The sequence below is a fragment of the Actinacidiphila polyblastidii genome, assembly GCF_036353415.1.
GTDB lineage: Bacteria > Actinomycetota > Actinomycetes > Streptomycetales > Streptomycetaceae > Actinacidiphila > Actinacidiphila polyblastidii.
In genome coordinates, this window is sequence record NZ_JAZEWV010000004.1 from 1 (window position 1) to 55972 (window position 55972).

Here is a 55972-nt window from a genome sequence, read left to right on the forward strand (position 1 = left end):
AGCGGGAGGACGTGAATGCCGCAAAGTCGAGGAGTCGGCCCCGGACTGCCCCCGACCCACCGACCGGAGGCCGGGAAAACGCCAGAGCGTCACACCGACACCGGCAGGCGGCCGGGAAAACGCCCGGACGTCACGCCGCCACCGACCGGACCCAGCAGACCGCCGGGAATCAGACGGCCAGCAGAACCGCCAGGACGATCGCTCCGGCGGCGGCGGGGGCGATGACCTCGTAGCACCAGCGAACCACGGGCTCAGGGCGCGAAGCGCCCTCCGGCAGGGGGTGGTTGTCGGCGAGCTCGCGGAGTTCGGCGAGCGCCTGGTCGGACCAGGAGCGGATCGGGTCGTCGGGGTTGGCCTGGGAGCGCTGGCCGGGCCGGAGGCCGGGGCGGAGGCGGGCGGCGGCGGAGCCGAACGGGTCGGAGCTTCCGGACGCCTGGGCCCGTGCGGTCTGGCGGGCCGCGCGCTTGCGGGCGCGGAGGGAGACGGGGATCGCCCAGAGCTGGAACTTGCGCTCGCCGGCGAACAGCTCCGTGGAGAAGGAGGCGCGCAGCCGGTCGACGCCGGCCCACGGCAGGGTGACCGTGCGGAAGGGGTTGCGGACCCTGATCCGCTCCGCCCCGGCGAAGACCGCCGGGCGGATGGTGAACGCGACGAGCAGCGGCACCGCGGTGAGCATCGCGGCGAGCGCGAGCCACGGGGTGCGCCCGTCGCCGCGGGCGACCGCGTCGCCGCCGAGCCAGCCGGCGAGCACGAGCAGGAGCACGCCGCCGGCGACTCCGGCCGTGGAGCGGTAGACGCGGTCGGCGTACTGCGGCGGCCGCCCGTCGCCGGCGGTGGCCGGGCCGTTCGGGCGGTGCTGGTGGGAGCTCGTCATAACCCCCGATTCTGCCCGACGCCCGCCGCGCACCCGGCCACGGCCGCGTTGCATTCCGATTGCGGTGGCGGAGGCCCCGCTTTTCACCCGGTCGCCGCCTGCCGGGCCCGGCGGCCTACGCTGGAGCGCAGACGCGCGGCCCCCGGCCGCATCCGCGCTGGACGGATCGCTACGCGCGTAGATAAGGTGATGTGGTGACTGTGTCCTCCGTTGTTCCCGCATACGCCCCCGACGCCGCGGGCCGGCTGTCCTCGCTGGCGGACGTGACCGCGAGCGGCAGCGCGCTGCGGCGCTTCCTGCACGGGCTGCCCGGCGTCGACGCCGTCGGTCTCGAGGCGCGGGCCGCCACCCTCGGCACCCGCTCGATCAAGACGACCGCCAAGGCGTACGCCATCGATCTCGCGATCTCGATGATCGACCTGACCACCCTCGAAGGCGCCGACACGCCCGGCAAGGTGCGCGCGCTGTGCGCCAAGGGCGTACGGCCCGATCCGACCGACCGGAGCACGCCGCAGGTCGCGGCGATCTGCGTGTACCCGGACATGGTGGCGGTGGCCAAGGACGCGCTGGGCGCGTCGGGCGTGCACGTCGCGTCGGTCGCCACCGCGTTCCCCGCGGGACGCGCCTCGCTCGCGGTGAAGCTCGCGGACACCGCGGACGCGGTCGCGGCGGGGGCCGACGAGATCGACATGGTCATCGACCGCGGCGCGTTCCTCGCCGGCCGGTACATGGACGTGTTCGAGGAGATCCGCGCGGTGAAGGCCGCGTGCGCCCGGCCGGGGGACGGCGGCGCCGCCCACCTGAAGGTGATCTTCGAGAACGGCGAGCTGTCGACGTACGACAACATCCGCCGCTGCTCGTGGCTGGCCATGCTGGCGGGCGCGGACTTCATCAAGACCTCGACCGGCAAGGTCGCGGTCAACGCCACTCCGGCGAACACGCTGCTGATGCTGGAGGCGGTCCGCGACTTCCGGGACGCGGTGGGCGTGCAGGTCGGGGTGAAGCCGGCCGGCGGCATCAGGACGTCGAAGGACGCCGTCAAGTACCTGGTGATGGTGAACGAGACGCTGGGCGACGACTGGCTGTCGCCCGACTGGTTCAGGTTCGGCGCGTCCAGCCTGCTCAACGACCTGCTGATGCAGCGTCAGAAGCTCAGCACCGGCCGGTACTCCGGTCCCGACTACGTGACGGTGGACTGATCGCCATGCCTCACCAGAAGTTCGAGTACGCCCCCGCGCCGGAATCCCGCGCGATCGTCGATCTGGCGCCCTCGTACGGGCTGTTCATCGACGGCGAGTTCACCGAGGCGGCCGACGGCACGGTGTTCAAGACCGTCTCGCCGTCCAGCGAGGAGGTCCTCGCGGAGGTCGCGCGCGCCGGCGAGGCGGACGTGGACCGGGCGGTGAAGGCGGCCCGCAGGGCGTTCACGTCGTGGTCGGCGCTGCCGGGCGCCGAGCGCGGCAAGTACCTGTTCCGGATCGCCCGCATCCTGCAGGAGCGGGCGCGCGAGTTCGCGGTGCTGGAGTCGCTGGACAACGGCAAGCCGATCCGCGAGACCCGGGACGTCGACCTGCCGCTGGTCGCCGCGCACTTCTTCTACTACGCCGGCTGGGCGGACAAGCTCGCGTACGCCGGGTTCGGGTCGGACCCGAAGCCGCTGGGCGTGGCCGGCCAGATCATCCCGTGGAACTTCCCGCTGCTGATGCTCGCCTGGAAGATCGCGCCGGCGCTGGCCGCGGGCAACACGGTGGTGCTCAAGCCCGCCGAGACGACCCCGCTGAGCGCGCTGTTCTTCGCCGACGTGTGCCGCCAGGCCGGGCTGCCCCGGGGTGTGGTCAACATCCTCACCGGGTACGGCGACGCGGGCGCGGCGCTGGTCGCGCACGAGGACGTGAACAAGGTGGCGTTCACCGGCAGCACCGAGGTGGGCAAGGCCATCGCCCGCACGGTGGCCGGCACGTCCAAGAGGGTCACCCTGGAACTGGGCGGCAAGGCGGCGAACATCGTCTTCGACGACGCGCCGATCGACCAGGCCGTCGAGGGGATCGTCGACGGGATCTTCTTCAACCAGGGCCATGTGTGCTGCGCGGGCTCGCGGTTGCTGGTCCAGGAGTCGGTGCAGGAGGAGGTGCTGGACGCGCTGAAGCGGCGGATGGGCACCCTGCGGGTCGGCGACCCGCTGGACAAAAACACCGACATCGGCGCGATCAACTCCGCCGAGCAGCTGGCCAGGATCACCTCGCTGGCCGAGGCGGGCGAGGCGGAGGGCGCCGAGCGCTGGGCGCCGGCCTGTGAACTGCCCGACGCCGGCTACTGGTTCGCGCCGACGCTGTTCACCGGCGTGACGCAGGCGCACCGCATCGCGCGCGAGGAGATCTTCGGCCCGGTGCTGTCGGTGCTGACCTTCCGCACCCCCGCGGAGGCGGTGGAGAAGGCCAACAACACGCCGTACGGGCTGTCCGCGGGCGTGTGGACGGAGAAGGGCTCGCGCATCCTGTCGATCGCGAGCAAGCTGCGGGCCGGCGTGGTGTGGGCCAACACCTTCAACAAGTTCGACCCGACCTCGCCGTTCGGCGGCTACAAGGAGTCCGGCCACGGCCGGGAAGGCGGCCGGCACGGCCTGGAGGCGTACCTCGCCGGAGCGGCTGAGACGTCGAACGAGCGAAGCGAGCGAGAGGGCGAGCGCGACCATGAAGGTGTCTGATGACGCGCGTGACGCTCGGCTGAGCGTCCTGAAGACCTACAAGCTGTACGTCGGGGGGAAGTTCCCCCGCTCCGAGAGCGGCCGGGTGTACGAGGTGACCGACTCCAGGGACAGGTGGCTGGCGAACGCGCCGCTCGCCTCGCGCAAGGACGCCCGTGACGCGGTGGTCGCCGCCCGCAAGGCGGTGGCCGGCTGGTCGGGCGCGACCGCGTACAACCGCGGGCAGGTGCTGTACCGGGTGGCGGAGATGCTGGAGGGGCGGCGCGAGCAGTTCGCCCGCGAGGTCGCGGAGGCGGAGGGCCTGTCGAAGGCGAAGGCGGCCGCCGCGGTGGCCGCGGCGGTCGACCGCTGGGTCTGGTACGCGGGCTGGACCGACAAGATCGCCCAGGTGGTCGGCGGCGCGAACCCGGTGGCCGGGCCGTACTTCAACCTGTCGACGCCGGAGCCGACCGGTGTGGTCGCGGTGCTCGCCCCGCAGCGGTCGTCGTTCCTCGGGCTGGTCTCGGTGCTGGCCCCGGTGATCGCCACCGGCAACACCGCGGTGCTGGTGGCCTCGCAGGAGGCGCCGCTGCCCGCGCTGTCGCTGGGCGAGGTGCTGGCCACCTCCGACCTGCCCGGCGGCGTGGTCAACGTGCTGTCCGGCAGGACCGCGGAGATCGCCGCGCCGCTCGCCGCGCACCAGGACGTCAACGGCATCGACCTGACCGGCGCGGACGCCGCGCTGGCGGCCGAGCTGGAGACGGCCGCCGCGGACAACCTCAAGCGGGTGCGCCGCCCGGCGCTGTCCGAGGACTGGTCTGCGGACCCGGGCACCGGCCGGCTCACCGAGTGGCTGGAGACCAAGACGGTCTGGCACCCGATCGGCGTCTGACCGCTCCCGCGAAGGGCCCCGCGCCGTACCGCGCGGGGCCTTCCTGCGCTCGGCCGTCCGGTCAGCCGGGGAGCAGGCCCGCCGCGGCTCCGACGACCGGCAGCGTGGACAGCGATCCGCCGCTGGTGACGGGGTCGGTGGCGATGGCGGTGGAGACCGGCTTGAAGTCGGCGATCTGGCCGCCCACGGCGTTGTCCAGCGGGTCCACGCCGGTGTTGGACAGCGGGTCGAGGGTGAGGTGCTTGACCGGGCCGATGCCGCTGCCAAGCGCGTCGGTGACCGACTGCGTGGGCAGCGCGTCGTCCAGCGCGGAGGTGGGCACCGCGTCGGTGGGCAGCAGGTCGCCCACTCCCGCGGTGGGCAGCGCGCCCACGGTCCCCGACCCGTCGGCGGCGTGCGCGGCGGCCGCCGGCAGCAGCGCCGCCGCGGCGGCGGAGAACGTCAGGACGAGGGCGGTACGGATGCGGTCGCGCATGGACGCGGTCCCTTCTTCGTGGCCGGGCCGGCGCGCGGCCTGACGGTGCCGGAACGTGCCGGCCTGTGCGTCGCCGGCATCCGGTCAACGGCCCGCTGGCCCCTGAGGTCACGCCCGCGCACGTCAGACGGGTGTGCCTGGCCGTGCCGGCGTGGGAGAATGGCTGCCCGTGAGTGCTTCCCCTGCCCGCGTGATCCTCCTGGCCGGCCCTTCGGGCTCAGGAAAATCCTCCCTCGCCACCCGTACCGGGCTGCCGGTGCTGGCGCTCGACGACTTCTACAAGGACGCCGGCGACCCGACGCTCCCGTCGCTGCCCGGGGGTACCGCGACCGACTGGGACGCCCCGGCCTCGTGGAACGCGGACGCGGCGGTCGCCGCGATCACCGCGCTGTGCGCGGAGGGCGCCGCCCGCACCCCCGTGTACGACATCGCGGCCAGCGCGGCGACGGGCAGCGCGGTGCTGGACCTGCGGGCCGCTCCGGTGTTCGTCGCGGAGGGGATCTTCGCCGCGGAGATCGCGGTCCGCTGCCGGGAGCTGGGGCTGCTCGCCGACGCGCTGTGCCTGCGCGGGCGGCCGGCGACGACGGCGCGCCGCAGGTTCGTCCGGGATCTGCGCGAGGGCCGCAAGTCCCTGCCGTTCCTGGTCCGTCGCGGCTGGCACCTGATGCGGGCCGAGCGCGGCATCGTCGCGCGGCACGTGGCGCTGGGCTGCCATCCGTGCGGCCACACCGAGGCCGCGGGCCGGATCGCCGCCGCGGTCGCCGCCGCCGGCGTTCCGGTACGGGTCCCGGCGCCGCGCCCGGCCGCCGCGCAGTCCGTACAGGCGTGAGGCCCGTGCAGGCGTGAGGCCGGAACGGGTGTGAGGCCCGGCGCTCCCCCCAGAGCCCCGGACCTCACCCCCGCGGACCCCGAAGGGTCCTCCCCCTGACAGTGGCCTGGTCAGGCGACCAGCTCGCCGAACGCGTCCTCCTCGTCACGGCCGAAGCTGAGCGCCTCGTCCTCGCGCATCCGGCGCAGCGAGCGCCAGATGCTGCTCTTCACGGTGCCGACGCTGATGTTCAGGATGTCGGCGATCTCCGGGTCGGTGCGGCCCTCGTAGTAGCGCAGCACGAGCATGGTGCGCTGCTGCTCGGGCAGCCGGGCGAGCGCCTGCCACAGCACGGCGCGCAGCTCGGTGCCGCCCATCTCGTCGGTGTCGCCGACCGTCTCGGGCAGCTCCTCGGTCGGGTACTCGTTGAGCTTGCGCCGCCGCCAGGCGCTGATGTGCAGGTTGGTCATGGTGCGGCGCAGGTAGCCGCCGACCGCCGCCTTGTCGCTGATCCGGTCCCACGCGCGGTAGGTGGAGAACAGCGCGCTCTGCAGCAGGTCCTCCGCGGCGAACCGGTCACCGGTCAGGTGGTAGGCGGTCGCGTAGAGGGAGGCGCGGCGCTCCTGCACGTAGGCGGTGAAGGCCGCCTCGGCCTCGGCGCGCTGCTCCGCGGTGCGCTCGGCCTCGGGAGAGCCGGCCTGGGCCGGCACCCGCTCGCGCCCTGCGCCCTCGACCGGCGTGATGTACGCGGGGCGCTGGCGCGGGACCACGGCCTGGTGGCCGGAAGTGCGTCCGGTGCCGCGAGCGTACCCCCGTGCGCTCGCGGCACCGGACATCTCGGTGGTCCTGGTCATCGAGTGGTCGTGCGCGGACCGGACTGCGGCGGTGGTGGTGCTGTGCAGTGCGTTCATGTCGCGCCCCCGTCGATGGAACCGTCAGCGTGGTCTTCGGCGTCGCAGCCGTTGCGGCGTGCGGTGATCCGATGGCCATAAGACTGCCGGGCCAGTTTCATGGCGCTGTCCGGCGAGTGTCACAGGCCCGTCACAGAGGAAGGAGCCCCCTGTGCGAGCGCTGTGCGTTTCCCGCGCCCGCCGGGCGGATGCGGCGGCGTCGCGGCGTCGCGCACGGTGTTCTCCCCGTGCTTCAACCGGCGACCTGGCGTAGGCAACAATGTGCGGCGTGCCTTTCCTGTTGCTTATCGAGGATGACGACGCCATCCGTACGGGTCTCGAACTCGGCCTGTCCCGCCAGGGTCACCGCGTGGTGGCCGCGGCGACGGGCGAGGACGGGCTGCGGCTGCTCAAGGAGCAGCGCCCCGACCTGATCGTGCTGGACGTGATGCTGCCCGGGATCGACGGTTTCGAGGTGTGCCGGCGGATCCGGCGCACCGACCAGCTGCCGATCATCCTGCTGACCGCGCGCAGCGACGACATCGACGTCGTGGTGGGGCTGGAGTCCGGGGCGGACGACTACGTGATCAAGCCGGTGCAGCCGCGGGTGCTGGACGCCCGCATCCGGGCGGTGTTGCGCCGCGGCGAGCGGGACAGCACCGACTCGGCGGCGTTCGGCCCGATCGTCATCGACCGCAACGCCATGACGGTCACCAAGGACGGGCAGGACCTCCAGCTCACGCCGACCGAGCTGCGGCTGCTGCTGGAGCTGAGCCGGCGGCCCGGGCAGGCGCTGTCCCGGCAGCAGTTGCTGCGCCTGGTGTGGGAGCACGACTACCTCGGCGACTCCCGGCTGGTCGACGCGTGTGTGCAGCGGCTGCGCGCGAAGATCGAGGACGTGCCGTCCTCGCCGACGCTGATCCGTACCGTCCGCGGTGTCGGCTACCGCCTGGACACGCCTCAGTGAGCCTTCGTCCCGGTGCCGGCCGGGCCGGCCGGGCGTCCGGCGGGCTGCGCTGGACGAGTCTGCGGCTGCGGCTGGTCGCGGTGTTCGCGCTGGTCGCCCTGACCGCGGCGGTGTCGGTGTCGGGGATCGCGTACTGGCTCAACCGCGACGCGGTGCTGACCCGGGCGCAGAACAGCGCGCTCAACGACTTCCGCGACTCGTTGCAGCGCAACGCGGCCTCGCTGCCGGTTGCACCGACCTGCGAGTCGCTGGAGAAGGCGGCGGACCAGATAGGCGGGCCCGACACGTACCAGGTGGTGCTGATCGACACCGCCCCGGACGGCTCGCCGTGCGCGGCGCCCTCGGACCGCGACGTGTTCACGCTGGACGACGTGCCGGCGTCGCTGCAACGCGCGGTGAACACCCCGCACAAGAACGACGACAACCGCTACCACCTGCACTGGGAGCGGATCTCGCTGCAGGGCCACCCGTATCTGGTGGCGGGCGCGCGGATCAACCGGGACGGCCCGACCGGCTACATGCTCAAGTCGCTGGACGCGGAGCGCAAGGACCTCAACTCGCTGGCCTGGTCGCTGGGGATCGCCACGCTGCTGGCGCTGATCGGCGCGGCGCTGCTGGCGCAGGCGGCCGGCTCGGCGGTGCTGCGTCCGGTACGGCGGCTCGGCGAGGCGGCGCAGCGGCTCGGCGAGGGGCATCTGGACACCCGGCTGAAGGTCACCGGCACCGACGAACTCGCCGAGATGTCACGGACGTTCAACAGCGCCGCGGAGGCGCTGGAGACGCGGGTCGAGGAGCTGAGCGCCCGCGAGGCGGCGAGCCGGCGGTTCGTCGCCGACATGTCGCACGAGCTGCGCACGCCGCTGACCGCGATCACCGCGGTGACGGACGTGCTGGAGGACGAGGCGGAGGCGCTGGACCCGATGATCGCCCCCGCGGTACGCCTGGTGGTCAGCGAGACGCGGCGGCTGAACGAACTGGTGGAGACGCTGATGGAGGTCACCCGCTTCGACGCCGGGACCGCGAAGCTGCGCGTCGACGAGGTCGACGTGGCGGACATGATCATGGCCTGCATGGACGCCAGGGCCTGGCTGGACTCGGTGGAGCTGGACGCGCCCCGCGGGCTGCTGGCCACCCTCGACCCGCGCCGGCTCGACGTGATCATGGCCAATCTGATCGGGAACGCGCTGAAGCACGGCGGCTCGCCGGTACGGGTGACGCTGCGGCGCGAGGGCGAGCAGATCGTGGTGGCGGTCTCCGATCACGGCCCCGGCATCCCGGAGGGAGTGCTGCCGCACGTCTTCGACCGGTTCTACAAGGCGGACGCCTCCCGGGCGCGGTCGGAGGGCAGCGGTCTGGGCCTGTCCATCGCGAGGGAGAACGCGCACATCCACGGCGGCGACATCACCGCCGCCAACTCCCCTTCCGGCGGCGCGGTGTTCACGCTGCGCCTGCCGGTGCGTCCGGCGGAGGACGACCCGGACGACCCGGACGGTCCTGACCGCCCGCACGGCGGCGCGGGGAGTCCGGCATGAGCGCGATGCACGGGACCGGCGCGGCGTGCAGGACGGGCGCGGCGTCCCGCATGGCCGTCGCGCGCAGGGGGTGGGCGGTGGGCGTGCTGGGGCTGGCGCTGGCGCCGCTGCTCGCCGGGTGCGGCATCCGCACCACGTCGGTGCCGGTGGACGCGGGTCCCGCGCCGTCGCGGGTGTCGTGCGCGCAGCCGGCGGCGCCGGCGACGCCGCTGCCCGACGCGGTGACGCGCAAGGTGTACCTGGTGTGCAGCGGTCAGATCGCGCCGGTGCGGCGCCCGGTGCGGGTGGCGGACGTGGGGGGCGGACGCGGCGGGCGGGAGCGGCTCGCCCGGCAGCTGATCGCCCTGCTCCAGGCCAGCCCGCGGGCGGCGGAGTCCACCGCCGGGTTCTACACGGCCGTGCCGGTGACGCTGGAGGTGCTCGCGCCGCTGCCGGGCGATCCCGCGGACGCGCTGCGGCTGAGCGAGGCGGCGGAGGACCTGCCGTCGTTCGTGCTCGGCCAGGTCGTCTGCACGCTGGCCGCGGACTCCGCGCTGGCGCCCGGCGGCTCCGTGGTGCTCGGCGGCCCGGACGCCGGCGACGAGCTGCGCCGCTACAGCTGCACGCCGGAGCTGCGGACGAGCGCGGACGCGGCGGTCAGCGCCGGCGAGCCGGTCCCGTGAGAACGCCCGTTCGCACCGGGAACCGCGGCGCGCCGGGGCGCGTCCTGGACAGCGTGCGGCACGATGGCTCCATGATCAGGGTGCGCGCGGCCGGGCTGCTGCTCACCGCGGCGTATCTGTCCTTCGTCGCCTGGATGCTGCTGCGGCCGCACTACGTGGCCTGGGTGCCCGCGCCGAACCTGCGGCCGCTGGCCACCATCCACGAGGACCTGCGGATGGGTCCGCTGCAGGCGGCCCGCAGGCTCGGCGCGGGCCTGGGGCTGCTGGCCCCGCTCGGCGTGCTGCTGCCGCTGGCCGGCGGCCGGGTCGACACCTCGGGGTTCGCGTCGTTCGCCAGGACGGCGTTCGCCGGGCTGATGGTGTCGCTGTCGCTGGAGTTCACCCAGACGCTGGTGCCGGGGCAGCTCTTCGACGTGGACGCGCTGCTGCTCAACACGCTGGGCGTGGCACTGGCGCATCTGCTGGTCGTGCCGGCCGTCCGGCACCGGCTGCGCGGGCGTGCGGCGCAGGCCACCGGCGCGCGGCCGCAGCCGGCCCTGGTCCCGTAGGGCCTGCCGGAGACACCGGACACGCCGCGACACGCCCGACACGCGGGCGCCGGCGCCGGCGCCGGGAGGAACGCAACCCGCGGGGCGCGCCCTCCGTGCGAAGAGGGGCGCGGCCCGCGGGCCGTCGCGGGGTGCGGGCTCAGCCGCCGAGGACGCCGGCGCCGGCCGGGAGGCCGCCGAGCAGGCCGCTGACCGGGGCGACCTGGTTGCCCGACAGGTGGTTGCCGGAGGGCAGCAGCCCGTTGGTGGGCAGCCCGGAGGTGCCGTTGGCCAGCGCGGTGTGCGCGCCGGAGGCGGTGTCGGTGGCGCCCGGCAGCAGGCCGGTGGCCTGGCCGACCGGCAGCGAGCCGAGGCTGGCGCCGGTCAGGTCGGCGGCGGAGGCGGAGCCGGCCGCGGCGGCGACAGCCGCGAGCCCGAGGGCGGTGGTCGCGAGGGTCTTCTTGGTTCGGGTTTGCATGACTCCGGAACGTAGTCACGCACTCACCACCGGTGCAACCGGCGTGGCGCGCCCGTGACCTCCCCGCACGCGCCGCGGCGCGCCGCGGGACTCAGCCGGCGTCCGCGGCGGAACCGCTGGCCACGGGGGGTACGGCCGTGCCCGGCGCGAACAGCCACTCGGCCTTCAGCTCGGCGTAGCCCGGCTTGATCACCTCGTTGATCATGGCGAGACGTTCGTCAAAAGGAATGAACGCCGATTTCATGGCATTGACGGTGAACCACTGGAGGTCGTCGAGCGTGTAACCGAACGCGTCGACCAGGTGCTCGAACTCGCGGCTCATGCTGGTGCCGCTCATCAGCCGGTTGTCGGTGTTCACGGTGACCCGGAAGTGCAGCCGGCGCAGCAGCCCGATGGGGTGCTCCTCGTACGAGGAGGCGGCGCCGGTCTGGAGGTTGGACGTCGGGCACATCTCCAGCGGGACGCGCTTGTCGCGCACGTAGGACGCGAGGCGGCCGAGGGAGACCTCGCCGTCCTTCTGCTCGATGTCGTCGATGATCCGCACGCCGTGGCCGAGCCGGTCGGCGCCGCACCACTGGAGCGCCTGCCAGATCGACGGCAGGCCGAACGCCTCGCCGGCGTGGATGGTGAAGTGGTTGTTCTCCCGCTTGAGGTACTCGAAGGCGTCCAGGTGCCGGGTGGGCGGGTAGCCGGCCTCCGCGCCCGCGATGTCGAAGCCGACGACGCCCGAGTCGCGGTAGCGGTTGGCGAGTTCGGCGATCTCCTGGGAGCGCGCGGCGTGCCGCATCGCGGTGAGCAGGGCGCCGACCCTGATCCGGTTGCCGGCCTCGCGGGCCCGCCGCTCGCCCAGCCGGAAGCCCTCGGTGACCGCCTCGACGACCTCTTCGAGGGTCAGTCCTGCCTCCAGGTGCTGCTCCGGCGCGTACCGCACCTCGGCGTAGACGACGCCGTCGGCGGCCAGGTCCTCGGCGCACTCGGCGGCGACCCTGACCAGCGCGTCGCGGGTCTGCATCACCGCGCAGGTGTGGGCGAAGGTCTCCAGGTAGCGCTCCAGCGAGCCGGAGTCCGCCGCGGCGCGGAACCACGCGCCGAGCTTGTCAGGTTCGGTCTCGGGCAGCGCGGTGTAGCCGGTGGCGTGCGCGAGGTCGACGATCGTGCCGGGGCGCAGCCCGCCGTCGAGGTGGTCGTGGAGCAGGGCCTTGGGGGCGCGGCGGATCTGCTCCCGGGTCGGATGGCTCGGCATGGCGTTCTGCATGACGGAACAATAGCTCCTACGCGCGTAGATATCCTGCTTGGGCCAACAATTTTCCGCACGGCCATACAGCGCACCCCCTGTCGTCTGCCAAGGTTGCGGCATGGCTTCGCAAGCATTACCGGCGCGTGGCGCACGGCTGGGCCGCCAGGTGGCGCCCGGCCTCGTGCCGGGGCCCCGGCAGCGCGACCCGCACACCGGCGCGACGGTCCGCGCGGTGGTGCTCGCCCTGCCGGGCGGCGACGCGCTGAGCACCCGGCGCCGCTCCCCCGTGGCCGCGGCCGTGATGTGGCCGCTGGCCCGGCACCTGGTGCGCGAGGGCCTCGCGGACGGGCTCGCCGCCCATGTGGTGCACTACCGCTTCCGCGGCTGGAACGGCGGGCACGCGCACCCCGCGGAGGACGCGGAGTGGGCGGTCGGCGAGGCGGTGCGGCGCTACGGCGACGTGCCGGTGTGCCTGGTCGGCATGGACATGGGGGCGCGGGCGGCGCTGCACGCCGCCGGGCATCCGGCGGTCACGTCGGTGGTCGCGCTGGCGCCGTGGCTGCCGGACGGGCCGGAGCCCGAGCCGGTCAAGCAGCTGATCGGGCGGCGCGTGCTCATCGCCCACGGCACGGACGACGACGCGACGGCGCCCGAGCTGTCGTACCGGCTCGCGGAGCGGGTCAAGAAGGTCAACCGGCAGGTGTGCCGGTTCGAGGTGCACTCGGACGGGCACGCGCTGCACCAGCACCGCGCGGAGGTGTTCGCGCTGACCGCGGACTTCGTCCTCGGCTGCCTGCTGGACCGGCCGTTCGCCCGGCCGGTCGCCGACGCGCTGGCGGCGCCGCCGCCGCTGGGGCTCCGCATGCCGCTGGCCGCGGGCTTCGGCCGCTCCCTCCACTCCTGACGCCCGCGCCCGCGCCGCGCGCGGCGTTCACCAGCTGATGCCGGCCGCCACCGGCAGGTGGTCGCTGCCGGTCGCCGGCAGCACCCAGGAGCTCACCGGCCGCACGCCGCGGACCAGGATCTGGTCGATCCGCGCCACCGGGAACGCCGCCGGCCAGGTGAAGCCGAAGCCGGCCCCCGCCTCGCGCTGGGCCGAGTGCAGCCGCGAGGTCAGGTCGCGCAGCGCGCGGTCGTCGGTGGTGCCGTTGAGGTCGCCGAGCAGCACCACCCGCGGGTTCCGCTCGGCGGCGACGGCCGCCCCGAGCACCTGCTCGCCCCTGTCCCGCGAGGCCGTCCAGAAGCCCGCCCGGGGGGTGACCCGCGCGGAGCCCAGGTGGGCCACGTACACCGCCAGCGGCCCGTGGGCGGTGGCCACCGTGGTGCGCAGCGCCCGGTTCGACGCCGTCCGCGCGCCGGCCGGCAGGGTCCGGGCCAACGGCCCGGCGTCCACGACGTCGACCGGCCGGGTGCCGGACAGCGGCAGCCTGCTCCACAGGCCGACCGTGCCCAGCACCGTGTGGTACGGGTACGCCGTCGCGAGCGCCTTCTCGTACCCGCCCGCGGCCTGCGGGGTCAGCTCCACCAGGGCCAGCAGGTCCGCGCCCGCGGCGGTCAGGTCGCGGGCGGTGCCGGGCGGGTCGGGGTTGCCCGCGCCGACGTTGTGCTCGGCCACGGTCAGGTCGCCGCCGCCGCGGTGGGACCGGTCGCCGACGAGCCCGCCGAAGAGGTTCAGCCACACGACGGCCGGCAGCAGCAGCGCGACCACCGCGGCGGCGGAGCGCCGCCAGAGCGCCCCGGCCAGCAGGACGGGGACGAACACCCCGAACCACGGCAGGAAGGTCTCCACCAGGCTGCCGAGGTGGCCGACCCGGTTGGGGACGCTCGCGTGCAGCAGCATCAGCAGGCCGAGCAGCAGCGCCAGCGCCGCGAGCACCGGGCCGCGCTTCCAGGGGCCGGGCCGGGAGGCGGCGCGGATCGCCCGGCGGGTCCGCGCGCGCCACCTCCCGGGCCCGGATGCGGGCCGGCCGGCGCCGCCCGGCCCGCTCCGCGCCGTGTCCACCGCTGCTGCTTCGGGTCGCTGCATGCCGCCAGTCAAGGCGGCGCGGTGTTGCCGCCCTGTATGCGTTTTCCCATACGGGGACGATATGCGCCGACTTGTAGCATCGCCCGCATGCGCGTGCTGATCGTCGAGGACGAGCCCTTCATGGCGGAGGCGATCCGCGACGGGCTGCGGCTGGCCGCGATCGCGGCCGACATCGCGGGTGACGGCGGCGCCGCACTGGAGATGCTGGGCGTCAACGCCTACGACATCGCCGTCCTCGACCGCGACATCCCCGGGCCCTCCGGTGACGAGGTCGCCGCGCACATCGTCGCCTCGGGGAGCGGCATGCCGATCATCATGCTGACGGCGGCCGACCGCCTCGACGACAAGGCGTCCGGGTTCGGGCTCGGCGCCGACGACTATCTCACCAAGCCGTTCGAACTCGGGGAGCTGGTGCTGCGGCTCAGGGCGCTCGACCGCAGGCGCGCCCACAGCAGGCCGCCGGTGCGGGAGATCGCGGGGCTGCGGGTGGACCCGTTCCGCCGCGAGGTCCACCGAGACGGCCGTTACACCGCGCTGACCAGGAAGCAGTTCGCGGTGCTCGAAGTCCTCGTGGCCGCCGAGGGAGGCGTCGTCACCGCCGAGGCGCTCCTGGAGCGCGCGTGGGACGAGAACGCCGACCCGTTCACCAACGCGGTGCGCATCACCGTCTCGGCTCTGCGCAAGCGCCTCGGCGAACCGTGGATCATCGCCACCGTGCCGGGCGCGGGCTACCGCATCGACGTGCCGCCGGCGGCCGCGAATGCGGATGGGGATGCGGCCCCGGGTGCGGATGAGGATGGGGCCCCGGGTGAGGATGGGGAGCGGGAGCGTGGCTAGGGCGCCGGGGCCGAGCGTGCGCCTGCGGCTCACCCTCAGCTACGCCGGGTTCCTGATGGTCGCCGGGGCGCTGCTGCTCGCGACGGTCTGGGTGTTCCTGCTGCGGTACGTCCCCGATCGGGCGCTGCTCGTCCCCAGCGGCACCCACCTGAACGGCGGCGTCTTCCCGGTGCGCTCCGCCCTGCTGCGGGTCTTCGCCCCGAGGGCCGCCGCGGCGCTGGGCTTCCTGCTGGTGTTCGGTCTCGTCGGCGGCTGGGTCCTCGCCGGGCGCATGCTCGCCCCGCTGACCCGGATCACCCACGCCACCAGGACCGCGGCGAGCGGATCGCTCTCCCACCGGATCCGGCTGCCGGGCCGCGAGGACGAGTTCCGCGAACTCGCCGACGCCTTCGACACGATGCTCGCCCGGCTAGAGGCGCACGTCGCCGAGCAGCGCAGGTTCGCGGCCGACGCCTCCCACGAGCTGCGCACCCCGCTGGCGATCTCGAAGGCGCTCCTCGACGTGGCCCACGCCGATCCCGGCCACGACTCCGAGGCGCTCGTCGACCGCCTGCGCGCCGTCAACACCCGGGCGATCGACCTGACGGAGGCGCTGCTGGTGCTCAGCCGCGCCGACCGGCGGTCCTTCGCCAGGGAGCCCGTCGACCTGTCGCTGCTGGCCGAGGAGGCCGCCGAGACGCTGGTGCCGCTCGCCGAGCGGCACGGCGTCACCCTCGACACGGCCGGCGAGGTCGCCCCCGCGAGCGGGTCCCCGGCGCTCCTGCTGCAGCTGACCACGAACCTCGTGCACAACGCGATCGTCCACAATCTGCCCGCAGGGGGCGGCGTGTGGGTCCGCACCGGGGTGCGTCCCGCCGGGGCGGTGCTGACCGTCGAGAACAGCGGCGAGCCGCTCTCCCCGCTCCTGGTGTCGACGCTGACCCTGCCGTTCCGGCGCGGCAGCGAACGCGTCCGCACCGACCACGCCGGCGTCGGTCTCGGCCTGGCCATCGTCAAGACCATCACCGACGCGCACGGGGGGACGCTCACGCTCACCCCGCGCCGCGCGGGCGGCATGCGCGTCACCGTGGAGCTGCCCCAGCCGGGCCCGCGCGCCGGCGGCTGAGTCAGCCGGGCCGGTGCCACGACGTCGTGTCGAGCCGGCCGGTGTTCCCGACGTCGACGGTCTCCTGGACGACCTGCGGGCCGAAGCCGCCGGGCGGGGTGACCGCGAAGGCGGCGCCCGTGGTGGCGGTGACGGTCGCGTCGGTGACGGTGTTGCGCCAGGCGAGGATCGCGACCGCCCGGTCGCCGTGGCGCAGGGTGAGCGTGGCCGGCGGCGGGTCGGTCAGGCCGGTGGTGACGGTGATCCCGTGGTGGACGGTGACGCGCAGCGCGTCGCCGGCCGCGTCCAGCACCCGCAGGTCGGGGTAGCCGCGCACGGTCAGCGGGGAGGTGCCGCAGTTGGTCAGCGTGACGGTGAGGGCGCGCAGCCCCATGGCGGCGTCCACGTCACTCGCGGTGATCAGCGGTCCGGGCGCGGTGCAGGCGGCCGCGCGCGCTCCGGGCGCGGGTGTCGCGCCGGCCCCGGCGCGGGGGGTGGGGGTGGTCAGCCGGTCGGCGTGCACGCGGACGTCGATGCCGCCGCCGGGCCCGGTGGGCGCTGCGGCGCTCGCGCTCGGGGCCGCGCCCCCGCCGCCGGCGCTCGCTCCGCAGGCGGTCAGCGCCAACACCCCTGCCCCTGCGGTGAGTACGGCCGTCGCCTTGCGCGTGATCGCCATCGGCCGATGATCACACACCGCCGCGCACCGCATCTCACTGACGGTCAACTCAAATTCTTGCAGGAGTAAGTCAATTATCAACGAAAATGGATCGCAATATTGCTGCCACGTGTCGTAGAGGCTACGGTCCCCCTGCACCGACCCCCACCGGCACCGGTCTCGCCGGGCTCATCCCACCCACCTCCCTACCTCCCACACGTGCTTCTCCCCCCTCCTTAGGAGCAACAGGTGTTCAAACCCCCCAGAAGTCTCGCCGGCCTCAGACGGCTCGTCGCCGTCGGCGGCGGCGCCGCGCTGGTGGCCGCCGGCGTCGTCGCCGTGGCGGCGCAGCCCGCCCTGGCAGCCGCGACCGGCGGAAACGGTGCGAGCCTTCCGTACGTCGAGGTGCAGGCGGAGAACGCCGCCACCAACGGCTCGGCGATCGGCCCGAGTTTCCTCGCCGGCCAGCTCGCCGACGAGGCCTCGTACCGCAAGGCGGTGACGCTGTCGGGCAGCGGGAAGTTCGTCACCTTCACCACACCGGTGGCGACCAACTCGATCGACTTCCGCTACAGCATCCCCGACGGCTCCGGCGGCTCGGTGTACACCGCCCCGCTGTCCTTCGCCATCAACGGCGCGGCGCAGCCCGACTTCACCCTGACCGACGCGTACAGCTGGTACTACGGCAGCTACCCGTTCACCAACACCCCGGGCAGCAACCCGCACCACTTCTACGACGAGGTCCACCGGCTGCTGCCGCAGACGTATCCGGCCGGCACCACCTTCACGCTGCAGACCAGCGGCAGCAGCGCCGTCACCACCATCGACTTCGCGGACTTCGAGCAGGTCGGCCCGGCGCTGACGCAGCCGTCCGGTTCGGTCTCGGTGACCAGCCAGGGCGCCGACGCGACCGGCGCGGCCGACTCCACCGCCGCGTTCAACTCCGCTATCGCCGCGGCCGGCGCGGGCGGCACGGTGTGGATACCGCCGGGCACGTACAAGATCCCCCGGCACATCACGGTCAACAACGTGACCGTCACCGGCGCCGGCATGTGGTACTCGACGGTGACCGGTGCGGCGCCGGGCTTCTACGGCCTCGGTGAGCCCGACAGCTGCGGCGTCGGCGGCAACCGCGGCGTCAGCAGCAACGTCCACCTGGCGAACTTCGCGATCTTCGGCCAGGTCGGCGAGCGCAACGACTGCGACCAGGTGAACGGCATCGGCGGCGCGCTGAGCAACTCCTCGGTGTCCAGCCTGTGGATCGACCACATGAAGGTCGGCGCCTGGATGGACGGGCCGATGGACAAGCTGACCCTCAGCGGCCTGCGCATCCGCGACACCACCGCCGACGGCGTCAACTTCCACGGCGGCGTGACCAATTCGACGGTCACCAACAGCGACCTGCGCAACACCGGTGACGACGGCATCGCGACCTGGGCGGACTCCGCGCTGGGCGCCGACGCCAACGACACCATCTCCAACAACACCGTGCAGGACCAGATCCTCGCCAACGGCATCGCGATCTACGGCGGTCACGACAACACCGTCAGCGGCAACCTGGTCAAGGACACCGGCCTCGCGCAGGGCGGCGGCATCCACGTCGGCCAGCGCTTCACCTCCACGCCGGTCGGCACCACCACCATCTCCAACAACACGATCGTGCGGGCCGGCGCCCTCGACCCGAACTGGCAGTTCGGCGTCGGCGCGCTGTGGTTCGACGGCAGTCAGGGCGCGATCACCGGCCCGATCAACGTGTCCAACGCCCTGATCCAGCAGAGCCCGTACGAGGCCGTGCAGTGGGTCGAGGGCACGGTCAGCGGCGTCAGCCTGAACAACGTGACGATCGCCGGCGCGGGCACCTTCGCGCTGCAGGAGCAGACCGGCGGCGCCGCGAAGTTCACGAACGTCACCGCGACCGGCATCGGCGCGTCCTCCCCGCTGTACAGCTGCGAGGGCGGCCAGTTCGTCGTCACCGACGGCGGCGGCAACTCCGGCATCACCGGCACCCCGTTCTGCGGCAACTTCCCCGCGCCCGTCTTCCCGCCGTACCCGTCGGAGGGCGTCACCGCCAGCCCGGGTGCGCTGAGCTTCGGCTCGGTGGCGACCGGCTCGACGTCCGCCGCGCAGACCGTGACGGTGACCAACCCGACCGGTGCGGCCGCTTCGGTCTCCTCCATCGCGGCGACCGGTGACTTCGCGCAGACCAACACCTGCGGCACGTCGATCCCGTCGAACGGCTCGTGCACGGTCAGCGTCACCTTCAAGCCGACCGCGAGCGGCGCCCGCACCGGCACCCTGACGGTCAACGCCGGCGGCACCACCAGCACGGTCAACCTGTCCGGCACCGGCACCGCGCCCGGCCCGGTGCTCAACGCCACCCCGGCGGCGCTGTCCTTCGCCGGCACCGTGGTCGGCGCCACCACCGCCGCGCAGGCGGTGACGGTGACCAACTCCGGCACCACCGCGGCGACCGTGTCCGGCACCACCGTGACCGGCGACTACAGCCAGACCAACAACTGCGGCACCCTGGCGGTCGGCGCGTCCTGCACCGTCAACGTCACCTTCAAGCCGACGGCGGGCGGCGCCCGCAGCGGCACCCTCACCGTCGCCAGCAACGCCAACAACAGCCCGACGGCGGTGTCGTTGAGCGGTACCGGCATCGACGGCTCCACCAACATCGCGGCCGGCAAGACCGCGACGGCCAGCTCCAGCAACGGCACGTACACGCCGGCGAACCTCACCGACACCGACGCGTCGACGTACTGGGAGAGCAACGGCTCCTTCCCGCAGTGGGCTCAGGTCGACCTCGGCCAGAACTACAGCGTCGGCAAGGTGGTGCTGAAGCTGCCGCCGGCCGCCGCGTGGGCGACCCGTCAGGAGACCCTGTCGCTGCAGGGCTCGACCGACGGCAGCAGCTTCTCCACGCTGACCGGGTCCGCGGCCTACACCTTCGACCCGAGCGCCAACAACAACACGGTGACCATCACCTTCAACGCCGCCTCCGCGCGGTACGTGCGGGTCAACGTCACCGGCAACACCGGCTGGACCGCGGCCCAGCTGTCGGACCTGGAGGTCTTCCCGAGCGCCGGGGGCGGCGGCACCACGCCGGCCGCGACGCTCACCACCAACCCGGCGTCCGTCACCTTCGCCACCCAGCCGCTGAACACGCCCACCAGCGCGCAGACCGTCACCGTGACCAACACCGGCAACGCGGCCGCGGCCGTCTCCGGCATCACCGTCAGCGGCGACTACAGCCAGACCAACACCTGCGGCAGCTCCATCGCGGTGGGCGCGTCCTGCGCGGTCAACGTCACCTTCAAGCCGACCGCGTCCGGCGCCCGCAACGGCACCCTCACCATCGCCAGCAACGCGTCGAACAGCCCGGCCACGGTCGCGCTGTCCGGCACCGGCGCCGGCACGGTGAGCACCAACCTGGCCGCGGGCAAGCCCACGTCGGAGTCCAGCCACACCGACGTCTACCCGTCGTCGAACGTCACCGACGGCAACCAGGGCAGCTACTGGGAGAGCGCCAACAACGCCTTCCCGCAGTGGGTGCAGGTCGACCTCGGCTCGGCGCAGAGCGCGAGCCGCGTGGTGCTGCAACTGCCCGCGGGGTGGGGCCAGCGCAACGAGACGGTCGCGGTGTCGGGCAGTTCGGACGGCTCGTCCTTCAGCACCCTGAAGGACGCGGCTTCCTACTCCTTCGACCCGAACAGCGGCAACAACACGGTGACGATCACCTTCGCCGCGCACACCCAGCGGTACGTGCGGGTCACCGTCACGGCCAACTCGGGCTGGCCGGCCGGCCAGCTCTCCGAACTGCAGGTCTGGAACACCTGACCTTCCGCTGACCTGCGGGCGGCCCGCTGCGGCGGGTCGCGGTCCCCCATGGTGATGCCGCCGGGCGCCCCGAGCGCCCGGCGGCATCGCCGTGTCCGCGGGCCGGCCCGGCCCGCGGGGTCAGGAGATCCGGTCCAGCACGATCGGACGCGGCGTGAAGCCGGTGCCCGCGGGCGAGACGGTGAAGCCGCCCTCCAGCGCCTCCAGCGCGTAGTCGAACCGCTCCGGGGTGTCGGTGTGCAGGGTCAGCAGCGGCTGCCCGGCGGTGACCGGGTCACCGGGCCTGGCGTGCAGCTCGACGCCCGCGCCGGCCTGCACCGCGTCCTCCTTGCGGGCCCGTCCCGCGCCGAGCCGCCAGGCCGCGACGCCCACCGCGTAGGCGTCGAGCCCGGTCAGCACGCCGGAGGCGGGCGCGGTCACCACGTGGGTGTCGCGGGCCACCGGCAGCGCCGCGTCGGGGTCGCCGCCCTGCGCGCGGATCATCCGCCGCCAGGCGTCCATCGCCGAGCCGTCGGCCAGCGCCCTGGCCGGGTCGGCGTCCTTCAGCCCGGCCGCGTCGAGCATCTCCCGGGCCAGCGCCAGGGTCAGCTCGACGACGTCGGCGGGGCCGCCGCCGGCGAGCACCTCGACGGACTCGCGGACCTCGAGCGCGTTGCCGGCGGTCAGCCCGAGCGGCACCGACATGTCGGTGAGCAGCGCGACGGTGCGCACCCCGTGGTCGGTGCCCAGGCCCACCATGGTCGCGGCCAGTTCGCGGGCGTCCTCCAGCGACTTCATGAAGGCGCCGCTGCCGACCTTCACGTCGAGCACCAGCGAGCCGGTGCCCTCGGCGATCTTCTTGGACATGATCGAGGACGCGATCAGCGGGATCGCCTCGACGGTGCCGGTCACGTCCCGCAGCGCGTACAGCTTCTTGTCGGCGGGGGCGAGGCCGTCGCCGGCCGCGCAGACCACCGCGCCGACGCCGTCGAGGACGGCGAGCATCTCCTCGGTGCTGAGCGAGGCGCGCCAGCCGGGGATGGACTCCAGCTTGTCGAGGGTGCCGCCGGTGTGGCCGAGGCCGCGCCCTGACAGCTGCGGGACGGCCGCGCCGCACGCGGCGACCAGCGGCGCGAGCGGCAGCGTGATCTTGTCGCCGACGCCGCCGGTGGAGTGCTTGTCCGCGGTGGGCCTGGCCAGCGAGGAGAAGTCCATCCGCTCGCCGGAGGCGATCATCGCCGCGGTCCAGCGGGCGATCTCGGCCCGGTCCATGCCGTTGAGCAGCACCGCCATGGCGAGCGCCGACATCTGCTCGTCGGCGACCGCGCCCCGGGTGTAGGCGTCGATGACCCAGTCGATCTGCTCGTCGCTCAGCCGGCCGCGGTCCCGCTTGGTACGGATGACGGAAATGACGTCCACGTGCACAACTTCCTGTTCTCGCCTGCTCGTCGTACGGCGGCGGCTATCGGTCGAGGTCCTCGGGGCCGAACGCGTCGGGCAGCACCTCGCTCATCGGGCGGACGCCGCGCACGGTCTCCACCAGCAGGCCGGGCCCGCCGTGTTCGAAGAGCAGCTGGCGGCAGCGCCCGCACGGCATCAGCACGTTGCCGTGCAGGTCCACGCAGGTGAACGCGGTCAGCCGGCCGCCGCCCGAGGCGTGCAGCGCCGAGACCAGGCCGCACTCGGCGCACAGGCCGATGCCGTAGGAGGCGTTCTCGACGTTGCAGCCGACGACCGTGCGGCCGTCGTCGGTGAGGGCGGCCGCGCCGACCGGGAAGCGGGAGTAGGGCACGTAGGCCCGCTCCATGACCTCCCGGGCGGCGCGGCGCAGTGCCTCCCAGTCCACCGCGCCGGCGGCCGGCGCCTGCGCGGGCGTCACCCGCCCTGCCCCTTCCGGTACGGGACGCCGTCGGCCTTCGGCATCCGCAGCCGCTGCGCCGACAGGCCCATGACGAGCAGCGTGACGACGTACGGGGTGCCCTGCACGACCTCGTCGGGCACGGTGTCGGTGAGCATGTACCAGACGGTCAGCAGCACCGCGAAGGCCAGCGCGATGGCCCCGGAGACGTACACCTTGCGGTAGATCTTCCAGCCGCCCATGACCAGCAGCAGCAGCGCGATGAGCAGCAGCAGCGCGTGCACCGAGTCGCCGCCGTTGCGCAGCTGGAGGCTGTCGGCGTAGCCGAACAGGCCGGCGCCGACGGCCAGTCCGCCCGGCCGCCAGTTGCCGAAGATCATCGCGGCGAGGCCGATGTAGCCGCGGCCGCCGGTCTGGCCCTCCAGGTAGAAGTGCGTCTGGATGGCCAGGAAGACACCGCCGAGCCCGGCCAGCGCACCGGAGATGACCACCGCCACGTACTTGTACGTGTAGACGTTGACGCCGAGCGACTCCGCCGCGGTGGGGTTCTCGCCGCAGGACCGCAGCCGCAGGCCGAACGAGGTGCGCCACAGCACGAAGAAGGTCAGCACGAACAGCACCGCGGCCAGCAGCGTCAGCGACGAGATGTTGGTGACCAGGCCGCCGATGATGCCGGCGAGGTCGGAGATCAGGAACCAGTGGTGCGCCTGCAGCTCCGACAGCCAGTGCGAGAGCCCCGGCACGGTGAAGTGCTTGATCTCGGCCATCGGCGGCGACTGCTTGGGGGTGCCGCCCTTCTGCACCGCGTCACCGGAGGTGAACAGCTTCTTGGCGAGGTAGGTGGTGACGCCGGTGGCGAGGATGTTGACCGCCACACCGGCGATGATGTGGTCGACGCCGAAGGTCACGGTGACGACCGCGTGCACCAGTCCGCCCGCCGCGCCGCCGAGCACCCCGGCCAGCACGCCCAGCCAGGGGTTGGTCTGATAGCCGGCCCACGCGCCGAAGAACGTGCCGAGGATCATCATGCCCTCAAGGCCGATGTTGACCACGCCGGCCCGTTCCGCCCACAGGCCGGCGAGGCCGGCCAGGCCGATCGGCACCGCGCCGGACAGCGCGCCGGCGACCTGTCCCGCCGAGGTGATGTCCTCGGCGCCGGTGACCGCGCGGACCGCGGAGACCACGATGAGCGCGCCCGCGACGATCAGCAGGACGATCGCCGGGCTGAGCCGGATGCGGCCGTTCTTGGGCTTGCCGACCCGCGGCGCGGCCGGCGGCGGCGTCTGGGTAGCGGTGGCGCTCACTGGTTCTCCCCGTTCGCTTCTCCACCCGCTCGGCGAAGCCGCGGGCTGTGTGTTGTCTGCGGGACGGCTGCCTCGCGTGCGTCGCTCACGCCGTGACCTCCTTCTTGTCGTCGGAGCCGGCGGCCGCGAGTTCCGCGCCGACCTGGCGTTGCTGCCGGGTGAGTCCGTACCTGCGGACCAGTTCGTACGCGATGACCACGGCCAGCACGATGACGCCCTGGATGACGCCGACGATCTCCTTGTCGTAGCCCTCGAACTCCAGACCGTTGGAGGCGCGCTCCAGGAAGGCCCAGAGCAGGGCGCCGACCGCGACGCCGATCGGGTTGTTGCGGCCGAGCAGGGCCACCGCGATGCCGGTGAAGCCGATGCCGACCGGGAAGTCGGTGCCGTAGTCGTAGGACTGGTTGAGCAGCGTCGGCATGCCGACCAGGCCGGCCATCGCGCCGGAGATCAGCATGCTGGTGACGACCATCCGCTTGACGCTGACGCCGGACGCCTCGGCGGCGGACTGGGAGCGGCCCACCGCGCGCAGGTCGAAGCCGAAGCGGGTGCGGGACAGGCCGAACCAGTAGACGACGCCGGCCAGCGCGGCGATCACGATGAAGCCGACCACGGGATCGGTGGAGGTCTGGAAGTTGAACAGGTGGCTGGAGGACGGCAGCGGCTTGGTCGAGACCATGTTGGCGTTCTTGTCGAGCACGCCGAGCCGGCCGTCCTGCAGGAAGTAGCCGATCACGATGCCCGCGATCGAGTTCAGCATGATCGTGGAGATGACCTCGCTGACGCCGCGGGTCACCTTCAGCACGCCGGCGATCGCCGCCCACACCGCGCCGACCACCATCGCGGTCAGGATGATGACCGGGATCTCGATGACGCCCGGGATGGACAGCGCGCCGCCGACCGCTGCGGCGAAGAACGCCGCGAGCCGGTACTGCCCGTCCACGCCGATGTTGAACAGGTTCATCCGGAAGCCGACGGCCACCGCGAGTCCCGCGAGGTAGTACGTGGTCGCCTTGTTGAGGATGTACACCTGGCTGTCGGACTTGGTGCCGTAGGTGATCATCACGTGGAAGGCGTCGAACGGCTGCTTGCCCGTCGCGACCAGCACCAGCGCGGTGACGATCAGCGCGCCGACCACCGCCAGGACGGGCGCCGCGAGGCCGAGGAGCACCCGCTCCTTGTCGAACTTCTTCATCAGTCCTCTCCCCCGGGCTGCTCGGTGTTCTCGGCCAGGTGGCCGCTGGCAGCTCCGGTCATCGCCGAGCCGAGCTGCTCGGGGGTGATGGTGGCGGGGTCGGCGTCGGCGACGAGCCGGCCCCGGTACATGACCCGCAGCGTGTCGGACAGGCCGATCAGCTCGTCGAGGTCGGCCGAGATCAGCAGCACCGCCAGGCCCTCGCGGCGCGCGTCGCGGATCTGGTCCCAGATCTGTGCCTGCGCGCCGACGTCCACACCCCGGGTGGGGTGCGCGGCGATCAGCAGCTTGGGCAGGTGGCTCATCTCGCGCCCGACGATCAGCTTCTGCTGGTTGCCGCCGGACAGGGAGGCGGCGGTGACCTCGATGCCCGGGGTGCGGACGTCGAACTCCTCGACGATCCGCTCGGTGTCGCGGCGGGCGCCGCCCGAGTCGATCAGGAAGCCGCGGCTGTTGGGGCGTTCGGTGACGTGGCCGAGGATGCGGTTCTCCCACAGCGGGGCTTCCAGCAGCAGGCCGTGCCGGTGCCGGTCCTCGGGGATGTAGCCGATGCCGTCCTCGCGCCGCCGCCGGGTGGGCGCGTGCGAGATGTCGGCTCCGTCCAGTGCCAGGGCGCCGGCGTCCGGGACCCGCATGCCCATGATGGCCTCGACGAGTTCGGCCTGGCCGTTGCCCTCGACGCCGGCGATGCCGAGCACCTCGCCCTTGTGGATGGTGAACGAGATGTCGTCCAGCACCTTGCGCTCGATGCCCTCGGCGTCGACCACGGCGAGTCGCAGGCCGTCCACGGCCAGCATCGGCTCGGTGGTGACGGTGGACTCGCGGGTCTCGGGGGACGGCAGTTCGCTGCCGACCATCAGCTCGGCGAGCTGCTTGGTCGTGGTGTGCTTCGGGTCCACCTCGCCGACGGTGGTGCCGCGGCGGATCACGGTGATCTCGTCGGCGACCGACAGCACCTCGCCGAGCTTGTGCGAGATGAAGATGACGGTCAGACCCTCGGACTTCAGCCCGCGCAGGTTGTCGAAGAGCGCGTCGACCTCCTGCGGCACCAGGACCGCGGTGGGCTCGTCGAGGATCAGGATGCGCGCGCCGCGGTAGAGGACCTTGAGGATCTCCACCCGCTGGCGGTCGGCGACGCCGAGGTCCTCCACGAGCACGTCGGGGCGCACGCCGAGGCCGTAGGCGTCGGAGATCTCGCGGATCTTCGCGCGGGCGCGGCCGCCGATGCCGTACAGCTTCTCGCTGCCGAGGACGACGTTCTCCAGCACGGTGAGGTTGTCGGCGAGCATGAAGTGCTGGTGCACCATGCCGATGCCGCGGGCGATGGCGTCGCCCGGGTCGTGGAAGACGGCCTTGTCGCCGTGGATGGCGATGGTGCCCTCGTCCGGCTTCTGCATGCCGTAGAGGATCTTCATCAGCGTCGACTTGCCGGCGCCGTTCTCGCCCACCAGGGCGTGCACGGTCCCGCTGTGCACGGTGATGTCGATGTCGTGGTTGGCGACGACGCCGGGGAAGCGCTTGGTGATGCCGCGCAGTTCGACGGCGGCCGCGCCGGCGGGGGCGGACGGCGCGGGCTGCGCGGGGGGACTGGTGGAGGCGTTGATGGCGCACTCTCCTCGGGGGAAAGGCTCGAGGCGGACCTGCAGGCGGGCGGTGGGCGGGACGGCGGGACGGCGGTACGGCCGTACGGAGGGCAGTGGGTGCGAACGTATCGCGGAATATCGTGTCTACGCGCGTAGCGTTGTCTGATCGCCGCGTAAAGCGACAGGCTCGGCGGGGGTGCTGCAGCCACCCCCGCCGAGCCTTCGGATCACACGCTCACAAGCGCCGCGTCACGGCGTGGCGTTGACCTTGATCGTGCCGGCGACGATCTTCGCCTTGGCGGCGTTGATCTGCGGCAGGACGTCGTTGATGAACCCGCCCGAGGTGGACAGCGACACACCGTTGTTGGCCAGGTTGTACGTGTTGGTGCCGGACTTCGGCGAGCCCGCGTGCACCGACTTGATGAGGTCGTAGACCGCCACGTCGACGTTCTTGATCGCCGAGGTGAGGATCGAGCTCTTGTACTTGGCCAGCGCCGGGTCCTGGTACTGGTCGGAGTCCACACCGATCGCCCAGGCGCCGGGCTTGCCCGCCACTGCCTGGATCGAGCCGTCGCCGGACAGGCCGGCCGCGGTGTAGATCACGTCGATGCCCTTGTCGAGCATGCCCTGCGCCTTGCCCTGGGCCGACGTCGGGTCGGCGAAGCCCTTGGTGTCGGTCTCGTACAGGTACTGGTCGGTGACCTTGACGCTCGGCTTGGTGTCCTTGACGCCCTGGTCGAAGCCGGCCTGGAAGGTGCCGATCAGGGTGTTGTGCACACCGCCGATGAAGCCGACCTGGCCGGACTTGGACTTCAGCGCCGCCGCCACACCCGCGAGGTACGAGCTCTGCTCGGTGGCGAAGACCATGCTGTCGACGTTCGGCTGGTCGACGACCGAGTCCACCAGGCCGAAGGTGGTCTTCGGGTACTTCTTGGCGATCTTGGTGACCGCGTCGCCGTAGGTGAAGCCGACCGCGACGACCGGGTTGTACCCCGCGGCGGCCAGCGAGTCCAGGCGCTGCTCGCGGTCCGACTCGGTCTCGCCCTGGGAGGCGGTCAGCTCCTTGTGGCCGGTCTTGAACTCCGCGTCCGCCTTGTCCATGCCGCGCGCTGCGGAGTCGTTGAAGGAGTGGTCACCACGGCCGCCGACGTCGAAGGCCATGCCGACGCCCTTGTCCTTGCCACTGTCCGAGGTGGAACTGCTGCCACACGCGGTCGCGGTGAGCGCGAGGGCCGCGGACACCACACCCGCGGCAGCGATCTTGGATACCCGGCGCAAGAGGGTCCCCTTCAGTTGGAAGCGCCCCGTCCGGCGCTGGCTAATCCGGGAGCTTAACGCGCGTAGATGTCAGGTAAAGACCGAATGAAGACCCGTTATCGGATCGACGCAATCCGGCCACGTTTCGATCCCGTGACGCCTCGGTGAAGCACCTGTGATCGGGTGCTCACCCCGCGTCGCGGCGACCTTCGGGCCGCCCCCAGGGTTTCACACCGCGCCCCACCCGCGTCCCGCCGTGCACCGCATTTCACCCGCCCGCCGGGCGTCCGGGCGACGCACGGGCGGGCGGGCGAGCGGGCGGTCTGCCGGTCGGGCGGGCGCGCGGCCGGTCGGCGCGCCGGCCCGACCGGCCGGTCGATCAGGAGAGCAGCGCGGCGGCGGTGAAGAGTTCGACGCCGACCTCGATGGCGCTCTCGTCGACGTCGAAGCCGCCCTGGTGGAGGTCGCGCTTGGCGGTGTCGCCCGGGGGGCGGACGCCGAGGCGGGCGAGGGCGCCGGGGACGTGTTCGAGGTACCAGGAGAAGTCCTCACCGCCCAGGCTCTGCTCGGTGTCCTCCACGGTGTGCGCGCCGAACCGTTCCGTCATGGCCTCGCGCAGCAGCTCCACCGAGGTGGCCTCGTTGACCACCGGGGGCACCCCGCGCTGGTAGGTGATCTCGCACTTGGCCCGGTAGATCGAGGCGACCTGGTCGATCACCTCGTGCACCAGGTCCGGCGCGTCGTGCCAGGCGGCCAGGTCGAGGCAGCGGACGGTGCCCTCCAGCTCGGCGTGCTGCGGGATGACGTTCGCCGCGTGCCCCGACTCGATCCGGCCCCACACGATGCTCAGCCCGGAGCGCGGGTCGACCCGGCGGGTCAGCGCGGCGGGCAGCTCGGTGGCGAGCTTGGCCGCGGCCATCACCAGGTCGGTGGTCAGGTGCGGGCGGGCGCTGTGGCCGCCGGGGCCGTCGAGCGTCAGCTTGAGCTTGTCGGCGGCCGACGTGATCGGCCCCTGCCGCAGCCCGATCCGGCCGGCGTCGACCTTCGGGTCGCAGTGCACGGCGAGAATCCGGCCGACGCCCTTCAGCACGCCGGCCTTGACGGCGTCGAGCGCGCCGCCCGGCATGATCTCCTCGGCCGCCTGGAAGACCAGCCGCACCGGTCGCGGCAGCCGCCCCTGCTCGGCGAGCCGGGCCAGCACCAGGCCGGCGCCCAGCACGATCGTGGTGTGCACGTCGTGGCCGCAGGCGTGCGCCCGGCCCTCGACGGTGGAGCGGTACGAGACGGTCTTGGTGTCCGGCACCGGCAGCGCGTCCAGGTCGGCGCGCAGCGCCAGCCGGGGGCGGTCCGGGTCGTCGGGGCCGATGTCGCACACGACGCCGGTGCCGTTGGGCAGCACCCGCGGGCTCAGGCCGGCCTCGGCGAGCCGGGCGCGCACCTGCTCGGTGGTCCGGAACTCCTGCCGGCCCAGCTCCGGGTGGCGGTGCAGGTCGCGGCGGAAGGCGACCAGCGCGGCGCGCAGCTCGGGGGTCAGCACGGGGACGCCTGCGGCGAGCGGCACCGGGTCGCCCGCGACGGGGTCGGCGGCCGGCTCGGGCGCGGCGGCCGCCGCTCCGGCCGTGGACTCGCGCACCGCGGCGGGCGCCGGGGCGGGTTGCGCGGCGGGCAGGCCCCGCCCGGGCGCGGCCTGCTCGGCGGGCTGCGCGCCCCGTACTGCCGGGGACTGCACGCCGCCGGGATCTTCGGACGGCGCTTCGGGTGAGTCGTTCACCCCAGTCAGGGTATGCCCCACGACCGGCTCCTCTTCCATGGTCGGGAAAAATGAAGTGCGGCAGGAGGAGAAGAAGTCGCCCGATCGGCGCATACCGGATCATCCTCAAGGGTATGCCCACCCTTTTGGGGTACGGGCCTGATGCCACCCATAGTCGCTCAACGAGCGGACCGCCGCGCGGCAACGCGGGGTCGCTCCCGCTCGGGGTACGGGTACCCGGGTGCGGGCTGCGTACGTCGGCGCGGTGCGCGCCGCGGGGCCGCGGTGAGGGCCACCACCTTACGGGCCGAGTGTTACGGCGACGTGGCGCGACGCCCGCAGCCGCCGTGGCGCGGCGCAGGCAGCCGCCTCGCTGGTGCGGTGGCCCGAAGGTGCTCTGAAGCAGCCGGCCCCGGTCGGGGTTCTCGCGGGCCGCGAGACGACCGTCCGCCTCGATGCGCGCAATCGGCCGGAGCCGGACGTCCTGGTCGTCGCAGCCCCGTACGACCGCGACCGCACGTGGTGCGCGCCCCGGGGACGTCCTGCTCGTCATCGCGGTGGCGGTCTCCCCGGGGTCCGCCCGCCGCGACCGCGGCGTCACGCTGCGCAAGTACGCCGAGGCGGGCATCGCGTACCACTGGTGCGTGGAGGACGAGGACGGCGTCCCGGCGGTGCACGTGTACGAGCGGGACGCTCCGACCGGGGCGTACGCGCCGGCCGGGATCTTCCGGGGGCGCTCCGGCGGTCCGGGCCGTTCCCGATAGCGCTGGATCTCGGGGCGGTCGGGACCTGACACCGTGTGAGCGCCCGGCGGTATCGTGACGCGTCCGAGGCGCGGAGGCGCGGCGGGGGCGCGAGGGGATCAGGGGCGCGACCCGGGGCCGGCTCCGCTCGACCCCTGGGGAGGGAACGCCTGATGAGGCACGCACGCACACCCGGAACGGGCCGGGCCCGCAACGAAACCGCACGTCCCACACGTCCCGCACCCTCCGGCCGGCGCGGCCGCCGCACGCTGCGGGCCCTCGCGGCCGCCGCGGCCGGCGCGGCCCTCGCGCTGCTGCCGGCGGCGGTGCCGGCGCACGCCGCCGGCGGCCTGGGCGCCTGCCCGACGGGCTACTTCTGCGGCTGGACCGGCCCGGACGGCACCGGCGCCATGTTCAAGACGAGGACCAGCATGCCGACGCTGGGTTCCTGGAACAACCGCATCCTGTCCCGGTCCAACCGCACCGGCGGCTGGGCCTGCATGTTCAACCAGCCGAACTACGACCTCTCCGGCCCCGACGGGACCTACGGCACCGAGCAGCCGGAACGCTCCGGGGAGGGCAGCTGGGAGCCGCCGCCGGCCTGGATCAGCTCCATCAAGCTGGTCAGGACCGAGCGCGAGTGCGACATGCCGCCGTACGGCGAGTGGTGGGCGCGGAAGAGCCCGGCGACGGCGGGCTTCGGCGACCTCGACGGGAACCGCGTCCCGGACGTGCTCTCCCGCGACCTCGCGGGCCGGCTCTGGTTCGGCCCCGGCGACGGCTCCGGGGTGTATGTCGGTTCGGGCTGGAACCAGATGACCGCGCTGACCCGGCACGGGGACTTCAGCGGCGACGGCCGCGAGGACCTGCTCGCGCGGGACGGCTCCGGGAAGCTGTGGATCTACCCGGGCAACGGCAGGGGCTGGTTCGGGGCGCGCAAGCTCATCGGCACCGGCTGGAACCAGATGACGGCGCTCGTCGCGTCCGGTGACATGAACTCCGACGGCCGCGACGACCTGCTCGCGCGCGATGGTTCGGGCCGGCTGTGGATCTACCCCGGCGACGGCCACGGGCGGTACGGCGCGCGCAAGCTCATCGGCACCGGCTGGAACCAGATGACGGCCCTGGTCGCGCCCGGCGACCTCAACTCCGACCACCGCGACGACCTGCTCGCGCGCGACGGTTCCGGCCGGCTGTGGATCTACCCCGGCGACGGCCACGGGCGGTACGGCGCGCGCAAGCTCATCGGCACCGGCTGGAACCAGATGCAGGCGCTGCTCGCGGTCGGCGACACCGACGGCAACGGCCGCGCCGACCTGCACGCCTTCACCAACGAGACGTACGTCGTCGACGGCTCCCCGGGCTTCCTCGGCCTGCACCTGTCGTTCTCGGGCACCGGCCACGGGACGTGGGCGGCTCCGGTGACCGAGCCGGCCAGCTGGTGGCAGCTCAACGGGACGTACTGAGCGGCCGCGGCCGGCGCCGGGTCGAACCCTCTCCCGGCCACGGCCGTACCGCCGTAGGGTCGGTGCATGGCGGAGGACATGGAGGATGACGTGGCGGCGCTTCCCGCCGCCGAGTTCGGGTTCCCTGGGGAACTGCGGGACCGGCTGGTCGCGGTGATCCTGAGCGGGGAGAAGACCTCGACGACGGGGCTGCTGGCCGCGTACGAGGTGGAGGGCGAGGCGCTGCCGGAGGTCGGCTCGCGGTCCGCGGTGGTGGACTCGGCGGGGCGGCCGGTCGCGGTCATCGAGATCACCGGCGTGCGGGTCGTGCCGTTCGGCGAGGTGGACCTCGCGCACGCGGCCGACGAGGGCGAGGGCGACACCTCGCTCGACACGTGGCGCGCGAGCCACGAGCGCTTCTTCCACTCCGCGCCGATGCGTGAGGTCCTCGGCGACCCGGAGTTCGCCGTCACCGACGCGACGCCGGTCGTCCTCGAACGCTTCCGGCTGGTCGCCCGCCTGGACTGACCGCGCCGCCCCGGCTACGGGCGCAGCGCGCGGACCCCGGCGGCGGCCACCCGGCCGCCGACCCGCACCCGGAGGTCGGAGCCGGCGCCCTGGCGGATGCGGGGCGGGGGGCGCGGTCGCTCAGTCCTCGGCGAAGAGGTCCTCGGCGCGCTCGACGTCGAAGGCGCGGTCGAACCAGACGCCGAGCAAGGCCAGGTCGGCGCACTCCGCGATCCGTTCGCGGACGTCGCGGCTGACGTGGAGGCTCCGCCTCTCCAGCACCCTGAGGATGGCGGCAGCCTGGCCCTCCGCACGCCCCCGGGCGAGTCCCTCTTCGCGGCCCTCGACCCGGCCCTCGTCGCGGACGCGCTCCGCCGTCTCGGAGCGGAAGAAGGAGGTGGGGATCGGCGGGTTGGGCTCCTCGCTCACTCTGCCACTCCGTCCGTCGGCACGAAGATGTCCTCTGCCCGCTCGACGTCGAAGGCGCGGTCGAACCAGACGCCGAGCAAGGTCAGGTCGGTGCACTCCGCGATCCGTTCGCGGACCTCGTCGCTGACGCTGAGGTGTCGGTTCTCCAGGGCCCTGACCGTGGCGTTTGCCTGGTTCTCGACCCGGCCCTCGTCGCGGACGCGCTCCGCCGTCTCGGAGCGGAAGAAGGAGGTGGGGATCGTCATGAGATTCCTTCAGAGACCTGCCGCCGGGCTGCCGCCCAGGCCGAGTTCGGTGATTTCCTTGAAGATGTCGGCCGTGTCGGGGTCGGCCTTCCTCAGGGCGTCGGACAGTGCCCTCAGCATCGTATCCGCTTGCGGATGCCTACTGTGAGTGATCGCGGAGAAGGCCGCGACCGGGATGTCCTCGGCCGCCGCCGCCACTTCGGTGATCACCGGCATGTTGTGGGGGCCGAGGACAAGTGGCCGCACGGTGAGCGTGGGCCACAGCGGCGCGCCGAGGTGGTACGGCTTGTTCGCCCACCGTGCGGTCTTCTCGTCCTGGCAGACGATGAGCAGCAGCGGCGGCATGCGGTACTCGGCACTCAGGTAGGCGACGTAGTACGCCCAACTGCTGTGCTTCTGCCGGTGCATCGCCTCGTGCGATGAACTGACCATGCGGTGAACGTAGGCGGGCGCATCCGCGCAAAAACGGTCCCTCATGGTCACGTTCACCCATTCGGCGTACGTGAGTGCTCAGCTTTGACCAACGCTGAGCGGGAGTTCGCCGTTGCGCACGGCGTCCGTGAAGGCGGTCCAGGCGGCGGCCGCGAAGACCAGGGCGGGGCCGTGCGGGTCCTTGGAGTCGCGCACGGCCATCACGCCTTGGCCCGCGAGGCGGGCGGCCTCGACACAGTTTCCGCCCTGGTTGTCGCTGTAACTCGACGTGAACCAGTCGGCGCCGGTCAGGGTGTCCGCCGTGATCGTCACGTGTATCAATGCTCCTTGATCGCTTCCTTGATGAGGCTCAGGGACTCCTTGGGTCCCGAAGCAACGGACTGCAACTCGGAGAACGCGTCCGCGTACAGCTCAACATCGTTCTCGGTGCGCTTGACCAGCGCGTCGGACAGGTTCTCCAGGTAGACCATCGGCTTGAGCGCGAGCTTTTCCGGAAACTGGAAGACGACAAACGATCCGCTCATTCCCGGGTGCACTCCCACCTGGAAGGGCACGGCCTGCACCCGTACGTTGGGCCGGGACTCCGCGTGCACCGGGCCCGGCACGAGTTGGCGGCGGCGCTGGCCGGGTGGGGGCTGGCGGAGCTGGAGGACGCGGCGTCCCTCGTGCTGTCGGAGCCGATGACGAACGCGCTGCGGCACGCGAGGGTGCCGCAGCGCGAGATCGGGACGTACGTCGCGCGGCTCCCGTGCGGGCGCGGCGGCGTGCGGATCGAGGTGCACGACGCGTCGCCCGCGAAGCCGGAGGCGCGGGCGAGCGCGCCGGACGACGAGGGCGGCCGGGGCCTGGCCCTGGTGGACACCCTCACCGGCGGGCGGTGGGGCGTCGCCGACCGCCCTGGCCCCGGAAAGCTCGTCTGGGCCGAACTCGCCCCGGACGCCTGACGGCGTCAGGCGAACTGGCCCGGGACGTAGTCCCCCGCGGGCTGCTGGACGATGACGTTCAGCCGGTTGAAGGCGTTGATGACCGCGATCACCGAGACGAGCACGGCGAGTTGCTCCTCGTCGTAGAACTTCTGGGCGTTCGCCCATGCCTCGTCGGTGACGCCGCCCGACGCGTCGGCGATACGGGTGCCCTGCTCGGCCAGCTCCAGCGCCGCGCGCTCCGCGTCGGTGAAGACGGTCGCCTCGCGCCAGGCGGCGACGAGGTGCAGGCGCTGCGCGGTCTCCCCCGCCGCCGCGGCGTCCTTCGTGTGCATGTCCGTGCAGTAGCCGCAGCCGTTGATCTGGCTGGCCCGCAGCCGTACCAGCTCCTGCGTCGCGACGGGCAGCGTCGAGTCCGCGACCGCGTGGCCCGCCGACGCGAGGTGCCGCAGCGACTTGGTGACCAGCGGGCTGTTCAGAAGGTTCAGACGGGCTTCCATGGCGTACTCCGTGTCTCGTGTCCGGTGCTTCCCCTTGCACCTGTACGACGACGCAGCCCGCCCGGATGTCAGGCGGGATCAGCGGCGCGCCAGTGCGCCCATCAGGTGGCGCACGGTCCGCGGGACGAGCGGGCTCAGGGCGTGGACGTCGGCCGGGGTGGGCGGGCCGACCCAGCCGCTGCCGGTGGCGGCGGACGGCCCGCCGGACGGGGTGGCCACGCCGTAGTCGACGGTGACGGAGACGACCGCGCCGCCGTCCAGGACGGCGAGGGAGACGTGCGTCAGGTCGGTGCTGAGGTAGGCGAGGTCGCCGAGGCCGGGGTACGGCCTGGTCACGGCGTCGGTCGGCAGCGCGAAGCTGTACTGCTCGGCCTGCCGGACCCCGCTCTGGACGGGCCGGGAGGCGTAGGTGTCGACGAACTCCGCCCGCGGGTCCGCCTTCTTGTGCAGGTCGACGGTGACCGAGACGGCGTAGACGGCCTGCGTGCCGTCGCTCTTGGGCACGGCCGTGACGAAGCCGCAGTCCGCGTGGTCCAGTGCCGGTCCGTGGTGCACCGCGGCGGAGTCCAGGACCGCGGAGGTCGGCGCGACGAGGTCCGTCAGGGGCTCCAGGTTGACGCTGGTGCACGGCGGCCCGGTGAGCCGGAGGCCGTGCAGGTCCGGCGCCGCGGAGTGGTCGCGGCCGGTCGCCTGGAGGGCCGCCGCCCAGACCGCGGAGGCCGCGACGATCCCGCCGACGACACCCCAGGCCAGCGGCCGCCGCCGCAACGCCCCCGCCGCCGCGCCGGACCGGCCGCCCCCGCCGTCCAGCACGTCGGCCCGGTCGTCGGGACCCGGCTCCGGTCCCGCCATCTCCAGCTCGTCGATCATGGTGCCTCTCTCGCCCTCGGCCCCGCCACCCGCTCAGTGGTGGTGGGTCGCGCGAGGGGCCTGTGGGTCGTAGGGCAGGGCCCAGGCCCTGGTGCCGGTGAGGATGTCCGCGGCGGGCCAGCGCTCGGTGAGGATACGGGTCACGAGCGGGTCGGGGCTCGCCAGGAGGCGCGGCGTGCGGCGGCGACCCCGGGAGGGGACGTCGACGCCCGCGGAGACGGGCTTGCCGTAGACCCGGTCGCCCCAGGGGTCCAGCGGGTTGGCGAGCCGACCGTCGAACTGCATCTCGTCGTAGTCGCGTTCGCCGCGCCCGACCGTCACGACGTGCGCGAAGACCTCCGGTGCGACGCCGACCCAGACGCCGATCGTCGTCGTCCTGCCGTCGTCGAGGCCGATCGGCAGCAGCGCGCGGACGAATCCGCCGATGTCCTGCGCCACGACGATCGCGTCATTGGCCACGGTGACCTGCCGCGCGTACTCGGCGTCGTCCAGCGTCGCGACGGGCTCCGGGAGGGTGATGTTGAACCGCGGGTCCGAGGCGTCCAGCCCACCGCCGCAGCAGGAGCAGGGGGGCGGCGCGGCCGGCTGCCCGGTTTTGCCGTCGCCCGCGTCCTTGCGCGGCTCCCGCCGCCGTATCGCCATGGTCAGCAGTCAAGCACGGGGCGCAGCGGCGGGACCAGCGGGAATACCCGCCGCGGCACCGGTTCCGGGGCCGGTCCGGTCATGTCCGCGGGCCGAGCAGGCGGGCGTAGAGGTCGAGGAGCGGCGCGGACTCGGTCTGCCAGGACCACTGGCGCAGGATGTCGACACGTTCGTAGGCCTTGCGGTAGCGGCGCGGGTTGGTCAGGACGGCGCCGACCGCGCGGACGAAGTCGGCGGTGTCGCCCGCCCGGAACACCTCGCCGTTGCCGAGTTCGAGGGTGGCCGCGGCCATCGCGCGGACGTCGCTGACCACCACCGGCAGCCGGGCGTGGGCGTATTCGAAGTAGCGGGACGCCAGTACCGGCTGATGGTGCGGGAGCTGGTGCACCGGGAGCACGCCGATGTCCGCGGAGGCGAGGAAGGAGGGGATCTCCTCCACCGGGACGTACGGGAGCACGTGCAGCCGTGCGTGGACGCCGAGTTGGGCGGCACGCGCGCGCAGCGCGCCGACGTCGGCGGCCGACGGGTCCGGCACGACGAACGCGGCGTGCAGGTCGTACAGCTTGGGCAGCGCCTCGACGACGGTGGCCGGCCCGCGGTCGGCGGTGACCGGGCCGGTGTGCACCAACAGCGGTACGTCAGGGCCCAGATGGCAGCGGGCGCGCACCCCCGGGGCCGGGGCGGTCCCCGGCCCGTCCGGCCGCTCGGCCAGCGGCGGGGTGTTGCGGGCCACCGCCGGGACGGTGGACAGGCCGTGCCTGTCCCGCAGTTCGGCGGCGAGCCGGTCGCCGACCGTCACCACACCGTCGGCCTCGCGCGCGAACCTCCGCTCGTGCGTCTCGGCGGCGATGGTCGCCCTGCGGTTCTCCCCCGGGGTGCGCGGCGGCGCGTCCCACACCACCTCGACCCGGTGCCCGGTCGCCTCCGCGCGCAGCGCCGCACGGATCGCGACGCCCAGGGCGCGGTGGCCCAGCGCGTGGATCAGGTGCGGGCGGACCGCGTCCAGCACCGGGCCGTACGCGATCTCCTCGTCCAGCAGGCCGGGGTCGAGCCGGCGCCAGGCGCGGCGGCCCATCAGCAGCCGGGTCAGCGAGGCCGTCAGGTCGTCGAGCCGGGTGCCGGGGTGGCGGCGGCGGTGTACGGCGGCCCGGTGCTGGGCCGCGCGGGCGCGGACCCACACGGCCCGCAGGCCGTGGCCGAACCAGGCCAGCGCGTAGCCCGTGCGGGCGGCCGCCAGCAGCGGCAACGGGCGGTGCACCAGAGCGAGTTCCGCGGCCCGGGTGGTGAGCAGCGACCGGCCGGCGGCGCGCAGCGCGGTGCGGTGGTCGTACGCCTCGGCGCTGCGGTAGGCCAGCGGCCAGCGCAGGCAGGGGCGGGGGCGGCGGGCGCGGTGCGTGCCGAGGATGCCGGCGACGGGGACGCGGCGCACGGCCAGCCGTGGGCCGCCGCCCGGGGTCGGGCCGGGTGCGCCGGGCGCGCCGGGCGCGCCCGTGGGGGCGCGGCCGATCAGCGTGACCTGGTATCCGGCTTCTTGCGCTGCGCGCGCCACTCTCAGTGCGCGTGAGTCGCCCTCAAGGGCGGCGGCTGAGAGGACTGCGATGCGTGCTGGTGCGTGTAACGTGCCCGCCATTCCCGCACTCAACCCGATGAAAATGATCAGCGGGTGAACCCCGCCTTTCCTCCGTGCGAACGCGCCACCCCCACCGGCCACCGGCCGGTGGTCCGGTCCGCGACCGCAACAGCCCCTTCGGGCCGGTGGCGAACCGCGGGCCGGTCGGTGGCTTGTCGCGCAGTTCCCCGCGCCCCTCAAAGACCCGGGCGGCGCCCGGCGTTGCGCCCCGCCAGGGGCGCGGGCAACCCACCACCGGCCGGTGGTCCGGGGACGGCAGGAATTGCCCCTTCGGGCCGGTGACGACGTACCGCCCTCGGCGCGGCTGGCCGCGCAGTTCCCCGCGCCCCTCAAAGACCCGGGCCGCGCCCGGCGTTGCGCCTTCGGGCCGGTGGCGACGTACCGCCCGCGTCGTGGCTGGTCAGCCGCCGAGGCGGGCGGTGTGGGTGATCGCGGTGAGGAAGGTGTGGGCGCGCGGGGAGGCGGCAGCCGTCAGCCAGGACTCGTCGATGTCGAGCGCGACCACGTCGATGCCCGTGCCCGCCAGCGCGAGCGGCAGCGTGTGCAGGACGGTGGAGGGGAAGGAGAGCACGGAGCGGCCGATCGGGCCGCGGCGGGCGACGAGTTCGAGCGGGAGGTCGGGCCGCACGATCTCCAGGCCGGTCTCGGCGGCGAGCCGGTGCAGCTTGTCCTGCGCTTCCCGCCGGTGCGCGAAGTACCGTTTCGCACCGTGGAGTTCGGCGAGCGCGGCGACCACCGCGAGGTACCGCTCGGGGTCGACCACGCCCGTCTCGACCAGGGACGTGCCGATCAGGTCCGTGCCGTTCAGCGTGCGCGGCGGCCCGAACCGGCTGCGCGTCCAGGCGAACCGGTTGGCGCGCAGCGTCATCCCCGGCGGCGGCGTCGCGGGCATCGCGCTGAACAGCTCGACGCGGCGGCGCCTGCCGGGGGTGAGCCGGCGGCGCGCGGACGACGAGAAGACGCCGAGCGCCACGTCCACCGGGGACCTGCGCCGCCCGCTGCGGTGCCACCGCACCAGCCGGCCGCCGCGCGCCAGGATCTCGGTGAACTCCATGGTGGCGGTGCCGTCGTCGACCACCGTCACGTCCCTGGCCGAGCGGCACAGCGGCAGCAGCACCTGGACCAGCCGGGAGAACGGGTCGCCGACGACCAGCCGGCGCACCCGCAGCAGTTGGGGGGCGAGCGCCAGCGCCGTGCGCAGCAGTCCGCCGCGGCGGCCGCGGGCCTCGTACCAGCGCACCACCACGCCCTCGTCGCGGGCGAGTTCGGCCATCCGGCGCAGCTGCCCGCGGCTGGTGGGGTCCGACGGGGACAGGACGACGATGGTCAGCGCGCCGCTGTCCGCGTCGGGCCGTTCCCCGGCGACGTCCTCCCCCGACGTGCGGGCCGCGGGGATCGCGGGTGTCCGCGGCGGGCGCACGTGCGCCCACTCCAGGACGTTCAGCAGCTGCACGGGCGACTCGACGAGGGCGACCGCGCCCACGCCGGGCGCGGGCCTCCTGCCGCCGGCCACCGGCGCGGACCGCTTCGGCCGCTCGGGCTGTTCGGGCCGCTCGGACCGTTCCGTCATCGGCTGGGCTCCCTGCTCCTGCTCATCGCGGTCGACCGCGCTCCTCGCGGTCGACGCTGGGTCCTGGTGCCCGCCCCGCCCGGGGCCCGGCGCCTGCGGCCGGGCCCCGGGCCGGGTGACGCCAGGCCCTCACCGGGACGCCGCGCGGTCTCAGACGCTCGCCGGGCTCGCGTCGGCGGCGACCTCGGACTCGGACTCGGCGACCACACCGGGGACCCGGCGCAGCTTCTTCATCGGGCCCAGCTCGCCGTCGTAGACCTTCTTGACGCCGTCGCCCAGCGAGGTCTCGATGATGCGGATGTCGCGGACCAGGCGCTCCAGGCCCTGCGACTCGACGGACGCGGCCTGGTCGGAGCCCCACATCGCGCGGTCGAGGGTGATGTGCCGCTCGACGAAGACGGCGCCGAGGGCGACCGCGGCGAGGGTGGTCTGCAGGCCGACCTCGTGGCCGGAGTAGCCGACCGGCACGTTCGGGTACTCGTTCTGCAGGGTGTTGATCATCCGCAGGTTGAGCTCCTCGTGCTTCGCCGGGTACGTGGAGGTGGCGTGGCAGAGCACGATGTTGTCGCTGCCGAGCACCTCGACCGCGTGGCGGATCTGCTTGGGGGTGGACATGCCGGTGGACAGGATGACCGTGCGGCCGGTCGCGCGCAGCGCGCGCAGCAGCTCGTCGTCGGTCAGGCAGGCGGAGGCCACCTTGTGCGCGGGGACGTCGAACTTCTCCAGGAACTCGACGGACGGCACGTCCCACGGCGAGGCGAACCAGTCGATGCCGCGCTTGCGGCAGTACGCGTCTATGGCGCGGTAGCCGTCCTCGTCGAACTCCACGCGGTGCCGGTAGTCGATGTACGTCATCCGGCCCCACGGGGTGTCGCGCTCGATCTCCCACTGGTCGCGCGGGGTGCAGATCTCGGGGGTGCGCTTCTGGAACTTGACCGCGTCGCAGCCCGCGGCGACGGCCGCGTCGATCAGTGCGAACGCGTTCTCCAGGTCGCCGTTGTGGTTGATGCCGATCTCGCCGGTGATGTACACGGGCTGGCCGTTGCCGATGTGGCGGGAGCGGACGGCGCGGAGGTTGGCCGGGAGGGAGTTCTGCGGAGACGTCACGGGGGGTTCCTTCGTCGATCGGGGGTGGGGTGGGGCGATGAGGTGGGGCGGGTCGGGGGTCAGCGGGCCAGGGTCGGGCCGAGCAGCCAGGCGGCGATCTCACGGATCGCGCCGCGGCCGCCTTCCGCGGTGGTGACGGCGCGCGCGGCGGCGCGCACCACGTCGTGGGCCCCGGCGACGGCGACGGGCCAGCCCACCAGGGCGAAGCAGCCCAGGTCGTTGACGTCGTTGCCGGCGTAGAGCACCCGCTCCGGCGCGAGGCCGTTCTCCTCGCACCACTGCTTGAGCGCGAGGTCCTTGCGCTCGATGCCGTGCAGCACGGGGACCCGGAGCTTGCGGGCCCGTGCGGCGACGACCGGGTTGGTCTCGGTGGAGAGGATCAGCACGGGCAGGCCCTCGCGGCGCAGCGCCGCGATCCCGAGGCCGTCGCCGCGGTGCACGGAGACGCTCTCGTGGCCGTCCGCGTCGATCAGCACCCGGTCGTCGGTCTGGGTGCCGTCGAAGTCGAGCACCACCGCGTCGACGTCGTCGCGGGTCGGCGTGGTCGTGGCGGGGTCGAGCAGCTCGGCGAGGACGCGGGCGCGGGCCAGGTCGGCCGGATCGTCGACCTCCAGGACCCGGGCGGGGTCCGTGCGGACCAGCGCGGTACGGCCGAAGAAGCGGTGGTTGGCGGCGCGGAAGCCGTCGGCGCGCATCGCGTACGCCGCACCGGTCTCCAGCAGGTCCTGCGGGCGGTCCTGGCGCCGCGGCCGGGTGGACCGGTCGTGGTTGACGCCCTGCGCGCCCTGCGGGCCGGGCTCCTCGCGCCACACGAAGCCGTGGAAGGGGGCGACGGTGTGCGCGCTGTCCGCGCCGTCGTCGGTGATCGCGGCGACGCAGCCGTCGATCTCCTCGCTGGTGAGGAAGGGGCTGGTGCACTGGACGAGCACCACGACGTCAGCGGCGGCGCCGCTCATGGCGGTGTGCGCGTCCATCGCGTGCAGGACCGCGGCCTCGCTGGTGGCGGTGTCGCCGGCGATGGCGACCGGGCGCAGCACGACCTCGGCGCCGGCCGCCCGTGCGACCTCGGCGATCGAGGGGTCGTCGGTCGAGACGACCACCGCGTCCACCCGGTGCGCGCCCGCGCAGGCGCGGATGGCGCGGGCGACCAGCGGGACGCCGCCGACCGGGGCGAGGTTCTTGCCGGGGACTCCCTTGGAGCCGCCGCGGGCCGGGATCACGGCCAGTACGCCTCCGGCGCGGTTCGTCTTCTCCCCCGTCCGGGGGGTGGTCTCGCTCATGCGGTCGCTCCTCTCATCGTTCGTTCTCCACTGGCCTGCGGCCCGTCCCCGCCGTCGACGCGGACCGCCGCCCCCTCCGCGGCGCCCGCTCCGGCCGCGGGGCCGTTTCTCCGTCGCGCTCCGGGCGTCAGCCCGTTTTCCAGGGGCGCGGCGAACTGCGCGAACAGCCACGACGAGGGCTGTACGTCGCCACCGGCCCGGAGGGGCCATTGCTGTCGCTCCCGGGCCGCCGGCCGGTGGCCGGCTGCTGGGGGCGCCTTCCGGGCGACGCCCGGGGAGGCAGTTCCCCGCGTCCCCGATGGGGCGTGACGCCCAGCGCATCCCGGGCGCGGCCCGGGGTTCGGGCGTGACGCCCACCGCGGTCCGGGCGCGGCCCGGGGAACGGGCGCGAGCCCGGCGTGGGCGGGCCCCGCGGGGGACTTCTTTCGCCAGTGCGACGTCATAGCTGGCCCCAGCGGCGGATGGCCGGGGCGACGCGCTGGACGCCCTGGCGATAAGCGGTGCGGGCCGAGTTGCGGACCAGGTCGCGGACCGCGCGGCGCAGCGGCCCGGTGTCGGCGGGGGCGAGCCCGGCGACCGGCTCGCCCTTGGCGTTCAGGCCCTGCCGGGCGAGGATGCCCGGCAGGTAACCGGGCGCGGTGCGCGCCGTGTAGTAAGGGGACAGCGGCGGCAGCGCCTCTCCCGCGAGCAGCGCGTCGACCCGGGCGCGGAGCGCCGCGTACGGGTCGGCGCCGGCGACGCCGTGCGCGGCCGTCCAGCCGGCGTCGGCCTGCGGCAGGTGCCCGTCGTCGAGTTCGTCCCAGGAGGCGAAGCAGCCCGAGCCGAGGAAGTGGTGGTTGCCGAGGGACTCGCGGATGCCGAGGTCGGTGAGGATCGCGGTGGGGATGCCGCGGTGCAGCGACTCCAGCGCGGCGGTGGAGCTGACGGTGACCAGCAGGTCGGTGCGGTCGAGGACCTCGCCCATCGCGCCGTACACCAACTGGACGTTGTCCGGCGGGTCGAGGGCGGCGACGAGCTTCTGGTAGGGGTGCTCCTCGATGTGCGTGGTGTGCTCGCCCGGCTTGCTGCGCAGCTTCACCAGGACGGTCCGCTCGGGGTGGCGGCGGGCGTGCCCGACGGTGCGCCGCAGCAGGTGCAGCCGGTCGGCGCGGCCTTCCGGCGCGGACGGCTGCACGGCGAAGGTGACGGTGAACGGGCGGCCGCCGCCCGCCTGGTGGGGTTCGCCGCCGAGGAACGGCAGCGCGGTCTCCACGATCGCGTCGGTGGGGTGGCCGACCCCTTCGTACACCGCGGCGAACCGGCGTGCGTCGTCCGCGCTGTTGGCGAGCACCACGTCGGCGCCGGCGCGCAGCAGCAGGCCGTCGGCGAGCTTCTCGTAGACGACGCCGACGTATCCGGTGACCACGACGGGGCGTGCGGGGCGGCCCTGCCAGGCCCGGTTGAGGCCGTGGAGGAGCGCCTGGACGGTTCCGCCGACGCAGGACAGGATCACCACGTCGCAGCTGTCGCTGTCGGTGGCGGCGAGGATCTCGGCGGCTGTCTGCTCGGTCATCGAGTCGGCGGGGATGCCGAGTTCGGCGAGCTGCCGTGGTGTGGGGGTGGCCCGGCCGCGCAGCAGACGGGCGTCGACGCGGGCCTCGGGGTCGATACGGCGCGCGGTCAGCGCGCCCCACTTCCACCGGGTGTCCGAATCGGCGATCACCGTGACCCGCAGCGGGCCGGACTTACGTTTTGGCACGTCGCAGACAGTAGGAAGCCGTTGAGTTCCGGGGACAAATCCAAGACCAACGTCAGGTAAACAAAATGCCGCGACTTGGAGGTCGCGCAGGTGGCAGCGGTGCACCCCCATCCGGGGCGAATCCGCACGCCACCGTCTCGTCATCTTTCGTTTCACCAGATGTTCACTGAGCGCAAAGCGAAAGGCCGTACGCGGCCGTAATGTACGGCGGGTGGTAAAGCTCTCCGTCATCGTGCCGTTTTTCAATGTGCAGCAATATGCTCCCGACACGCTGCACAGCCTGCGGGCCAACGCCCGCTCCGACTTCGAATTCGTGCTGGTGGACGACAGGTCCACCGACCAGACGCCCAGACTCCTGGAGCGGGCGCTGGACACCCTGCCGGGCGCGCGCCTGGTGCGGCACGAGCGCAACGGCGGTCTGGCCACGGCGCGCAACACCGGGATCGACGCGGCTCGTGGGGAGTACCTGACGTTCCTCGACGGCGACGACTGGTACGGCCCCGGCTACCTGCCGCGGCTCGTCGCCGCCATCGAGGACATGGGCACCGACTTCGTCCGCGTCGACCATGTGCAGTGCACCGGCCGCGCGCGCAACGTGATCCGGGTGCCGCACGGCCGCCGCGGCGTGTCGATGGCCGCGCGCGACGCGATCCTGCCCGCCGACCGCTCCACCTCGGTGGACTACCCGTACGCCTGGGCCGGGATCTACCACCGGCGGCTGGTCGACGCGGGGTTGCTGCACTTCCCGGACGGGCTGCGCACCGCGGAGGACCGGCCGTGGATCTGGCGGCTGCACCGCGAGGCGGCGACGTTCGGGGTGGCCGGGCTGCTCGGCGTCTTCTACCGCCGGGGCGTCGCGACCTCGCTCACCCAGATCGGCGACGTGCGCCAACTGGACTTCATCCGCAGCTTCGACCAGGTCATCACGGACGTGTCGGCCGACCAGGACGCGGACCTCTTCCTGCCCAAGGCGGTCCGCACCTACTGCGCGATCATCGCCCACCACCTCGGCAACATCGACCGGTTCGAGCCGTCGGTGGCCCGGAAGCTGAGGACGATGAGCGCCGCGGCGCTGCGCCGGCTGCCGCAGGACGTGCTGGCCGACGCGCTGGACTCGATGGACCTGGAACGCAGCGCCAAGATCCGCCGGCTGCGCTGGCGCATCCCCGCCGACAACGGAACGGCGGCCGCCTGATGGCACGCACGCAGATCTTCCTGGCCTCCACCCTGTACGGCGCGGCCACCGTCGCCGCCGCACTGGACGCGGGCTGCTTCCACCCCGCCGACCGCAGGCTGCTGCTGGTCAGCAACAACGCGGCGATCCCGGAGATCACCCCGCCGCTCGACGAGGCGCCGGGCTTCGCGGCGCTGCGGTCGCGCTTCGACGGGCAGCTGTCGTGGAACGAGGCGATCAGCCCGATGCATCCGGGCGGCTGGGCGCCGCGGGCCGACGACGTGCCGATCTGGGAGCGCCATCTGCGGATGCTGTGGGACCTGGGCGACGACGAGATCGAGCTGGTCGTGGAGTCCATCCAGGTCGAGCCGGCGCTCGCGGTCGCCGCGTGCTTCACGGGCGCGCCGATCACGGTCTACGCCGACGGCCTGATGTCGTACGGCCCGACCCGCAACAAGCTGGGCGCGCTGGTGGACACCAGGATCGACCGGCTGCTCCACCTGGACCTGGTGCCGGGTCTGCGGCCGCTGCTGCTCAGCGAGCACGGCGTGGAGTCCGAGGTGGTGCCCACCGAGGAGTTCGCGAAGGTGCTCGGGGAGGTCGCCGAGGCGTCGGTGGCCGCCGAGCCGACCGAGGCCGACCCGCTCGCCGAGGTGCCCTCGGGCGCCGCGCTGCTGCTCGGGCAGTACCTGTCGGCGCTGGGTCTGCTCACCGTCGCCGAGGAGGAGGAGCTGCACCTGACGATGGTGCGCGGCGCCGCCGCCCTCGGCCACCAGGAGATCGTCTTCAAGCCGCACCCGACCGCGCCCGTGCACTGGACGGAGCCGCTGACCGCGGAGGCGGCCCGCCTCGGCGTCCGGCTGACCGTGCTCAACACGCCGGTGCTCGCCGAGGTCGTGTACCAGAAGGCCGCTCCCGCCCTGGTCGTCGGCTGCTTCTCCACCGCGCTGCTCACCGCCTCGGTGCTCTACGGCATCCCGGTCGCCCGCACCGGCACCGGGGTGCTGCTCAACCGCCTCTCGCCGTACCAGAACAGCAACCGCGTCCCGGTCACGATCGTGCACGCCGTCCTGCCCGACCTCGCGGACACCGCGGCCGTGCGGGACTGGAAGCCGCCGACCGCGGCTCACGTGGCGGCCGAGCTGACGCCGCTGCTGCACGCGGTGGGCTTCTGCATGCAGGCGCAGGCGTACCCGCACCTGCGGGACGAGGCCGCCGACTGGCTGACGCACCGTCTGACTGCGGAGACCTGGCCGTACTTCAAGCGCCGCCGGCTGACCTCGCTGGGGCTGCCCGGCGCGGTGCCGGCCCGGCTGGCCTTCGTGCCGCGCAACCGAACCGTCCGCCGGGTGGCCCGCCGCGCCCGCGCCCTGAAGAAAGCCGCCCTGGGATGAGCCTGCAGATCCCCGCACCCGCCGAAGAGTCCGCCGGGCCCGGCGGGCCCGCCGCGCCGCAGGGGCCGCCGGGAGCGCTGGCCGAGGCCGGCGCGCCCGCGGCGAAGCCGGCCGGCGGAGGCCGGGTCCGGGGGCGGCTGCGCGCCCTGGACGGGCTGCGGCTGGTCGCCGCGCTGATGGTGTGCGCCTACCACTACGGCGGCCGCGGCGGCGACATCGCGCACGCCTGGGGCCGATCGCCGAACAGGATCTTCCCGCACCTGTCGGGGCCGTTCTCCTACGGTCCGCTGGGCGTGCAGATCTTCTTCATCATCAGCGGCTTCGTGATCTGCATGAGCGGCTGGGGCCGCAGCGTGAAGGACTTCGCGATATCCCGCATCGTCCGGCTCTACCCGGCGTACTGGGCGGCGCTGGTCATCGTCACCGTCGCGTTCGCGGCGGCCGGCTACAAGCGGGTGCCGGACGCGGACCTGCTGACCAACGTCACCATGCTGCAGATGCCGGCGGGCGCCCAGCGGGTGCTCGGGGTGTGCTGGACGCTGTGGGCGGAGATGCGGTTCTACCTGCTCTTCACGCTGTTCGTGGTGTGGCCGGGAGCGTCGAGGAAGCGCGTGCTGGTCTTCTGCGCGGTGTGGACGGTCGGCGCGCTGTACGCCGACACCTCCGGGCAGGAGTTCCTCAAGACGGCGCTGATGCCCACGTACGCGCCGTTCTTCGTCGGCGGGATGGGCCTGTACCTGGTGTACCGGTTCGGCCACGACGCCTTCTCCTGGGGTGTGGTGGCGGTCGGCTTCCTGCTCGGGCAGCGCTACGCCGTGCACGACCTGGTCGCGCCCCGGCACATGGACGTCTTCCACCACCGCTCGCAGCTCGGGGTGATCGCGGTGGTCGCCTTCGGCTTCGCGGCGGTCGCCGCGGTGACGCTGGTGCCGTGGATCTCCCGGGTCCAGTGGGGCTGGCTGACCACCGCCGGGGCCCTGACGTACCCCTTCTACCTGGTGCACGAGCACCTGGGCTGGGTGGTCATCGACAAGCTGACGCACCACACGAGCCTGTCGCCCGGCGTGGTCTTCGCGGCCACCGCGCTGTCCATGCTGGTGCTGGCCTGGCTGCTGCACCGGCTGGTGGAGCGGCCGCTGGCGCCGCGGCTCAAGCGCGTGCTGGCCCGGCAGGTCGGGGCGTAGCCCTGCCCTACGATGGACGGGTGAGCGAAACCACCCGCGGCAGTCTGCGCGACCACCCGACGCGCGCGGAGGAGATCCTCGCGGTGGGCCTGCGCGACGAGAAGAGACGGCAGACCCGGCGGCACATCGCCGAGGTCGCCACCGGTCTCTTCCTCGAACGCGGCTTCGCGCAGGTGACGATCGCAGAGGTGGCGCGGACCGCCGAGGTGTCGGTGAACACCGTGTACACGTACTTCCCCTCCAAGGAGGACCTGGTCTTCTACCCGGAGGAGGCGTCGGCGCAGCGCATGGTCGAGATGGTCCGCGACCGGCGCACCGGCGAGTCCGCGGCGCACGCGGTGCTGGACGCGCTGCGCGGCGAGCTGCGGCACGGCGACCGGATGGTCGGGCTGACGCAGGGCTTCGGCCGCTTCCTGGAGATGGTCAGGGCCGAGCCGACGCTCGCGGTGCGGCTGGACTCGATAGGGCGCGAGATGGTGGACCGGCTCGCCGCCTGTCTCAGCGCGGAGACCGGGGCGCGCGCCGACGACCCGCTGCCGCGGCTGGTCTCCGCGCAGTTGGGCTGGGTGCAGGAGCAGCTGTTCCGGGAGATCGGCGAGCGCACCCGGGCCGGCCAGCCCCCCGGCACGATCGCCGAGGCGGCGCTGGCGCTGCTCGACACCGTCGAGACGCTCCTCGCACCGCGCGTACTCGTTTACGCCACGCGCTGAGAACCATGCCGGCCCGGCACGGTGAGATGGGTCACCTTCGCCCGCCGTGAGACCTCCGTCTCTTTACGTGACCGGGCCGCGTCGCGCATCGTGAGCGCATGAGCGACTTCGCCGCGCCCCGCATCGGGGTGCCCACCCGCACCGGTACCGGCGGCCCGCAGGACGACGACCCCGGCCGCGACCTCGTCCAGCACGTCATGGGCTGGATCCTCGTCGTGGTGGTGGCGATGCTCGTCACCCGCCTCGGCCTGCTCTAGAAGGCGTCGGTGGGCACGTAGGTGCCCCACACCTCGCGCAGCGCGTTGCAGACCTCGCCGACGGTGGCGCGGGCGCGCAGCGCGTCCTTCATCGGGTAGAGCACGTTGTCCGTGCCGTGCGCGGCCTTCCGCAACGCGGCCAGCGCCGCGTCCACCGCGCCCTGGTCGCGGGCCGCGCGCAGATCGGCGAGCCGCTGCGCCTGCTGCGCCTCGATCGCCGGGTCGACGCGGAGCGGCTCGTACGGCTCCTCCTCGTCGAGCTTGAAGCGGTTGACGCCGACGACGGTGCGCTCGCCCGAGTCGGTCTCCAGTGCGATCCGGTAGGCGTTCCGCTCGATCTCCGACTTCTGGAAGCCGCGCTCGATCGCGCTGACCGCGCCGCCCAGCTCCTCGACCTTCGCCATCAGCTCCAGCGCGGCCGCCTCGACCTCGTCGGTCATCCTCTCCACCACGTACGACCCGGCGAACGGGTCGACGGTGGCGGTCACGTCCGTCTCGTACGCCAGCACCTGCTGGGTGCGCAGCGCGAGCCGGGCGGACTTGTCGGTGGGCAGCGCGATGGCCTCGTCGAAGCTGTTGGTGTGCAGCGACTGGGTGCCGCCGAGCACCGCGGCGAGGCCCTGCACGGCGACCCGGACCAGGTTCACCTCGGGCTGCTGCGCGGTGAGCTGCACGCCGGCGGTCTGGGTGTGGAACCGCAGCATCAGCGACTTGGGGTTCTTCGCGCCGAACTCCTCGCGCATCACCTTCGCCCAGATCCTGCGGGCGGCGCGGAACTTCGCGACCTCCTCCAGGATCGTCGTGCGCGACACGAAGAAGAAGGACAGCCGCGGCGCGAAGTCGTCCACGCCCATCCCGGCCGCCAACGCGGTCCGCACGTACTCCACGCCGTCGGCGAGGGTGAAGGCGATCTCCTGCGCGGGCGAAGCCCCGGCCTCGGCCATGTGGTAGCCGGAGATCGAGATGGTGTTCCACTTCGGGATCTCCGCCTTGCAGTACGCGAAGATGTCCGCGATCAGCCGCAGGCTCGGCTTCGGCGGGAAGATGTACGTGCCGCGGGCGATGTACTCCTTGAGCACGTCGTTCTGGATCGTGCCGGTGAGCTGGTCGGCGCCGACCCCCTGCTCCTCGCCGACCAGTTGGTAGAGCAGCAGCAGCAGCGCGGCGGGCGCGTTGATCGTCATCGACGTGGACACCTTGTCCAGCGGGATGCCGCCGAACAGCACCTTCATGTCCTCCACCGAGTCGATCGCCACGCCGACCTTGCCGACCTCGCCGTGCGAGATCTCCGCGTCGGAGTCGTGGCCCATCTGGGTGGGCAGGTCGAAGGCGACCGACAGGCCCGTCGTGCCGTTGGCGATCAGCTGCTGGTAGCGCGCGTTGGACTCGGCGGCGGTGCCGAAGCCGGCGTACTGCCGCATCGTCCAGGGCCGTCCGGTGTACATCGACGGGTAGACGCCGCGGGTGAACGGGTAGCCGCCCGGTACGCCCAGCTTCTCGTCGGGGTCCCAGCCCTCCAGGGCGTCCGGCCCGTAGACCGGCTCGATCGGCAGGCCGGATTCCGACTCGCGCGTCATGGTTCACGCCTCCGCTGGATGGACTGGGTGAGGGTCGAGGGGGGACCGAACAGCCGTTACCGGCAAGTAGTTTTCGGTGACCCGACACGGACTGTAGCGGTGGCCGTGCGAGCCGTGCAGGGTGACGGGCTGGGACGTTGCTCACAGTCTTCCCCGAACGGCCCGCAACCGCACGACCGCCATTCGATGTCTAGGGGGTGACAGAGCACAATCAAGGGGGAAGAGGACTGCCGTGCGCAGGAGATCACCGAGAGCGATGGCCGCCGCGGCGGCCACGGCGGCGCTGGCCGCCGCCGTACTGACCGCGTGCGGTCCGCAGGACACCGGCGCCGACGACAAGCCGTCGGCGCCGGCCACGTCCGCCGCCACCACGCCGGCCCCGGGCACGACCACCCCGGCGGACCCGGCCGGCACCGCGGCGCCGTCCGCCACCGCGACACCCGCCACGAGCAGCCCGCAGGCCGCCCCGACGACGAAGGCGCCGACCACGCCCGCGATCGTCCCGGCGGTCATGGCGGCCGGCGCGAGCAGCTCCCAGGTGCGCGAACTGCAGGCCAGGCTCGGCCAGCTGCACCTGTTCAGCCGGACCCCGACCGGCTACTACGGCACCGTCACGCAGCACGCCGTCAGCGACTTCCAGGAGCGGCACGGCCTGTCCTCGACCGGGCGGGTCGACGCCGGCACCTGGACCCGCATCAAGGCGCTGACCCGGACGCCCACGCACAAGGAGATGTACCCGGTCGTGGCGCCGAAGCCGGCCGGCAAGCTCGACGCGCGCTGCATGACCGGGCACGCGATGTGCGTCAGCAAGACCACCAGGACGCTGTCCTGGGTGGTCGACGGCAAGGTGCTCGCCACGATGGACGTGCGGTTCGGCTCCCAGTACACGCCGACCCGCGAGGGCCTGTTCCACGTGACGTTCAAGAGCCGCGACCACGTCTCGACGCTCTTCAACACCGCCATGCCGTACGCGATGTTCTTCAGTGGCGGCGAAGCGGTCCACTACTCCGCGGACTTCGCCGCCCGCGGCTACGCGGGCGCGTCGCACGGCTGCGTGAACGTCCGTGACAAGGCGGCGGTCGCCGCGCTGTTCGACCAGGTGAAGGTCGGCGACAAGGTCGTCGTCTACTGGTGAGCGGCGCGGGCCGCCGGTGAGGCGGCGGGCGTCCCCGCACTGCCGGAGACCACCGCGCGAGCGCGGCCGGACAGGGGGAATGCGCCCGGCCGCGCTCTGTACGCGGACCCCGGTACGGGGAGAACCGGGGTCCACAGGACCGATGACCAGTCGATCCACTTAGAGAAGCGCGCGACCGGCCGGAAGTGTCACTCCCGGCCGGACCGCAGCCCGAAACCCGCGGGTCCGTGCCGCGGCCCGGGGGCCCGGCCGTACGGGCCGCTGCCGACCGCGGCCACCCGCGAGGGCGGGACCGCCCACCCGACGTCAGGCGCCGCGCGCGCCGGGCGCCGGGGCCGACCCGGCCCGCACGGACCTGCCGTGCCGCGACCCGGGCGTACGGGTCGTGCGCGGCTTCTGCGTGCGGGTCGGGCGCGAGGATCTGCCGGACGAACCGCCGCGGGCCGCGCCGGCCGCCCGGCCGCTGTGCCGCTTGGCGGGCTGGGCGGCGCCGCCCGCGCCGCCGTGGTGCGGGCCGGCGTGACCGCCGCAGCCCGTGCCGGAGGCGGGGGTGGGCGGCGCGGCCGCGCCGCGACCGCTGCCGGCCTGCTTCCCCCGCGGCCTTCCGCCGCCGCTGCCGCTGACGCCCCGGGCGCCGCTGCCCTTGCTCTGCGCGTGCGCGCCGCCGCCGTCGCCGGCGCTGCTCGGCGCGCCCGCGCCGCCGCCGTTGGTCGTCTGCGCGGGGGCGCCGCTGCCGGTGCCTGTGCCGTCGCCGGCGTTGCTGTGCGCATGCGCGCCGCTGCCGCTGCCCGACTGCGCGTGGCCGCCACCGGCGGTGCTGCCGATGCCGGTGCCGTCGCCGGTGTCACCGCGCGCGTGCGCGCCACCGCCGGTGCCCGGCGCGCCAGCGCCACCGTGGGAGGCCGGGTCCTGCCGGGGTGTCACGCACGGTGTGGAGGGGCCGATGGGGCGGCGGTGGGTGCCGGGGGCACCGGTGGCGGGGACGGTGCCGCCGGGGGCGACGGCCGCCGGGGTGCTGCTGACCGGGGAGGCGCCGGAGCCGCCGCCGGGCATCGGGACCGTACCGCCGCGGACGGCCATCGCGACCGCGACCCCGCCGAGCGCGAGCACCGAGGCCAGCGCGGCGGCGGCCACCCGCACCGACCGGAAGGCGAGCCGCGGCCTGCGCGCAGCGGCGGCTCGGCCGGTGGCCGGCCGGGCGGCACGGAAGGCGGCGAGCGCCGCTTCCTCCCGCGCGGGGTCGAGCGCGGCGGCGGTGTCCCGCGCGCGTGCGTCGGCCAGCAGGCCGAGCAGCCGGTCCGCGGTGCCGGCCGCCTCGGCGTCCGGGGTCGGCACCGGGCCGCCGGCCACCAGCGCCTCCGCGGCCTGCCCGGTCAGCCAGCCCGCGCGCAGCCCCGAGGCGACCGCGGCGCGTTCGCGGGCGGTCCGCGTCGGCGGGCCCGGCGCGCCCGCGGGCGCGCCGGGCCCTGCCGTGAAGCGCAGTTCGCGCCAGGCGGCGGCGGAGGAGTCGTGTCGTCGGTCGTCGGTCATGTCACTTCCTCACAGCGCCTTCGACGCGGAAAACGTCACCTCGGCGCGGTGCCGGCGGCCGCCACCAGCGTCTTCCGCCGGGCCGCCGCCGTCGGCGGGCGCGCCCGCCACGCCGGGCACACCGGACGTGTCGCCCGCCTCCGCCTGGAGGACCTCGGCCAGCCGGCGCAGCCCGCGGTGGGTGGCCATCCGCACCGAGCCGGCCCGCTTGCCCAGCACGCGGGCGGCGCTGGTGGAGTCCAGGCCCATCACGACGCGCAGCATCACCGCCTCGGCCTGCTCGCGCGGCAGCGCGGCGATCGCCGCGAGCGCCCGGTCGGTGGCGACCGCGTCCAGCGCCTCGCCCGCGGTGTCGGCGTGTCCTGGCAGCTGGATCAGCTCGTCGAGGCCGGCGCCGGAGACCGGCCGGCGGCTGCGGGCGCGGATGTGGTCGAGCGCGCGGTTGCGGGCGATGCGCGCCGCCCAGCCGCGTACCGACCCGCCGTCGCCGCGGAAGCCGGGCAGGTCGCGGGCGATCTGCAGCCACGCCTCGGAGGCGACGTCCTCCGCGTCCGCGGGGCCCACCAGGCCGCGCACGTAACTCAGCAACTGCGGCTGCACAGCGCGGTAGACGACGCGGAAGGCGGTCTCGTCACCGTCTTGCGCCGCCACCACCGCGGTGTCCAGATCCACGTCAGGTCCCACCCCCTCGACCACTTCACCATCCTGCCTCATCCGGGGCCGGTGACACTTTTGCGGGGGGATACGCCCTACAAGTGGCGGCCGGGGACGCTCCTGTGGGGGGAGGCGGCCCCCGGCCGTCGTCTCGTACCGCGCGCGGCCCCGCGCCGCGCCGCGCGGACGCCGCCGGTCACCTACTCGTACGGGTGAAGTTCACCAGGCACTCAGCGAGAGCAGCACCGGAGTTCGCGGCGGACCGTAAAGTGGGGCCATCCCCCGCCGTGTTCCGCCGTCCCGCTGTTCGCGGCCGTATCCACAGGAGCCCGACGCTGTCCAGCGCCACCCTGCCCGAGGGGCTGAGCCGGCTCAACCAGGCCCCTTCCGTCGCCGCCGAGACGGCCCTGCGCGCGTGCTGCGGATCGCACCGCTGGGCGCGGCGGATGGCGGCGCACCGCCCGTATCCGACGGTGGCGGCCCTGCTCGCGGCGGCCGACGAGGCCGCGTACGACCTGACGTCCGGTGACCTCGCGGAGGCGCTGGCCGGCGAGGCCACGAGCGCGCTGCACGACCGCGGCAACCTCACCGTGCACACCGCGCTGCGCGCGGCCCACGCGGCGTACGAGGCGAAGTTCGGGCACGCGTTCGTGCTGGCCGCGGAGGGCGACGACCCCACCGCGGTGCTGGACCAGACGCTGGCCTCGCTGCGCGAACGGCTCGGCCACGACGAGGACGAGGAGTCGGTGGCCACCGCGGAGCAGCTGCGCCGGCTGTGCCGGGCCCGCCTGCTGCGGCTCGCCGAGGCCCCCGCGCGCGTCGGCTGACCCGCCGCCCGGCGCGCGCGGGGCGCCGATTCCGGTTCCGCCGGGCCCACCGGCCGCGCACAGGTTCACCCGACCGTGCGGGATCGATCACACCTGGCCCACCCCGTGGTACCGAGCCGACATCGCGTCGCTACGATGGCCGGGGCCGGTGGACCGTACCCGGCCGGGCGTGACCGACAGCGAAGCCGGCAGCCCTCGTCCCGCTCCCGGAGGGTATTTTCCGTGCCGGCTGGAACGCTTTACCGCGGCCGGGAAGGCATGTGGTCCTGGGTGGCTCATCGAGTCACAGGTGTCCTCATCTTCTTCTTCCTGTTCGTCCACGTCCTCGACACCGCTCTGGTGCGCGTCTCCCCCGAGGACTACGACAAGGTCGTCTCGACCTACAAGACCCCGATCGTCAGCCTGCTGGAGTACGGCCTGGTCGCCGCGATCCTCTTCCACGCGCTCAACGGCCTGCGGATCATCGCCGTGGACTACTGGACGCAGGGCCCCCGCTACCAGAAGCAGATGTTCTGGACCGTGATGGGCCTGTGGGTCCTGCTGATGCTCGGCGCGATCTACCCCGTCCTTGGCCACGCCGCACGAGTGCTGTTCGGGAGCTGATCGACAGATGGCCACTGAAGTCACCCCGACCGACGGCGTGGAGCTGCCCAGCTCCACCGCCGCGTACGGCATCGACAACCCCGCGCCGGTGATCGAGCCGCCGCGCACCCGCACCCCGCGCACCCCGCGGGCCACCCGCACCAATTTCGAGCTGTACGGCTGGCTGTTCATGCGGCTGTCCGGCGTCGTGCTCGTGGTGCTGGTGATCGGGCACCTGATCATCCAGCTGGTGCTGGACGGCGGCGTCACCAAGGTCGGCTTCGCGTTCGTCGCGGGCCGCTGGGCCTCGCCGTTCTGGCAGGGCTGGGACCTGGTCATGCTGTGGCTGGCCATGCTGCACGGCGGCAACGGCCTGCGGACCGTGATCAACGACTACGCCGAGCAGGCGAACACCCGCTTCTGGCTCAAGGCGCTGCTGTTCACCGCCGTGGCGTTCACCATCGTGCTCGGATCACTGGTGATCTTCACCTTCGACCCGAACATCCGCTAGGCCAGGGCAGGACAGGGAAGCGACCCATGCAGATCCACAAGTACGACACCGTCATCGTCGGCGCGGGCGGCGCCGGCATGCGCGCCGCCATCGAGGCGACCAAGCGCAGCCGCACCGCCGTCCTGACCAAGCTGTACCCGACCAGGTCCCACACCGGCGCGGCGCAGGGCGGCATGGCCGCCGCGCTGGCGAACGTCGAGGAGGACAACTGGGAGTGGCACACCTTCGACACGATCAAGGGCGGTGACTACCTGGTCGACCAGGACGCCGCCGAGATCCTCGCGAAGGAGGCCATCGACGCGGTCCTCGACCTGGAGAAGATGGGCCTGCCCTTCAACCGGACGCCCGAGGGCCGGATCGACCAGCGGCGCTTCGGCGGCCACACCCGCAACCACGGCGAGGCCGCGGTCCGCCGCTCCTGCTACGCCGCGGACCGCACCGGTCACATGATCCTCCAGACGCTCTACCAGAACTGCGTCAAGGAGGGCGTGGAGTTCTTCAACGAGTTCTACGTCCTGGACCAGCTGCTCACCGAGGTCGACGGCGTGCAGCGGTCGGCCGGCGTGGTCGCGTACGAGCTGGCGACCGGCGAGATCCACGTCTTCCAGGCGAAGGCCGTGATCTACGCGTCCGGCGGCACCGGCAAGTTCTTCAAGGTGACCTCCAACGCGCACACCCTGACCGGTGACGGCCAGGCCGCGGTGTACCGGCGCGGGCTGCCGCTGGAGGACATGGAGTTCTTCCAGTTCCACCCGACGGGCATCTGGCGGATGGGCATCCTGCTGACGGAGGGCGCCCGCGGTGAGGGCGGCATCCTCCGCAACAAGGACGGCGAGCGCTTCATGGAGAAGTACGCGCCGGTCATGAAGGACCTCGCCTCGCGTGACGTCGTCTCCCGGGCGATCTACACCGAGATCCGCGAGGGCCGCGGCTGCGGCCCCGACGGCGACCACGTCTACCTCGACCTGACGCACCTGCCGCCG

55 protein-coding genes and 1 pseudogene (1 of these 56 cut by a window edge) are annotated in these 55972 nt (G+C 73.4%); 26 read left to right on the plus strand and 30 right to left on the minus strand.

The annotated features are described in order from the left end of the window. Nucleotides 1–169: 169 nt before the first annotated feature. Nucleotides 170–874: a PH domain-containing protein gene (locus V2S66_RS06765; RefSeq protein WP_330793592.1), complete on the minus strand. Its 705-nt coding sequence runs from the start codon at nucleotides 872–874 to the stop codon at nucleotides 170–172. Between the two features lie 200 nt (nucleotides 875–1074). On the opposite strand from V2S66_RS06765, the gene deoC reads away from it, so the two are divergent. The 3 genes from deoC to V2S66_RS06780 are packed head-to-tail and all read left to right on the plus strand — an operon-like array spanning nucleotide 1075 to nucleotide 4449. Beyond that, entirely contained in the window at nucleotides 1075–2073 is a 999-nt protein-coding gene (gene deoC, locus V2S66_RS06770; RefSeq protein ID WP_413966325.1) for a deoxyribose-phosphate aldolase, read from the plus strand. Between the two features lie 5 nt (nucleotides 2074–2078). Continuing rightward, a complete protein-coding gene (locus V2S66_RS06775; protein WP_330793594.1) occupies nucleotides 2079–3578 on the plus strand; it encodes an aldehyde dehydrogenase family protein in 1500 nt (499 codons plus the stop codon). Then, the gene (locus tag V2S66_RS06780; RefSeq protein WP_330793595.1) at nucleotides 3565–4449 is read left to right on the plus strand and encodes an aldehyde dehydrogenase family protein; all 885 of its coding nucleotides are present in this window, start codon (nucleotides 3565–3567) and stop codon (nucleotides 4447–4449) included. The genes V2S66_RS06775 and V2S66_RS06780 overlap by 14 nt, the downstream gene beginning before the upstream one ends. A 61-nt stretch (nucleotides 4450–4510) precedes the next feature. On the opposite strand, the gene V2S66_RS06785 is transcribed toward V2S66_RS06780, so the two are convergent. Continuing rightward, nucleotides 4511–4924, minus strand: a complete 414-nt coding sequence (locus V2S66_RS06785; protein WP_330793596.1) for a hypothetical protein — start codon at nucleotides 4922–4924, stop codon at nucleotides 4511–4513. A gap of 169 nt (nucleotides 4925–5093) precedes the next feature. Between V2S66_RS06785 and V2S66_RS06790 the strand changes: the two genes are divergently transcribed. Further along, nucleotides 5094–5753 carry an ATP-binding protein gene (locus V2S66_RS06790; protein WP_330793597.1) on the plus strand — a complete coding sequence of 220 codons (660 nt, stop codon included), beginning with the start codon at nucleotides 5094–5096 and terminating at the stop codon, nucleotides 5751–5753. Between the two features lie 110 nt (nucleotides 5754–5863). Here V2S66_RS06790 and V2S66_RS06795 read toward each other — a convergent pair whose 3' ends face one another. After that, a complete protein-coding gene (locus V2S66_RS06795; protein ID WP_330793598.1) occupies nucleotides 5864–6643 on the minus strand; it encodes a SigE family RNA polymerase sigma factor in 780 nt (259 codons plus the stop codon). A 268-nt stretch (nucleotides 6644–6911) separates the two neighbouring features. On the opposite strand from V2S66_RS06795, the gene V2S66_RS06800 reads away from it, so the two are divergent. From V2S66_RS06800 to V2S66_RS06815, 4 genes are all read left to right on the plus strand, one after another. Next, entirely contained in the window at nucleotides 6912–7589 is a 678-nt protein-coding gene (locus V2S66_RS06800; RefSeq protein ID WP_330793599.1) for a response regulator transcription factor, read from the plus strand. After that, on the plus strand, nucleotides 7586–9121 hold the full coding sequence (locus V2S66_RS06805; protein ID WP_330793600.1) for a HAMP domain-containing sensor histidine kinase: 1536 nt from the start codon (nucleotides 7586–7588) through the stop codon (nucleotides 9119–9121). Before V2S66_RS06800 ends, V2S66_RS06805 begins: the two co-directional genes overlap by 4 nt. After that, nucleotides 9118–9783 carry a hypothetical protein gene (locus V2S66_RS06810; RefSeq protein WP_330793601.1) on the plus strand — a complete coding sequence of 222 codons (666 nt, stop codon included), beginning with the start codon at nucleotides 9118–9120 and terminating at the stop codon, nucleotides 9781–9783. The genes V2S66_RS06805 and V2S66_RS06810 overlap by 4 nt, the downstream gene beginning before the upstream one ends. Before the next feature lie 71 nt (nucleotides 9784–9854). Then, nucleotides 9855–10331 carry a VanZ family protein gene (locus tag V2S66_RS06815; protein WP_330793602.1) on the plus strand — a complete coding sequence of 159 codons (477 nt, stop codon included), beginning with the start codon at nucleotides 9855–9857 and terminating at the stop codon, nucleotides 10329–10331. A 139-nt stretch (nucleotides 10332–10470) separates the two neighbouring features. On the opposite strand, the gene V2S66_RS06820 is transcribed toward V2S66_RS06815, so the two are convergent. Beyond that, on the minus strand, nucleotides 10471–10788 hold the full coding sequence (locus tag V2S66_RS06820) for a hypothetical protein (protein ID WP_330793603.1): 318 nt from the start codon (nucleotides 10786–10788) through the stop codon (nucleotides 10471–10473). A 91-nt stretch (nucleotides 10789–10879) separates the two neighbouring features. After that, nucleotides 10880–12043 (minus strand): adenosine deaminase, encoded by a 1164-nt coding sequence (locus V2S66_RS06825; protein WP_330793604.1) that lies wholly within the window; start codon nucleotides 12041–12043, stop codon nucleotides 10880–10882. Nucleotides 12044–12143: 100 nt separating this feature from the next. Between V2S66_RS06825 and V2S66_RS06830 the strand changes: the two genes are divergently transcribed. Then, entirely contained in the window at nucleotides 12144–12929 is a 786-nt protein-coding gene (locus V2S66_RS06830) for a dienelactone hydrolase family protein (RefSeq protein ID WP_330793605.1), read from the plus strand. Nucleotides 12930–12956: 27 nt separating this feature from the next. Here the strand turns inward: V2S66_RS06830 and V2S66_RS06835 are convergent, their stop codons facing one another. After that, on the minus strand, nucleotides 12957–14051 hold the full coding sequence (locus V2S66_RS06835) for an endonuclease/exonuclease/phosphatase family protein (protein ID WP_330793606.1): 1095 nt from the start codon (nucleotides 14049–14051) through the stop codon (nucleotides 12957–12959). An 87-nt stretch (nucleotides 14052–14138) separates the two neighbouring features. On the opposite strand from V2S66_RS06835, the gene V2S66_RS06840 reads away from it, so the two are divergent. Together V2S66_RS06840 and V2S66_RS06845 are read left to right on the plus strand one after the other, a co-directional pair. Then, a complete protein-coding gene (locus V2S66_RS06840) occupies nucleotides 14139–14888 on the plus strand; it encodes a response regulator transcription factor (RefSeq protein WP_330793607.1) in 750 nt (249 codons plus the stop codon). Beyond that, complete coding sequence (locus tag V2S66_RS06845) at nucleotides 14881–15993, plus strand: sensor histidine kinase (RefSeq protein ID WP_330793608.1); 1113 nt, start codon at nucleotides 14881–14883, stop codon at nucleotides 15991–15993. The genes V2S66_RS06840 and V2S66_RS06845 overlap by 8 nt, the downstream gene beginning before the upstream one ends. 1 nt (nucleotide 15994) lies before the next feature. On the opposite strand, the gene V2S66_RS06850 is transcribed toward V2S66_RS06845, so the two are convergent. Next, nucleotides 15995–16648: a DUF4232 domain-containing protein gene (locus tag V2S66_RS06850; RefSeq protein WP_330793609.1), complete on the minus strand. Its 654-nt coding sequence runs from the start codon at nucleotides 16646–16648 to the stop codon at nucleotides 15995–15997. Between the two features lie 228 nt (nucleotides 16649–16876). Between V2S66_RS06850 and V2S66_RS06855 the strand changes: the two genes are divergently transcribed. Further along, nucleotides 16877–20467 (plus strand): choice-of-anchor D domain-containing protein, encoded by a 3591-nt coding sequence (locus tag V2S66_RS06855; protein WP_330793610.1) that lies wholly within the window; start codon nucleotides 16877–16879, stop codon nucleotides 20465–20467. A 120-nt stretch (nucleotides 20468–20587) separates the two neighbouring features. Here the strand turns inward: V2S66_RS06855 and V2S66_RS06860 are convergent, their stop codons facing one another. The 7 genes from V2S66_RS06860 to V2S66_RS06890 form a co-directional block, all read right to left on the minus strand. Continuing rightward, nucleotides 20588–21865 (minus strand): thymidine phosphorylase, encoded by a 1278-nt coding sequence (locus V2S66_RS06860; RefSeq protein WP_330793611.1) that lies wholly within the window; start codon nucleotides 21863–21865, stop codon nucleotides 20588–20590. A 43-nt stretch (nucleotides 21866–21908) separates the two neighbouring features. Further along, on the minus strand, nucleotides 21909–22325 hold the full coding sequence (locus tag V2S66_RS06865) for a cytidine deaminase (protein ID WP_330793612.1): 417 nt from the start codon (nucleotides 22323–22325) through the stop codon (nucleotides 21909–21911). Beyond that, nucleotides 22322–23608 carry an ABC transporter permease gene (locus tag V2S66_RS06870; protein WP_330793613.1) on the minus strand — a complete coding sequence of 429 codons (1287 nt, stop codon included), beginning with the start codon at nucleotides 23606–23608 and terminating at the stop codon, nucleotides 22322–22324. Before V2S66_RS06870 ends, V2S66_RS06865 begins: the two co-directional genes overlap by 4 nt. Nucleotides 23609–23693: 85 nt before the next feature. Beyond that, the gene (locus V2S66_RS06875; RefSeq protein ID WP_330793614.1) at nucleotides 23694–24803 is read right to left on the minus strand and encodes an ABC transporter permease; all 1110 of its coding nucleotides are present in this window, start codon (nucleotides 24801–24803) and stop codon (nucleotides 23694–23696) included. Beyond that, nucleotides 24803–26449 carry an ABC transporter ATP-binding protein gene (locus V2S66_RS06880; RefSeq protein ID WP_413966326.1) on the minus strand — a complete coding sequence of 549 codons (1647 nt, stop codon included), beginning with the start codon at nucleotides 26447–26449 and terminating at the stop codon, nucleotides 24803–24805. The genes V2S66_RS06875 and V2S66_RS06880 overlap by 1 nt, the downstream gene beginning before the upstream one ends. Before the next feature lie 186 nt (nucleotides 26450–26635). Beyond that, on the minus strand, nucleotides 26636–27664 hold the full coding sequence (locus V2S66_RS06885; protein WP_330793615.1) for a BMP family lipoprotein: 1029 nt from the start codon (nucleotides 27662–27664) through the stop codon (nucleotides 26636–26638). A gap of 358 nt (nucleotides 27665–28022) precedes the next feature. Continuing rightward, a complete protein-coding gene (locus V2S66_RS06890; RefSeq protein WP_330793906.1) occupies nucleotides 28023–29204 on the minus strand; it encodes a M20 family metallopeptidase in 1182 nt (393 codons plus the stop codon). 583 nt (nucleotides 29205–29787) lie between these two features. On the opposite strand from V2S66_RS06890, the pseudogene V2S66_RS06895 reads away from it, so the two are divergent. From V2S66_RS06895 to V2S66_RS06905, 3 genes and pseudogenes are all read left to right on the plus strand, one after another. Next, a pseudogene (locus tag V2S66_RS06895) lies at nucleotides 29788–30186 on the plus strand (Uma2 family endonuclease); the annotation flags it as partial. A gap of 123 nt (nucleotides 30187–30309) precedes the next feature. Further along, on the plus strand, nucleotides 30310–31602 hold the full coding sequence (locus V2S66_RS06900; protein ID WP_330793616.1) for an FG-GAP-like repeat-containing protein: 1293 nt from the start codon (nucleotides 30310–30312) through the stop codon (nucleotides 31600–31602). Between the two features lie 66 nt (nucleotides 31603–31668). After that, nucleotides 31669–32109: an ASCH domain-containing protein gene (locus V2S66_RS06905; protein WP_330793617.1), complete on the plus strand. Its 441-nt coding sequence runs from the start codon at nucleotides 31669–31671 to the stop codon at nucleotides 32107–32109. 120 nt (nucleotides 32110–32229) lie between these two features. On the opposite strand, the gene V2S66_RS06910 is transcribed toward V2S66_RS06905, so the two are convergent. From V2S66_RS06910 to V2S66_RS06930, 5 genes are read right to left on the minus strand one after another with little or no spacing between them, the layout of a single operon-like run. After that, nucleotides 32230–32517, minus strand: a complete 288-nt coding sequence (locus V2S66_RS06910; protein ID WP_330793618.1) for an RpnC/YadD family protein — start codon at nucleotides 32515–32517, stop codon at nucleotides 32230–32232. Continuing rightward, nucleotides 32514–32762, minus strand: coding sequence for a hypothetical protein (locus tag V2S66_RS06915; RefSeq protein WP_330793619.1), 249 nt, complete (start codon nucleotides 32760–32762; stop codon nucleotides 32514–32516). Before V2S66_RS06915 ends, V2S66_RS06910 begins: the two co-directional genes overlap by 4 nt. A 9-nt stretch (nucleotides 32763–32771) precedes the next feature. Beyond that, nucleotides 32772–33251, minus strand: a complete 480-nt coding sequence (locus tag V2S66_RS06920) for a hypothetical protein (RefSeq protein ID WP_330793620.1) — start codon at nucleotides 33249–33251, stop codon at nucleotides 32772–32774. A 21-nt stretch (nucleotides 33252–33272) separates the two neighbouring features. After that, entirely contained in the window at nucleotides 33273–33506 is a 234-nt protein-coding gene (locus V2S66_RS06925) for a DUF397 domain-containing protein (RefSeq protein WP_330793621.1), read from the minus strand. Nucleotides 33507–33511: 5 nt separating this feature from the next. Then, complete coding sequence (locus V2S66_RS06930; RefSeq protein WP_330793622.1) at nucleotides 33512–33748, minus strand: Scr1 family TA system antitoxin-like transcriptional regulator; 237 nt, start codon at nucleotides 33746–33748, stop codon at nucleotides 33512–33514. 33 nt (nucleotides 33749–33781) lie between these two features. On the opposite strand from V2S66_RS06930, the gene V2S66_RS06935 reads away from it, so the two are divergent. Beyond that, nucleotides 33782–34138 (plus strand): ATP-binding protein, encoded by a 357-nt coding sequence (locus V2S66_RS06935; protein ID WP_330793623.1) that lies wholly within the window; start codon nucleotides 33782–33784, stop codon nucleotides 34136–34138. Nucleotides 34139–34143: 5 nt separating this feature from the next. Here the strand turns inward: V2S66_RS06935 and V2S66_RS06940 are convergent, their stop codons facing one another. The 8 genes from V2S66_RS06940 to V2S66_RS06975 all read right to left on the minus strand — a co-directional run bounded on the left by V2S66_RS06940 (nucleotide 34144) and on the right by V2S66_RS06975 (nucleotide 43454). Next, nucleotides 34144–34617: a carboxymuconolactone decarboxylase family protein gene (locus V2S66_RS06940; protein WP_330793624.1), complete on the minus strand. Its 474-nt coding sequence runs from the start codon at nucleotides 34615–34617 to the stop codon at nucleotides 34144–34146. Nucleotides 34618–34695: 78 nt separating this feature from the next. After that, nucleotides 34696–35487, minus strand: a complete 792-nt coding sequence (locus V2S66_RS06945; protein WP_330793625.1) for a hypothetical protein — start codon at nucleotides 35485–35487, stop codon at nucleotides 34696–34698. A gap of 33 nt (nucleotides 35488–35520) precedes the next feature. Beyond that, nucleotides 35521–36129, minus strand: a complete 609-nt coding sequence (locus V2S66_RS06950; protein WP_330793626.1) for a DUF2199 domain-containing protein — start codon at nucleotides 36127–36129, stop codon at nucleotides 35521–35523. A gap of 79 nt (nucleotides 36130–36208) precedes the next feature. Continuing rightward, nucleotides 36209–37678 (minus strand): glycosyltransferase, encoded by a 1470-nt coding sequence (locus tag V2S66_RS06955; RefSeq protein ID WP_330793627.1) that lies wholly within the window; start codon nucleotides 37676–37678, stop codon nucleotides 36209–36211. A 481-nt stretch (nucleotides 37679–38159) separates the two neighbouring features. After that, on the minus strand, nucleotides 38160–39329 hold the full coding sequence (locus tag V2S66_RS06960) for a hypothetical protein (RefSeq protein ID WP_330793628.1): 1170 nt from the start codon (nucleotides 39327–39329) through the stop codon (nucleotides 38160–38162). Nucleotides 39330–39479: 150 nt separating this feature from the next. Then, nucleotides 39480–40436 carry an N-acetylneuraminate synthase family protein gene (locus V2S66_RS06965; protein ID WP_413966321.1) on the minus strand — a complete coding sequence of 319 codons (957 nt, stop codon included), beginning with the start codon at nucleotides 40434–40436 and terminating at the stop codon, nucleotides 39480–39482. A 59-nt stretch (nucleotides 40437–40495) separates the two neighbouring features. Continuing rightward, nucleotides 40496–41716, minus strand: a complete 1221-nt coding sequence (locus tag V2S66_RS06970; RefSeq protein ID WP_330793629.1) for an acylneuraminate cytidylyltransferase — start codon at nucleotides 41714–41716, stop codon at nucleotides 40496–40498. Nucleotides 41717–42155: 439 nt separating this feature from the next. Then, the gene (locus V2S66_RS06975) at nucleotides 42156–43454 is read right to left on the minus strand and encodes a DUF6716 putative glycosyltransferase (RefSeq protein ID WP_330793630.1); all 1299 of its coding nucleotides are present in this window, start codon (nucleotides 43452–43454) and stop codon (nucleotides 42156–42158) included. 211 nt (nucleotides 43455–43665) lie between these two features. Between V2S66_RS06975 and V2S66_RS06980 the strand changes: the two genes are divergently transcribed. From V2S66_RS06980 to V2S66_RS07000, 5 genes are all read left to right on the plus strand, one after another. Continuing rightward, nucleotides 43666–44649 carry a glycosyltransferase family 2 protein gene (locus V2S66_RS06980; protein ID WP_330793631.1) on the plus strand — a complete coding sequence of 328 codons (984 nt, stop codon included), beginning with the start codon at nucleotides 43666–43668 and terminating at the stop codon, nucleotides 44647–44649. Next, complete coding sequence (locus V2S66_RS06985) at nucleotides 44649–46022, plus strand: polysialyltransferase family glycosyltransferase (protein ID WP_330793632.1); 1374 nt, start codon at nucleotides 44649–44651, stop codon at nucleotides 46020–46022. Before V2S66_RS06980 ends, V2S66_RS06985 begins: the two co-directional genes overlap by 1 nt. Further along, nucleotides 46019–47206, plus strand: coding sequence for an acyltransferase family protein (locus tag V2S66_RS06990; RefSeq protein ID WP_330793633.1), 1188 nt, complete (start codon nucleotides 46019–46021; stop codon nucleotides 47204–47206). Before V2S66_RS06985 ends, V2S66_RS06990 begins: the two co-directional genes overlap by 4 nt. Before the next feature lie 20 nt (nucleotides 47207–47226). Next, on the plus strand, nucleotides 47227–47916 hold the full coding sequence (locus V2S66_RS06995) for a TetR/AcrR family transcriptional regulator (protein ID WP_330793634.1): 690 nt from the start codon (nucleotides 47227–47229) through the stop codon (nucleotides 47914–47916). Nucleotides 47917–48014: 98 nt separating this feature from the next. After that, on the plus strand, nucleotides 48015–48173 hold the full coding sequence (locus V2S66_RS07000; RefSeq protein ID WP_330793635.1) for an SCO1431 family membrane protein: 159 nt from the start codon (nucleotides 48015–48017) through the stop codon (nucleotides 48171–48173). Here V2S66_RS07000 and V2S66_RS07005 read toward each other — a convergent pair. Continuing rightward, a complete protein-coding gene (locus V2S66_RS07005; protein ID WP_330793636.1) occupies nucleotides 48170–49750 on the minus strand; it encodes an acyl-CoA mutase large subunit family protein in 1581 nt (526 codons plus the stop codon). The two genes, V2S66_RS07000 and V2S66_RS07005, sit on opposite strands and share 4 nt — an antisense overlap. 256 nt (nucleotides 49751–50006) lie before the next feature. Here V2S66_RS07005 and V2S66_RS07010 point away from each other — a divergent pair, with 256 nt between their 5' ends. Further along, on the plus strand, nucleotides 50007–50885 hold the full coding sequence (locus tag V2S66_RS07010; protein WP_330793637.1) for a L,D-transpeptidase family protein: 879 nt from the start codon (nucleotides 50007–50009) through the stop codon (nucleotides 50883–50885). A 306-nt stretch (nucleotides 50886–51191) separates the two neighbouring features. On the opposite strand, the gene V2S66_RS07015 is transcribed toward V2S66_RS07010, so the two are convergent. Then, a complete protein-coding gene (locus V2S66_RS07015; RefSeq protein ID WP_330793638.1) occupies nucleotides 51192–52415 on the minus strand; it encodes a hypothetical protein in 1224 nt (407 codons plus the stop codon). A gap of 9 nt (nucleotides 52416–52424) precedes the next feature. Continuing rightward, on the minus strand, nucleotides 52425–53129 hold the full coding sequence (locus V2S66_RS07020) for an RNA polymerase sigma factor (RefSeq protein WP_330793639.1): 705 nt from the start codon (nucleotides 53127–53129) through the stop codon (nucleotides 52425–52427). 227 nt (nucleotides 53130–53356) lie between these two features. Between V2S66_RS07020 and V2S66_RS07025 the strand changes: the two genes are divergently transcribed. From V2S66_RS07025 to sdhA, 4 genes are all read left to right on the plus strand, one after another. After that, nucleotides 53357–53896, plus strand: coding sequence for a 2-oxo-4-hydroxy-4-carboxy-5-ureidoimidazoline decarboxylase (locus tag V2S66_RS07025; protein WP_330793640.1), 540 nt, complete (start codon nucleotides 53357–53359; stop codon nucleotides 53894–53896). Nucleotides 53897–54118: 222 nt separating this feature from the next. Continuing rightward, on the plus strand, nucleotides 54119–54499 hold the full coding sequence (sdhC, locus tag V2S66_RS07030) for a succinate dehydrogenase, cytochrome b556 subunit (protein WP_330793641.1): 381 nt from the start codon (nucleotides 54119–54121) through the stop codon (nucleotides 54497–54499). A gap of 7 nt (nucleotides 54500–54506) precedes the next feature. Then, complete coding sequence (locus V2S66_RS07035; protein ID WP_330793642.1) at nucleotides 54507–54989, plus strand: succinate dehydrogenase hydrophobic membrane anchor subunit; 483 nt, start codon at nucleotides 54507–54509, stop codon at nucleotides 54987–54989. A 26-nt stretch (nucleotides 54990–55015) separates the two neighbouring features. Further along, nucleotides 55016–55972: the 5' portion of a succinate dehydrogenase flavoprotein subunit gene (sdhA, locus tag V2S66_RS07040; RefSeq protein ID WP_330793643.1), read on the plus strand. The gene runs 798 nt beyond the window's last position; the window shows 957 of its 1755 coding nt (coding positions 1–957); the start codon lies at nucleotides 55016–55018; the stop codon falls past the right edge of the window.

Excerpts from the sequence above, each read along its gene's own strand:
- V2S66_RS06835 (WP_330793606.1), bottom strand. The coding sequence starts at position 14,051 with ATGCAGCGACCCGAAGCAGCAGCGGTGGACACGGCGCGGAGCGGGCCG.
- V2S66_RS06990 (WP_330793633.1), top strand. The coding sequence starts at position 46,019 with ATGAGCCTGCAGATCCCCGCACCCGCCGAAGAGTCCGCCGGGCCCGGC.
- V2S66_RS06830 (WP_330793605.1), top strand. The coding sequence starts at position 12,144 with ATGGCTTCGCAAGCATTACCGGCGCGTGGCGCACGGCTGGGCCGCCAG.
- V2S66_RS06775 (WP_330793594.1), top strand. The coding sequence starts at position 2,079 with ATGCCTCACCAGAAGTTCGAGTACGCCCCCGCGCCGGAATCCCGCGCG.
- V2S66_RS07000 (WP_330793635.1), top strand. The coding sequence starts at position 48,015 with ATGAGCGACTTCGCCGCGCCCCGCATCGGGGTGCCCACCCGCACCGGT.
- V2S66_RS06795 (WP_330793598.1), bottom strand. The coding sequence starts at position 6,643 with ATGAACGCACTGCACAGCACCACCACCGCCGCAGTCCGGTCCGCGCAC.
- V2S66_RS07015 (WP_330793638.1), bottom strand. The coding sequence starts at position 52,415 with ATGACCGACGACCGACGACACGACTCCTCCGCCGCCGCCTGGCGCGAA.
- V2S66_RS06825 (WP_330793604.1), bottom strand. The coding sequence starts at position 12,043 with ATGCAGAACGCCATGCCGAGCCATCCGACCCGGGAGCAGATCCGCCGC.
- V2S66_RS06905 (WP_330793617.1), top strand. The coding sequence starts at position 31,669 with ATGGCGGAGGACATGGAGGATGACGTGGCGGCGCTTCCCGCCGCCGAG.
- V2S66_RS06840 (WP_330793607.1), top strand. The coding sequence starts at position 14,139 with ATGCGCGTGCTGATCGTCGAGGACGAGCCCTTCATGGCGGAGGCGATC.
- V2S66_RS06915 (WP_330793619.1), bottom strand. The coding sequence starts at position 32,762 with ATGACGATCCCCACCTCCTTCTTCCGCTCCGAGACGGCGGAGCGCGTC.
- V2S66_RS06785 (WP_330793596.1), bottom strand. The coding sequence starts at position 4,924 with ATGCGCGACCGCATCCGTACCGCCCTCGTCCTGACGTTCTCCGCCGCC.
- V2S66_RS06875 (WP_330793614.1), bottom strand. The coding sequence starts at position 24,803 with ATGAAGAAGTTCGACAAGGAGCGGGTGCTCCTCGGCCTCGCGGCGCCC.
- V2S66_RS06810 (WP_330793601.1), top strand. The coding sequence starts at position 9,118 with ATGAGCGCGATGCACGGGACCGGCGCGGCGTGCAGGACGGGCGCGGCG.
- V2S66_RS06985 (WP_330793632.1), top strand. The coding sequence starts at position 44,649 with ATGGCACGCACGCAGATCTTCCTGGCCTCCACCCTGTACGGCGCGGCC.
- V2S66_RS06970 (WP_330793629.1), bottom strand. The coding sequence starts at position 41,716 with ATGAGCGAGACCACCCCCCGGACGGGGGAGAAGACGAACCGCGCCGGA.
- V2S66_RS07035 (WP_330793642.1), top strand. The coding sequence starts at position 54,507 with ATGGCCACTGAAGTCACCCCGACCGACGGCGTGGAGCTGCCCAGCTCC.
- V2S66_RS06945 (WP_330793625.1), bottom strand. The coding sequence starts at position 35,487 with ATGATCGACGAGCTGGAGATGGCGGGACCGGAGCCGGGTCCCGACGAC.
- V2S66_RS06900 (WP_330793616.1), top strand. The coding sequence starts at position 30,310 with ATGAGGCACGCACGCACACCCGGAACGGGCCGGGCCCGCAACGAAACC.
- V2S66_RS06950 (WP_330793626.1), bottom strand. The coding sequence starts at position 36,129 with ATGGCGATACGGCGGCGGGAGCCGCGCAAGGACGCGGGCGACGGCAAA.
- V2S66_RS07020 (WP_330793639.1), bottom strand. The coding sequence starts at position 53,129 with ATGAGGCAGGATGGTGAAGTGGTCGAGGGGGTGGGACCTGACGTGGAT.
- V2S66_RS06940 (WP_330793624.1), bottom strand. The coding sequence starts at position 34,617 with ATGGAAGCCCGTCTGAACCTTCTGAACAGCCCGCTGGTCACCAAGTCG.
- V2S66_RS06780 (WP_330793595.1), top strand. The coding sequence starts at position 3,565 with ATGAAGGTGTCTGATGACGCGCGTGACGCTCGGCTGAGCGTCCTGAAG.
- V2S66_RS07010 (WP_330793637.1), top strand. The coding sequence starts at position 50,007 with ATGGCCGCCGCGGCGGCCACGGCGGCGCTGGCCGCCGCCGTACTGACC.
- V2S66_RS06815 (WP_330793602.1), top strand. The coding sequence starts at position 9,855 with ATGATCAGGGTGCGCGCGGCCGGGCTGCTGCTCACCGCGGCGTATCTG.
- V2S66_RS06850 (WP_330793609.1), bottom strand. The coding sequence starts at position 16,648 with ATGGCGATCACGCGCAAGGCGACGGCCGTACTCACCGCAGGGGCAGGG.
- V2S66_RS07005 (WP_330793636.1), bottom strand. The coding sequence starts at position 49,750 with ATGACGCGCGAGTCGGAATCCGGCCTGCCGATCGAGCCGGTCTACGGG.
- V2S66_RS06960 (WP_330793628.1), bottom strand. The coding sequence starts at position 39,329 with ATGACGGAACGGTCCGAGCGGCCCGAACAGCCCGAGCGGCCGAAGCGG.
- V2S66_RS06820 (WP_330793603.1), bottom strand. The coding sequence starts at position 10,788 with ATGCAAACCCGAACCAAGAAGACCCTCGCGACCACCGCCCTCGGGCTC.
- V2S66_RS06765 (WP_330793592.1), bottom strand. The coding sequence starts at position 874 with ATGACGAGCTCCCACCAGCACCGCCCGAACGGCCCGGCCACCGCCGGC.